50 protein-coding genes (1 of these 50 only partly in view) are annotated in these 57,671 nt (G+C 50.5%); 32 read left to right on the plus strand and 18 right to left on the minus strand.

Annotated elements, in window-relative coordinates; translation table 11 throughout:
• Window positions 1-54: 54 nt before the first annotated feature.
• Window positions 55-354: a 30S ribosomal protein PSRP-3 gene (locus H6F76_RS20355; RefSeq protein ID WP_190447847.1), complete on the minus strand. Its 300-nt coding sequence runs from the start codon at window positions 352-354 to the stop codon at window positions 55-57.
• 196 nt (window positions 355-550) lie between these two features.
• Between H6F76_RS20355 and H6F76_RS20360 the strand changes: the two genes are divergently transcribed.
• Window positions 551-1,339: a TIGR01548 family HAD-type hydrolase gene (locus H6F76_RS20360; RefSeq protein WP_190511226.1), complete on the plus strand. Its 789-nt coding sequence runs from the start codon at window positions 551-553 to the stop codon at window positions 1,337-1,339.
• A gap of 117 nt (window positions 1,340-1,456) precedes the next feature.
• Here the strand turns inward: H6F76_RS20360 and H6F76_RS20365 are convergent, their stop codons facing one another.
• From H6F76_RS20365 to ruvB, 3 genes are all read right to left on the minus strand, one after another.
• Complete coding sequence (locus tag H6F76_RS20365) at window positions 1,457-2,353, minus strand: tetratricopeptide repeat protein (protein WP_190511035.1); 897 nt, start codon at window positions 2,351-2,353, stop codon at window positions 1,457-1,459.
• A gap of 51 nt (window positions 2,354-2,404) precedes the next feature.
• Window positions 2,405-3,217: a methyltransferase domain-containing protein gene (locus tag H6F76_RS20370; protein WP_190511038.1), complete on the minus strand. Its 813-nt coding sequence runs from the start codon at window positions 3,215-3,217 to the stop codon at window positions 2,405-2,407.
• A gap of 71 nt (window positions 3,218-3,288) precedes the next feature.
• Window positions 3,289-4,506 carry a Holliday junction branch migration DNA helicase RuvB gene (gene ruvB, locus H6F76_RS20375; RefSeq protein ID WP_199322259.1) on the minus strand — a complete coding sequence of 406 codons (1,218 nt, stop codon included), beginning with the start codon at window positions 4,504-4,506 and terminating at the stop codon, window positions 3,289-3,291.
• A gap of 177 nt (window positions 4,507-4,683) precedes the next feature.
• Between ruvB and H6F76_RS20380 the strand changes: the two genes are divergently transcribed.
• From H6F76_RS20380 to H6F76_RS20405, 6 genes are all read left to right on the plus strand, one after another.
• Window positions 4,684-5,220 carry a hypothetical protein gene (locus H6F76_RS20380; RefSeq protein WP_190511040.1) on the plus strand — a complete coding sequence of 179 codons (537 nt, stop codon included), beginning with the start codon at window positions 4,684-4,686 and terminating at the stop codon, window positions 5,218-5,220.
• A gap of 217 nt (window positions 5,221-5,437) precedes the next feature.
• Window positions 5,438-6,313: an ABC transporter permease gene (locus tag H6F76_RS20385; RefSeq protein ID WP_190511042.1), complete on the plus strand. Its 876-nt coding sequence runs from the start codon at window positions 5,438-5,440 to the stop codon at window positions 6,311-6,313.
• On the plus strand, window positions 6,314-7,078 hold the full coding sequence (locus H6F76_RS20390; RefSeq protein WP_190447838.1) for an ABC transporter ATP-binding protein: 765 nt from the start codon (window positions 6,314-6,316) through the stop codon (window positions 7,076-7,078).
• Window positions 7,079-7,212: 134 nt separating this feature from the next.
• The gene (locus H6F76_RS20395) at window positions 7,213-7,683 is read left to right on the plus strand and encodes a Mov34/MPN/PAD-1 family protein (RefSeq protein ID WP_190511045.1); all 471 of its coding nucleotides are present in this window, start codon (window positions 7,213-7,215) and stop codon (window positions 7,681-7,683) included.
• 137 nt (window positions 7,684-7,820) lie between these two features.
• Window positions 7,821-8,996 carry a molybdopterin-synthase adenylyltransferase MoeB gene (moeB, locus tag H6F76_RS20400; RefSeq protein ID WP_190447834.1) on the plus strand — a complete coding sequence of 392 codons (1,176 nt, stop codon included), beginning with the start codon at window positions 7,821-7,823 and terminating at the stop codon, window positions 8,994-8,996.
• A gap of 75 nt (window positions 8,997-9,071) precedes the next feature.
• Entirely contained in the window at window positions 9,072-9,998 is a 927-nt protein-coding gene (locus tag H6F76_RS20405) for a type II secretion system F family protein (protein ID WP_190511047.1), read from the plus strand.
• A gap of 212 nt (window positions 9,999-10,210) precedes the next feature.
• Here H6F76_RS20405 and H6F76_RS20410 read toward each other — a convergent pair whose 3' ends face one another.
• Window positions 10,211-11,350, minus strand: a complete 1,140-nt coding sequence (locus H6F76_RS20410) for a sulfate ABC transporter substrate-binding protein (RefSeq protein WP_190511049.1) — start codon at window positions 11,348-11,350, stop codon at window positions 10,211-10,213.
• A gap of 143 nt (window positions 11,351-11,493) precedes the next feature.
• On the minus strand, window positions 11,494-12,093 hold the full coding sequence (locus H6F76_RS20415; protein ID WP_190511051.1) for a hypothetical protein: 600 nt from the start codon (window positions 12,091-12,093) through the stop codon (window positions 11,494-11,496).
• Window positions 12,094-12,505: 412 nt separating this feature from the next.
• On the opposite strand from H6F76_RS20415, the gene H6F76_RS20420 reads away from it, so the two are divergent.
• Complete coding sequence (locus H6F76_RS20420; RefSeq protein WP_242036768.1) at window positions 12,506-14,473, plus strand: iron uptake porin; 1,968 nt, start codon at window positions 12,506-12,508, stop codon at window positions 14,471-14,473.
• Between the two features lie 58 nt (window positions 14,474-14,531).
• On the opposite strand, the gene H6F76_RS20425 is transcribed toward H6F76_RS20420, so the two are convergent.
• The gene (locus H6F76_RS20425) at window positions 14,532-15,704 is read right to left on the minus strand and encodes an FAD-binding oxidoreductase (protein ID WP_190511053.1); all 1,173 of its coding nucleotides are present in this window, start codon (window positions 15,702-15,704) and stop codon (window positions 14,532-14,534) included.
• Between the two features lie 324 nt (window positions 15,705-16,028).
• On the opposite strand from H6F76_RS20425, the gene H6F76_RS20430 reads away from it, so the two are divergent.
• On the plus strand, window positions 16,029-17,228 hold the full coding sequence (locus H6F76_RS20430) for a BMP family ABC transporter substrate-binding protein (protein WP_190511055.1): 1,200 nt from the start codon (window positions 16,029-16,031) through the stop codon (window positions 17,226-17,228).
• A gap of 71 nt (window positions 17,229-17,299) precedes the next feature.
• Here H6F76_RS20430 and H6F76_RS20435 read toward each other — a convergent pair whose 3' ends face one another.
• Both H6F76_RS20435 and cysS read right to left on the minus strand, forming a co-directional pair.
• The gene (locus H6F76_RS20435) at window positions 17,300-18,442 is read right to left on the minus strand and encodes an AI-2E family transporter (protein WP_190511057.1); all 1,143 of its coding nucleotides are present in this window, start codon (window positions 18,440-18,442) and stop codon (window positions 17,300-17,302) included.
• Window positions 18,443-18,528: 86 nt separating this feature from the next.
• Window positions 18,529-20,001, minus strand: coding sequence for a cysteine--tRNA ligase (gene cysS, locus H6F76_RS20440; RefSeq protein WP_190511059.1), 1,473 nt, complete (start codon window positions 19,999-20,001; stop codon window positions 18,529-18,531).
• Between the two features lie 166 nt (window positions 20,002-20,167).
• On the opposite strand from cysS, the gene H6F76_RS20445 reads away from it, so the two are divergent.
• On the plus strand, window positions 20,168-21,334 hold the full coding sequence (locus H6F76_RS20445; protein ID WP_190511061.1) for a GTP-binding protein: 1,167 nt from the start codon (window positions 20,168-20,170) through the stop codon (window positions 21,332-21,334).
• A 74-nt stretch (window positions 21,335-21,408) separates the two neighbouring features.
• Window positions 21,409-21,696: a (2Fe-2S) ferredoxin domain-containing protein gene (locus H6F76_RS20450; protein ID WP_190511063.1), complete on the plus strand. Its 288-nt coding sequence runs from the start codon at window positions 21,409-21,411 to the stop codon at window positions 21,694-21,696.
• A 452-nt stretch (window positions 21,697-22,148) separates the two neighbouring features.
• Here H6F76_RS20450 and H6F76_RS20455 read toward each other — a convergent pair whose 3' ends face one another.
• On the minus strand, window positions 22,149-22,406 hold the full coding sequence (locus H6F76_RS20455; protein WP_190447802.1) for a chlororespiratory reduction protein 7: 258 nt from the start codon (window positions 22,404-22,406) through the stop codon (window positions 22,149-22,151).
• Between the two features lie 229 nt (window positions 22,407-22,635).
• Between H6F76_RS20455 and H6F76_RS20460 the strand changes: the two genes are divergently transcribed.
• The gene (locus H6F76_RS20460; protein WP_190511065.1) at window positions 22,636-23,631 is read left to right on the plus strand and encodes a YegS/Rv2252/BmrU family lipid kinase; all 996 of its coding nucleotides are present in this window, start codon (window positions 22,636-22,638) and stop codon (window positions 23,629-23,631) included.
• A 6-nt stretch (window positions 23,632-23,637) separates the two neighbouring features.
• Here the strand turns inward: H6F76_RS20460 and H6F76_RS20465 are convergent, their stop codons facing one another.
• Window positions 23,638-25,113: an MFS transporter gene (locus H6F76_RS20465; protein ID WP_190511067.1), complete on the minus strand. Its 1,476-nt coding sequence runs from the start codon at window positions 25,111-25,113 to the stop codon at window positions 23,638-23,640.
• Window positions 25,114-25,319: 206 nt separating this feature from the next.
• Here H6F76_RS20465 and H6F76_RS20470 point away from each other — a divergent pair, with 206 nt between their 5' ends.
• Both H6F76_RS20470 and H6F76_RS30635 read left to right on the plus strand, forming a co-directional pair.
• Window positions 25,320-25,847: a phosphoribosyltransferase family protein gene (locus H6F76_RS20470; RefSeq protein ID WP_190447797.1), complete on the plus strand. Its 528-nt coding sequence runs from the start codon at window positions 25,320-25,322 to the stop codon at window positions 25,845-25,847.
• Between the two features lie 237 nt (window positions 25,848-26,084).
• A complete protein-coding gene (locus H6F76_RS30635; RefSeq protein ID WP_242036769.1) occupies window positions 26,085-26,516 on the plus strand; it encodes a hypothetical protein in 432 nt (143 codons plus the stop codon).
• A 31-nt stretch (window positions 26,517-26,547) separates the two neighbouring features.
• Here H6F76_RS30635 and H6F76_RS20480 read toward each other — a convergent pair whose 3' ends face one another.
• A complete protein-coding gene (locus H6F76_RS20480; protein ID WP_190511069.1) occupies window positions 26,548-27,525 on the minus strand; it encodes an AEC family transporter in 978 nt (325 codons plus the stop codon).
• A gap of 281 nt (window positions 27,526-27,806) precedes the next feature.
• On the opposite strand from H6F76_RS20480, the gene H6F76_RS20485 reads away from it, so the two are divergent.
• The 5 genes from H6F76_RS20485 (at window position 27,807) to H6F76_RS20505 (ending at window position 32,067) form a co-directional block, all read left to right on the plus strand.
• Window positions 27,807-28,613, plus strand: a complete 807-nt coding sequence (locus H6F76_RS20485) for a M15 family metallopeptidase (RefSeq protein WP_242036770.1) — start codon at window positions 27,807-27,809, stop codon at window positions 28,611-28,613.
• A gap of 250 nt (window positions 28,614-28,863) precedes the next feature.
• On the plus strand, window positions 28,864-29,349 hold the full coding sequence (locus H6F76_RS20490) for an orange carotenoid protein N-terminal domain-containing protein (protein WP_190447793.1): 486 nt from the start codon (window positions 28,864-28,866) through the stop codon (window positions 29,347-29,349).
• Window positions 29,350-29,884: 535 nt separating this feature from the next.
• On the plus strand, window positions 29,885-30,037 hold the full coding sequence (locus H6F76_RS20495) for a hypothetical protein (protein ID WP_190511071.1): 153 nt from the start codon (window positions 29,885-29,887) through the stop codon (window positions 30,035-30,037).
• Window positions 30,038-30,091: 54 nt separating this feature from the next.
• The gene (locus tag H6F76_RS20500; RefSeq protein ID WP_190511074.1) at window positions 30,092-31,156 is read left to right on the plus strand and encodes an NADH:flavin oxidoreductase/NADH oxidase; all 1,065 of its coding nucleotides are present in this window, start codon (window positions 30,092-30,094) and stop codon (window positions 31,154-31,156) included.
• 212 nt (window positions 31,157-31,368) lie between these two features.
• Complete coding sequence (locus tag H6F76_RS20505; RefSeq protein ID WP_190511233.1) at window positions 31,369-32,067, plus strand: type 1 glutamine amidotransferase domain-containing protein; 699 nt, start codon at window positions 31,369-31,371, stop codon at window positions 32,065-32,067.
• Window positions 32,068-32,104: 37 nt separating this feature from the next.
• Here the strand turns inward: H6F76_RS20505 and H6F76_RS20510 are convergent, their stop codons facing one another.
• Window positions 32,105-33,757, minus strand: coding sequence for an AarF/ABC1/UbiB kinase family protein (locus H6F76_RS20510; RefSeq protein WP_190447787.1), 1,653 nt, complete (start codon window positions 33,755-33,757; stop codon window positions 32,105-32,107).
• A 79-nt stretch (window positions 33,758-33,836) separates the two neighbouring features.
• The gene (locus H6F76_RS20515; protein WP_190511076.1) at window positions 33,837-34,919 is read right to left on the minus strand and encodes a mannose-1-phosphate guanylyltransferase; all 1,083 of its coding nucleotides are present in this window, start codon (window positions 34,917-34,919) and stop codon (window positions 33,837-33,839) included.
• Between the two features lie 1,155 nt (window positions 34,920-36,074).
• On the opposite strand from H6F76_RS20515, the gene H6F76_RS20520 reads away from it, so the two are divergent.
• A complete protein-coding gene (locus tag H6F76_RS20520; RefSeq protein WP_190511078.1) occupies window positions 36,075-37,367 on the plus strand; it encodes a glycosyltransferase family 1 protein in 1,293 nt (430 codons plus the stop codon).
• A 109-nt stretch (window positions 37,368-37,476) separates the two neighbouring features.
• Here the strand turns inward: H6F76_RS20520 and H6F76_RS20525 are convergent, their stop codons facing one another.
• On the minus strand, window positions 37,477-38,172 hold the full coding sequence (locus tag H6F76_RS20525; protein WP_190511080.1) for a 4'-phosphopantetheinyl transferase superfamily protein: 696 nt from the start codon (window positions 38,170-38,172) through the stop codon (window positions 37,477-37,479).
• 18 nt (window positions 38,173-38,190) lie between these two features.
• The gene (locus tag H6F76_RS20530; RefSeq protein WP_190511082.1) at window positions 38,191-39,078 is read right to left on the minus strand and encodes an alpha/beta fold hydrolase; all 888 of its coding nucleotides are present in this window, start codon (window positions 39,076-39,078) and stop codon (window positions 38,191-38,193) included.
• 105 nt (window positions 39,079-39,183) lie between these two features.
• Here H6F76_RS20530 and H6F76_RS20535 point away from each other — a divergent pair, with 105 nt between their 5' ends.
• The 4 genes from H6F76_RS20535 (at window position 39,184) to H6F76_RS20550 (ending at window position 43,043) form a co-directional block, all read left to right on the plus strand.
• Window positions 39,184-39,675 carry an MEKHLA domain-containing protein gene (locus H6F76_RS20535; RefSeq protein ID WP_190511084.1) on the plus strand — a complete coding sequence of 164 codons (492 nt, stop codon included), beginning with the start codon at window positions 39,184-39,186 and terminating at the stop codon, window positions 39,673-39,675.
• 221 nt (window positions 39,676-39,896) lie between these two features.
• Window positions 39,897-40,046 (plus strand): PsaJ protein, encoded by a 150-nt coding sequence (locus H6F76_RS20540; protein ID WP_190447773.1) that lies wholly within the window; start codon window positions 39,897-39,899, stop codon window positions 40,044-40,046.
• Between the two features lie 206 nt (window positions 40,047-40,252).
• A complete protein-coding gene (locus H6F76_RS20545) occupies window positions 40,253-41,170 on the plus strand; it encodes a histone deacetylase (protein ID WP_190511086.1) in 918 nt (305 codons plus the stop codon).
• A gap of 160 nt (window positions 41,171-41,330) precedes the next feature.
• Window positions 41,331-43,043, plus strand: coding sequence for an alpha/beta hydrolase (locus H6F76_RS20550; RefSeq protein WP_190511088.1), 1,713 nt, complete (start codon window positions 41,331-41,333; stop codon window positions 43,041-43,043).
• A 56-nt stretch (window positions 43,044-43,099) separates the two neighbouring features.
• On the opposite strand, the gene tatC is transcribed toward H6F76_RS20550, so the two are convergent.
• Window positions 43,100-43,927, minus strand: coding sequence for a twin-arginine translocase subunit TatC (gene tatC, locus H6F76_RS20555; protein ID WP_190511090.1), 828 nt, complete (start codon window positions 43,925-43,927; stop codon window positions 43,100-43,102).
• A 300-nt stretch (window positions 43,928-44,227) separates the two neighbouring features.
• On the opposite strand from tatC, the gene H6F76_RS20560 reads away from it, so the two are divergent.
• From H6F76_RS20560 to H6F76_RS20580, 5 genes are all read left to right on the plus strand, one after another.
• On the plus strand, window positions 44,228-45,187 hold the full coding sequence (locus tag H6F76_RS20560) for a protochlorophyllide reductase (RefSeq protein ID WP_190447765.1): 960 nt from the start codon (window positions 44,228-44,230) through the stop codon (window positions 45,185-45,187).
• A 120-nt stretch (window positions 45,188-45,307) separates the two neighbouring features.
• Window positions 45,308-46,249 carry a GNAT family N-acetyltransferase gene (locus H6F76_RS20565; RefSeq protein ID WP_190511092.1) on the plus strand — a complete coding sequence of 314 codons (942 nt, stop codon included), beginning with the start codon at window positions 45,308-45,310 and terminating at the stop codon, window positions 46,247-46,249.
• Between the two features lie 80 nt (window positions 46,250-46,329).
• A complete protein-coding gene (locus H6F76_RS20570) occupies window positions 46,330-47,178 on the plus strand; it encodes a M28 family peptidase (RefSeq protein WP_190511235.1) in 849 nt (282 codons plus the stop codon).
• Window positions 47,179-47,884: 706 nt separating this feature from the next.
• A complete protein-coding gene (locus tag H6F76_RS20575) occupies window positions 47,885-48,679 on the plus strand; it encodes a hypothetical protein (RefSeq protein ID WP_190447761.1) in 795 nt (264 codons plus the stop codon).
• Window positions 48,680-48,897: 218 nt separating this feature from the next.
• Window positions 48,898-49,566: a DUF6391 domain-containing protein gene (locus H6F76_RS20580; RefSeq protein ID WP_242036772.1), complete on the plus strand. Its 669-nt coding sequence runs from the start codon at window positions 48,898-48,900 to the stop codon at window positions 49,564-49,566.
• A 29-nt stretch (window positions 49,567-49,595) separates the two neighbouring features.
• Here H6F76_RS20580 and H6F76_RS20585 read toward each other — a convergent pair whose 3' ends face one another.
• Window positions 49,596-51,650 carry a serine/threonine-protein kinase gene (locus H6F76_RS20585; RefSeq protein ID WP_190511094.1) on the minus strand — a complete coding sequence of 685 codons (2,055 nt, stop codon included), beginning with the start codon at window positions 51,648-51,650 and terminating at the stop codon, window positions 49,596-49,598.
• A 316-nt stretch (window positions 51,651-51,966) separates the two neighbouring features.
• Here H6F76_RS20585 and H6F76_RS20590 point away from each other — a divergent pair, with 316 nt between their 5' ends.
• The 3 genes from H6F76_RS20590 to H6F76_RS20595 all read left to right on the plus strand — a co-directional run.
• Complete coding sequence (locus H6F76_RS20590) at window positions 51,967-52,818, plus strand: DUF72 domain-containing protein (protein WP_190511096.1); 852 nt, start codon at window positions 51,967-51,969, stop codon at window positions 52,816-52,818.
• 585 nt (window positions 52,819-53,403) lie between these two features.
• Window positions 53,404-53,535, plus strand: coding sequence for a hypothetical protein (locus tag H6F76_RS31130; RefSeq protein WP_277881261.1), 132 nt, complete (start codon window positions 53,404-53,406; stop codon window positions 53,533-53,535).
• An 8-nt stretch (window positions 53,536-53,543) separates the two neighbouring features.
• Window positions 53,544-57,671: the 5' portion of a non-ribosomal peptide synthetase gene (locus H6F76_RS20595; RefSeq protein WP_199322260.1), read on the plus strand. It continues 120 nt past the right edge of the window; only the first 4,128 of its 4,248 coding nucleotides appear in the window; it begins with the start codon at window positions 53,544-53,546; its stop codon lies off the right edge, out of view.

A 57,671-nucleotide genomic window follows, 5' to 3' on the forward strand; every position in this document is an offset into this window, starting at 1 on the left:
TAAAAAGGCTTTCCGCGCCTTGCCCTAGCAATAGAACACGCGATCGCCCGTTCCTCAAGCGCTACCTGTAAACGTAACCTCTGGAAACTTTGCCTGCGCTTCCGCCATGGGTCGCCGCTTGCCTTCCTCTTGCCAGTAGTTGATAACCTCAGTCGCCTGGTTAAGCAACTCAACGCGATCGACCTCAGAAATCCAATGCTTCGCTTCCATCTCTGTCTTTAGCTGTTCCCACGCGTCGTTACGGGGCCAAAAAAAGTAAGATGTCAGCGGGCTAGTACCCTTGCCTACAACCTGATCGACAGCTAATGCAACGTTCTCATCTAACCAGAGAACTTTTAAAATAAACTTCGACAACCCAACCTCCAGCTTGTCCCAAACATTTCGCTTGCTCTGCAACTTAGCATTCTATCTTACTGCCGGAAGAATCACCAGCATAATCCTCGGAATCAGCCGTAAGTGCGCGGTTGGGCAAACGTGTAGGGTATAGATGCAGGCAGCATGATTCGGTATGGTGCTAAGAGTAGAAATAGAGCAGGCAGGCGTAATGGATATGGAGGCAATCGTCGTTTTTGACATTGATGGCGTGATTCGTGATGTGGGAGGATCGTATCGCCGTGCGTTAGCAGATACCGTCGAACATTTCACGCAAGGAGCCTATCGTCCGTCACCGGAGGATATTGATGCACTCAAAACAGAAGGACTCTGGAACAACGATTGGGAAGCGTCTCAGGAGCTGCTCTACCGCTATTTTGAAGCACAGGGACGATCGCGAGAAGCTACAGCCACGAACCCAATTAGGCTGGATTATGACGAACTGGTTGCTTTCTTTCAGTCTCGTTATCGCGGCACAGACCCAACACACTGGACAGGCTATATCTGTCAGGAGCCGCTGCTACTGCAACCAGCCTATCTAGAGCAGTTGACTCAGGCAGGCATTTTGTGGGGCTTTTTTAGCGGTGCCACGACGGGATCGGCACGCTATATTCTGGAGCAACGCTTGGGACTGCGATCGCCCGTTCTCGTAGCCATGGAAGATGCACCCGGCAAACCTGATCCGACTGGGTTACTGCAAACAGTGCGCCTGCTGCATGGTTCTGATGCCGCGCCTGTAATCTATGTGGGCGATACAGTGGCAGATATGCACACGATTACTAAGGTGCGCCAAGTCCAGCCCGATCGCCCGTGGTTTGCCGTTGGCGTTTTGCCACCCCATGTTCAAAAAACTGAGGTCAACAAGCAAGCCTACATTGCTACACTCCAGCAAGCAGGCGCACAGATCGTTTATGACAATGTGCAGGAGTTGACCGTAGAGGCGATCGAGAAATTAGTGAGGGGGTAAGCAAGTGTAGAGGAAAGAGCAGAGGGAAAGGGGTGCAAGAGAAGATGGTTTAGCTTTCACCTTTAATCTTCCTCCCCCTTTGCCCTTCACTCTCCTTAACTCCCCTGCCTTCTTTATCTACGCTTTTAGCTTCAAAAACTTCTCCATTGCAGACACCATTTCTGGGGGCCAGCGGCGATCGTTTCTGAGCCAATTTAGATCTTTGTAGCGCGAGTCGAGACCAACGGCTGAAACCCATTGACTTTCGGCTTCTCCTTGTTTTCCCTGCGCCCAAAGTGCGGCAGTGAGGGCGGCACGCATATCGGCAAATTGAGGATATTTGCGCACCAGATTCCGCATTTTGCGAACAGCTTCATCCTGCTTACCAAGCTGATAAAGCGCTAGAGCATAGTTGGCGTTAGCAAACGCATAATCACGGACAAGCTCGGTCGCTTGTTTGTAATCGACTACGGCGGCTTCCCATTGCCCCAGCCCAGCTTTGGCATTGCCGCGATTGTTAAAAGCAGCGGGATCTTTAGGATCGAGTTCCAAAACACGATTGTAGTCGGCGATCGCCTCTTCCCACTTGCCCAAACCTTCTAGTGCGGTGCCACGGTTCAGGTATGGATCAGGCGCATCTGGCGCTAGCTCGATCGCCTTGTTGTAGTCAACGAGAGCACTCTGCAATTTATTTTGGCTCACTTTGGCATTGCCTCGGTTACTCCAGGCAGCCGCTGTTTGAGGCAGTGTCTCAATGATTTGCGTCCAATAGTCCTCAGCCGTACGGAAGTCGCCTTCATTGGTTGCTTTAAAGGCTTTGTCGGCGATCGCATCAAGCTGCTTGTAAAGGTCTAGCGCTGTTACCTGGGGTGCTGCTGGTGAAGGCGAAGCTGCTTCTGGTGGCGGTACGGTTTCTGCTGGCGCTGCTGCTGAAGCTGCCACGGGAATCTGTTCTACTGCCAGGGCTGGATAGGGAAACCAGACCAGAAGGCTAGAGAGAAGAACACTCAAGAGAAACAGAAAGAGGCGAATCATAAAAGACTACCGAATAGAGAGCCAGGAGAATTGAGTGAGCATGAGCAGCAGTCAAGCATTTTTTCGCAAAACGAGAATCATTTCATCTTTGTTCTTGAGAAACAGCTCGACTTCAAACCCAAACTGCAAGGTTTTCTGTAAGGTCGCTAGCAATTCTAGAATTTCGGTCTGTGTCCAAACGTGGTAGTGAATGCTGTAGTCCATCGCTATAAAGCGATCAGCTTCTGCTTCGATTCTGGGGTCGTCTTGACCGTCCTGTTCACTGGTATAGCCCAACGAAGGAAATTTTGCCCAGTCTAGAAAATGCTGTTTCTTCGACCATTCTGGACCCTCGTTATAGTCTTTGAGGAGATGGTCGATCGTCGTCAGTGGACGATGAACATCGAAGGTATACCGTTTGTCTGGTATGCCCATGTAGAGAATGCCCGCGGGCTTAAGCACCCTCAGCATACTCTGCATTGTTTTGATCGGATTTTGGCAGTGCTCAATGAAGTGGTTAGCAATCACAAAATCTTGCGAGGCAGGGGGAATATGGGTTAGCTCTTCACCGTCATCCAGAATATCTACCTCAACCAGTGGCAGCTCGCTTAGCTCGGGATAGTGCTTTTTGAGGTCTGCAACAGACATCCGGTCTACGTATTGCACCTGGATTGTATCGGAGACGTGAAGCGGATTATGTAAAGCGCCGATTTCAATGCCCTTGCCTTTGAGGTAATGGTCGGCAACACCCCGGCGATCGAACGTAGAGGGCGCAATGGTTTGCGACAGCGTTTGCGTTAGATCGGAGGACGCGCGGAAGACTTTTTTGAGCAAGCCTTCAACTTTTAGCCTCAGACGGTGTGGCGCATTGACAGTGTTGGTCATGAGTTCAGATCCTTTTCTCCTCAAACATTATCACTGGCTTTAGGGGAGCAATGGGTAAGCCAAGTGGCTGGCTAAAGCATCGAAAGCTGATTGCTAGGTGGCGTATAGCCCAGATGTTTCCAGGCAGCAGGAGTCGCAATGCGACCACGCGACGTGCGGTTGAGATACCCAATCTGCAAAAGATAGGGTTCGTACACTTCTTCGATCGTCTGAGCATCTTCGCCTGTAACGGCTGCCATTGTCTCTAACCCGACGGGACCACCGCCAAAATGTTCGATCATAACCGTTAGCAAGCGGCGATCGGTCCAATCTAAGCCACAGGGGTCAACGTTAAAGCGCTCTAATGCCTCGGCGGCGATCGGCTGGTCGATCGTGCCCATCTCTTTCACTTGCACATAGTCACGCACTCGCTTGAGCAGACGATTGGCAACGCGGGGAGTGCCACGGGCGCGGCGGGCAATTTCCGTAGCGCCTTCAGATGTCACAGCGGTAGTAAGCAGTTTTGCTGTTCGCAGCACGATTTGCGTCAGTTCATCTAGTTCGTAAAAGCGTAACCGTTGAATTAGCCCAAAGCGATCACGTAGAGGCGATGTGAGCGCACCGACCCGTGTTGTCGCGCCAACCAGCGTAAACGGCTGTAATTTGAGCGATCGTGTGCGGGCGCTGGAGCCTTGCCCGATCGTCAAATCAACCCGAAAATCCTCCATTGCCGGATACAGAAGCTCTTCGCTCACTTTGTTCAAGCGATGAATTTCGTCAATAAAAAGCACATCACCCGGCTGCAAGTTTACCAGCAGTCCCACAATATCTTTGGGGCGTTCTAGCGCGGGCGCACTGGTAATTTTGCAATTGACCCCCATTTCGGTTGCCAAAATCAGTGACATCGTTGTTTTGCCCAATCCGGGCGGACCATAGAGCAGCAAATGATCTAAGGTTTCATGCCGAGCTTTGGCAGCGCGAATGGCAATATCCAGAATTTCTTTCAGGTCTTTCTGCCCAACGTATTCTGCAAGGCGCTGCGGGCGGAGGCGCTCTTCCTGTTTGCCGCACTCCTCTGGTTGTGAATTGGGCTGCAATAAAGAAGCTGACCGCGCTGGTTTAATGTTGCTGTCGTCCGTACCAGTAGCGTCTTCGATAATCTTCAGAGGCAACTGCTGCTCCTGTTTTCGCGTCCTGGTTTTTGCTGGTAGCTCCTTGCTGCTGTCGTTAGCAGTCTCCAGAGGTAACACATCGTCACGCGCTGGATCATCTGCATCTGGAGTCGGTTGTTTAGAGGAAATTATTGCCATACTTTGGAGAAGCAATCAGCGGTCAGCCGTTTACAATTCAGTCATCAGCTGCCGCAAAGCGGAAACAAGCTACAGCAGGCAACAGCTTTGAGACCCTTCTAGCTTATCGTCCCAGTGCCAGGTTGATAGCTGAGTGCTGAACGCTCAATATTCATCATACCGAGAGAACTTTAGAACATGGCAGTTGAGCCTCGTTTGACGTCTGATGACATCAGTTTTGCAGACGCGATCGCCGTCACGCAGGCACTCCTAAACGACCTTGAGCAAGGTAACGTTGATGCTTTTGGGGCAACGGTGCGTGAGTTAGTTCGCAGTGAGAATGGGGCACGAGGCTTTTTTGTGACGTATTTGAGCGACGATCGCCCGCTAGCCGATCACCTAACACCTACACTCATTGCAGCGCTGCAAACATCACCCGCGATCGTTGCGCCACTGTTGATCAAAAACCTGGTGATGTCTACAGCAATGGCAATGACGCATCGCCGTAACCAGAATGAGGACTTGGTGCAAGGGTCAGCACGAGTACGATCGCGCACAACACAACTCATACAAGCACTCCAGTTGCCTCAGGTGCAGGCAGAAGCACAGAGCTTGCTAGGGACGATCGCCACAAAAACAGGAGACTATCAAGCGTTCTTAGAGCGCTGGGGGTATGATTTGGAGCAGCAGCAGGCAATGCAACAAACTTTAATCGCGCTGGGTTTTGCTCAATAAGCCTGGCTTCGGAGCCTAAAGCGTTCAGGCAATGGAACCAGAAGCTTGTTTCAGCGTCTCAATAGAGTGATGATGGGCACTCGTCAAAATCTACTTTTCTCTCAATACTGACAAAGCTTCTAGCCCTTCTGGTTTGTCACATGGTTGACATTGGCACCAAATACAGGGAATTTAGATCAGCAATTGCAACCAGAATTCACTTCGGTTTGATCCAAGCATGGCAATCTCACTTCGGAAAAACCTTTCTCGTTCCGAGTCACAGCGCTACTGGGAATTGCTGCGTGTTTTGGTTGAACGCAACCTGAGTGCTCGCTATCGCGGTTCCATCTTGGGCATCTTCTGGTCGCTGCTGAATCCTCTGACCATGACTGGGCTGTACACGGCGATTTTTGGCGGTATTTTTGCAGAAGTGTATCACGGCTCGCTGATCAGGTATGCTCTGGCAGCCTTTACAGGGCTAGTGATCATTAACTTCTTTTCAGCAGCCACGTCGCAAGCGCTCACGAGTGTGGTGGGCAACGGACCCTTACTGAATAAAATCCGTCTGCCCGTCAGCGTTTTTCCAGTGTCAGTGAATGTAGCGAATATCTTCCAGTTTGCCGTGGGTCCTTTGCCTTTTCTGGCAATCTTTACGGTGATTAACGTCCGGCATCATGTTTTAGAAACCATGACCACGCCGTTGTCACTGCCAGATTTGGTCGGGACGATCGTTACTAAAAGTTTGATTAATCTAGCAATTTTTCCGCTACCGTTTCTGGCGCTCGTACTGGTTTGTTTAGGCGCGGGTTTTCTTGTTGCGGGCTTGTTTGTCTTCTTTCGAGACTTACCTTACTTTTACGAATTGATTGTCTTTGTGCTGTGGATTAGTAGCCCTGTATTTTACCCAGCCTCCATTGTGCCACCACAAGTAAGACCCTTCTTAGACCTGAATCCGCTCTTTCCCATCATCGAAAGTACCCGTCAGATTGTGTTGTCAGGCGAACCGCCAGAGGTAGGTATGCTAGTGCGTGCGCTGTTGGGCGGCTTAATTATCTTTGGGCTGGGATGGAGTTGTTTCCGATCCTGGCGATCGCAGTTTATGGACTTACTCTAAATGGAAGTAATTCGCCTCGACCAGGTATCGCTGTCACGACGCACTCAAGAAGAGTTTTCGTATGACTTGAAGAAGACGTTGCTCTCGTTTGTCGAAGGTAAGTACCGCAAGCCTGCCCGCAAGCTCGTGTTAGATCATATTGATCTCTCTGTAACAGCTGGTGAAAAAATCGGCATCATTGGTGCCAACGGTTCGGGTAAATCAACGTTGCTCAAGCTGATATCAGGCATCTTGCAGCCAACGCGCGGTGCCTTGCGCGTGAGAGGACACATTGCACCGTTGATTGAACTAGGTGCAGGCTTTGATTCTGAGCTAACCGTGATGGCAAACATTGTCCTCTACGGTGTGCTGCTGGGCTTTAAGCGCAGCGAGATGCTGGATAGAGCCGCTGCCATTCTGGAGTTTGCGGAGTTAGAGGATTATGCCTCTGTCCCTGTTAAGGCGCTCTCTTCAGGGATGACAGCACGGTTAGGTTTCGCGATCGCCACGGATGTCCAGCCTGATATTTTGATTCTGGATGAAGTGCTGTCAGTCGGTGACGAAAGCTTTAAGCAAAAGTGTAAGCAGCGAATGGAGCAGCTCTGGGATGGTAGCGCCACTGTGCTGCTGGTTTCGCATAGCATGGAGGATATTCATCGTTCGTGCGATCGCGCAATTTGGCTTGATCGAGGTCGCATTCGCTTTAGCGGTAGTGCTGCTGACACAGCAGAAGCCTACTTGAGCGCAGTCGAACAAAAGTTAGACATGGGGCTACGACACGTTTGATTCCGGCAGAGACAGCACCTGTCTGTAAACAAACCTGACTTCTGTCTAAAGTTTAAGCATTTTGGACAACGCACCATATCCAGCATAATCCTGTCCTAGAATAAGAAGTCTGTCGCACACCATCTCATCCTTCCGTGTCTTTAACGCTTCACGCCGAACACTTACAGGCAATTTATGCCCACGCCGAACGCACCTACCCTGAAGAGTGCTGTGGGCTGTTGCTGGGCACGATCGCCGCAAACGAAAAGGTCGTGCATGACGTTTATGCTGTGCCGAATGCGTGGGATACAGATGCTGCAAATGAACTGAACGACAGTGCTGCTTTTACCAAGACTCGCCGCTACTGGATTGCACCAGAAGCGATGTTGGCGGGAATGCGCGAAGCACGTCAGCGCAAGCTAGACATTATCGGTATTTATCATTCTCATCCTGACCATCTGGCAGTGCCGTCCGAGTGCGATCGTGCCCTTGCCTGGTCACAGTACTCTTACCTAATTGTCTCCGTTAAGCATGGCAATGCTAACGATCGTCGCAGTTGGACACTCAACGAGCAACATCAATTTGAACCCGAAGCCCTCCAACTTGCTGAAGTGGCTCGAATGTGAAGCCGTCCAGCAAACCGATTCAATCCTTTTTTATCCACTAGCCTATTGCTTCGCAGAAGCAAGCTACATCCTTTAGTCGTTCCTCCAAAGTTCAACTTTTTTTAGCCTTCATCCTTCATCCTTTAGCCTTTCTTCCCATGCTCAATCCCAATCTCAACGATATTCAGCTTGAAAAAGCAGAGTACGAGCGCTATTCGCGTCATCTGATCTTGCCCGAAGTAGGGTTAGACGGGCAGAAGCGTCTCAAAGCTGCCAGCGTGCTTTGCATTGGAACAGGTGGTCTCGGCTCCCCGCTACTGCTTTACCTTGCCGCTGCTGGCATTGGACGGATCGGCATCGTCGATTTCGATGTGGTCGATTTTTCCAACTTGCAGCGCCAAGTCATTCACGGTACATCGTGGGTCGGCAAACCCAAGATTGAGTCTGCCAAAGCCAGCATTCTCGAAATCAACCCCTATTGCCAGGTAGATCTCTACGAAACGCGCCTCACGTCTGAAAACGCCCTGGAGCTTTTCGAGCCTTACGACATCATTGTTGATGGCACCGACAACTTCCCCACTCGTTATCTAGTCAACGATGCCTGCGTGTTGCTCGGCAAGCCAAACGTCTACGGCTCGATCTTCCGGTTTGAGGGGCAGGCAACGGTCTTTAACTACGAGGGCGGTCCTAACTACCGTGATCTCTACCCTGAACCACCCCCACCTGGACTCGTTCCCTCCTGCGCGGAAGGCGGTGTATTGGGTATTTTGCCAGGGATCATTGGTGTGATTCAGGCAACGGAAACGGTCAAAATTATTCTGGGTCAAGGTACGACGTTGAGTGGACGATTGCTGCTCTACGATGCCTTAAATATGAGCTTCCGGGAACTCAAGCTGCGTCCGAATCCCGTGCGTCCCGTGATTGAAAAACTGGTCGATTACGAAGAGTTCTGTGGGATCCCCCAGGCAAAAGCTGCTGAAGCAAAGGAGCAAGCTGGTATGCAAGAAATGTCCGTGCAGGAACTCAAGCAGTTGCTTGACAGCAATGCTGACGATTATGTGCTGTTGGATGTTCGCAATCCCCATGAGTACGAGATTGCAAAGATTCCTGGTGCCGTGCTGATCCCGCTGCCTGATATTGAGAATGGTGATGGCGTTGCGAAGGTCAAAGAGCTATTGAACGGACACAAGCTCGTTGCTCATTGCAAGATGGGTGGACGATCGGCGAAAGCGCTAGGCATCCTGAAAGAAAAAGCAGGCATTGAAGGCATTAACGTTACAGGTGGAATCACGGCATGGAGCCGGGAAGTTGATCCATCCGTACCAGAGTATTAAGTTGAGAGTTGTAAGTTTTGGGGTTTGAGTTGCGCTAACTTAAAACTCAAAACTTTTCACTCAAGATTTCTTACCATGCTGGAAGCGGCTCGCTTTTTCCATCAGTTCGCAGCGTTGCTCAAGGCTGGTATTCCAGTGCAGCAGTGTTTGGGCATGGCTGGTAAAGACTGTGGTGCCAACTTCCAGCGATCGCTTAAAGAAGCCAGCCTCAAAGTGGAAGCGGGTCAAGATCTGGCGACCGCGCTTAATGGTCGATCGCCTTATTTTGACCAATGGACGCTCGCGCTCATTCGTGTAGCTGAATATAGCGGTGCATTGGCAGAAGCGTTTGAGCGACTGGCGATCGCCGCCGAAGCGCAGCACCGACGACAAAAGCTCTACAGCTCTGTAATCACATCAGTCATCATCATTGGCTTTGCCCTGTTAACGCTGCTGGTCGCCTTGCTTTCGCGCAGTACAGCCTTCGTGTTGCAACCAGGATTCTTCGTTCTAGCAACATTACTGGCGGCGATCGGTTTTAGTAGTAGGCGATTACTGGAGGCAACTGGCAACGGCCAGCAACTTATGGCAAGCGTACCGTTTCTGAAAGGGATTGCCCAGTCGCGATCGCTCCTTTACTTTGCAGAACTGGAACTGCCGCTACGGTGTGGAATGCCACTGTTGCAAGCACTGGAGTTAGTGCGATCGCATATTCCTGATGTGGCGTTGCAAAAAACGTTGGCGATCGCCTCTCGCCACCTTCAAGCGGGACAAACCTTAAGCCAAAGCTTGGCTGGAAAACTGCCAGCGCTGGCACTGCAAATGCTCCGCACAGGCGAAGAGGCGGGCAATTTAGACGAAATGCTGGTCAAACTGGCGGACTATTACGAAAGCGATCTAGAGCTTCAGTTCAAGCAACTTCAGGCAGCGCTACGTCCCCTGGCGATCGTGGCGATGGGTGGTCTAGTATTGCTTATTGGCATCCAAACGATCGGCTCACTGTTAAACGTACTACCCAGTTAACTATTGAAACGCACTGAAACGCACAGTTTTTAGGAAAGCAAGGCATCAGGAGTTTAGCCCTTCACTTCGCCTCAACCACATCTCTGTAGAGAGCCATCACAGTACCAAGAGAAGGAGCGAGGTTGACGCTAAAGCAAAGGTCGAGCGATCCTCAAAAAAGGAGCAAGATTACCTTGCTCCTCTAAGCGCAAAACCGCATTTACAGCAGTATGTTACTTGGCAGCGCGGATCTCATCAAAAACGCCTTTATCGCCAAAGTACTTATCTTGAGCCTGTTCCCAACCGCCGAACTCTTTGATTGTACCGAGTGTCTTCACGGGAGGATATTTTGCAGCTAGCTCTTTGTTCTTGTCTGCGCTAGCGGCAAGCGGTCTGAAGCCGAGCTTGATAAACTCTTCTTGTGCTTCGGGCGTAAACAAGTACTGGACGAAGGCTTCAGCCACTTCGCGAGTGCCATGCTTATCGACGTTTTTATCGACTACAGCCACCGGAATGTCGATCGAGAAGTTAACTTCAGGCACGACATAGTCCAGCTTCTCACCCTTGTTTTTTGCCAGAATCACTTCGTTTTCGTAGTTTAGTAGCGCATCCCCCTGACCTTGCTTAGCAAAAGCATCAGTTGATTCACGCGCATCTTTTGCCAGGACGACTACATTCTTATAAGCTTTGGCAACGAACTCTTTCGCTTTAGCTTCATTGCCACCCGTTTTGAGGTTGTAATCCCAGAGTGCGAGGAAGTTCCAACGAGCGCCCCCGGAGGTTTTTGGGTCAGCCGTCACCCATTTCACATCGTCGCGGGTCAAATCTGCAAAGGTTTTAATATTTTTTGGGTTGCCTTCACGGGTAGTGACAGCCACTACTGTTTCGCCCACGATGCCGTTATTGGGCACTTTCGTACTCCAGTCAGGACTGACCAGCTCCGCCTTTACCAGCTTAAGTACGTCGGCTCCTAATGCCAAGTTGACGACATCGGCTTCCAATCCGTCAATGATGGCGCGGGTTTGAGAGCCAGAGCCACCGTAGCTTTGATTAAAGGTAACGTTCTGTCCCTTCTCAGTTTTCCATTTTTCCACAAATTTTGGAATAATTGCATCATGCGCTTCCTTAGGCACAGCGTAGGCAACCAGAGTGAGTTCAACATCCTTTTTCTGGTCAGCAACAGGGCTGGCACTGCCACCGGCAGCGGGAGTGGTGGCATTGTTGCCCGAAGAGCAGGCAGCGATCGATAGACTCAGCACTGCTCCCACAACAAAAAGGGATACGAACTGTCTGAAGGAGGTAAGTCTGAGTCGATCAGTAAAATAGTGAATAAGGTTTCCCAGAGGCTTGGGAGTACGCTGCCGGACAGTCATTCTATGTCTCCTTGAATATACGGCTAACCAATCGGAATAGCGTAAGTTATGCGATAAGAGATCATAATACAGACAAACGATCGCCAAAACAATTAGGAAAGCCACATTTCTGCATCGGTTTACGGGTAATTGAACAGCGCAGCTTAGATCACTCCAGCACCAGTTCTCGATCGTACTGGTTGCCGCAGACGTTCTAGCAAAAGCTCCATTTCCTCTGCCCATTCAGAAGGCACGTTGACTTGTTCGAGAAAATGTTCATAAAAAGGTTGATCGTTGGGCTTCCATAAGCTCCGCCCCTGGTCGGTATAAAAGCGAAGATTATCGAGATGGTCAGCCGCTGCCACTAATTGAGCGATCGCTGCCGCCTCACCTGTACCGTTAATCAAACGTTGGACGTACGCCTGTTTTGGTTCGGTTTTAGCGGAGGGGCAGTCCTGGCAGAGCAGTTGCATTGCAGCTTGAACATTGTGGCTGATCGACTCAAACAGTTCTAGCGGTAGCCCAATATCGCCGACAGAATGATGCATAAGTGCCACAATTGCCGCATCTTCAAGCAACTCTGCTGGCAGTAGAATTGCGCCTTTTTCTACGGTAAGAGCAGCTACTGCCAGCAGGTGACTGACAAAGGGAATGTCATGTGTTTCCCTGACTTGTCGAGCGTGTAGTTCCGCTGCCCAATGCAAAACGTTGACAAAGCGCGTCGTTAACAAAGGAGAAGTGGCGACTGGCAAAAAAGTACCCATAATTCTTCAAGCAAAAGAAACGGCATGAGTGAAGGATGCCCAAACCGTTACAAAAGTAAGCTCGAAGCAGAGACTATAGGTGAATGGCAATGTTAAGCGCTAGTTGATCCTTATATAAGGTACGCAGGGATACGGGACGTACAAGCATCTGTATTCATACGCTAGCTAGATTCACAAGCGGCTCGATCTCATTGTAAAACGTCTGTGGATGCGCCTTAGTCTAGCAACGCTTAATCAAAGGCGATCGATCCCTAACGACCGAAAAGTTGCTAACTCTAGGGCTGGGCAACTGACGTACTATAAAACATCTATGCCTTTAGAGAGATCTAATGTGTCGAAAATTACATCGCTTCGATATGGGCTTTAGTATGCTTGCAAGTTGATTCGTTCAGTTATGTGGTGTGAGGTTCTGATGTCTATTTCCAAACAATGGAAATTTCTTTTGGCGACGCCAGCCAATCTATGTACAGCTTTGGTCATTGCAGGAGCAGTCGCAGGGCTAACGGCAACGGGTGTGAGAGCCTCGCAGAGTTCTATCAACACCTTGCCAGCGGTTTCTGATACTCATCCTAAGCCAGCCAGTTTGTCCGCTGCGGCACAACCTGCTGCGGCACAATCCGTCACGGCACAACCGACTGCTGCCCAGCAAGCGCCCCAACCAACTTTGCACGCTAATGCGATCGAGGCTATTGCTAATGTTGCCGAGATGGAGCCAGCCGAAGCAGACGAGGCACAGGCAGATGATCCCAGCGCGATCGATCAAGTTACATCTGTCTCTCAACTTACTGATGTTCAGCCGACGGATTGGGCTTTTCAAGCGCTGCAATCATTGGTTGAACGCTACGGCTGTATTGTTGGGTATCCCGATAGAACCTTCAGAGGCAACCGGGCGCTGACTCGCTACGAGTTTTCGGCTGGGCTAAATGCCTGTATGGATCGGATCAATGAACTGATTGCAGCGGGCACGGCTGATCTAGTCAAAAAAGAAGATTTGCTAGCCGTACAGAAGCTTCAGGAAGAGTTTGCAGCAGAACTCGCTACTGTGCGTGGGCGGGTTGATGCAGTGGAAGCACGTACCGCCACTTTGGAGAAACAGCAGTTCTCTACAACGACCAAGCTGAATGGTTTAGTTTGGTTTAATCTCTCTGCTGCCAATGCTAGCCGGGATGTGACGTTTGAAGGACCACCTGGAAGCGTCGAGAACCCTGCTAACGGGCGCTTTTTTGCCACCCGCGACCCCGCCACTGGGTCACCAACTCGACAAGTAACAGGTTCACCAGAGCCAACGTTTAGTTTTCTGACCTGGCTGACTTTTAATACATCGTTTTCGGGTAAAGATAGCCTCGTCACTCAGCTAGCGGCTGGTAACGGCATTTCGCCGATCAACCAATATGCGTCAGCAGGGTTCTTTAACGCCTTTGGTTCACCCTTTACCGATCAGTCCGCCGGTACAGTGAACGGTCGTAATGATGTCGTGATTCACGATTTGTTCTATAGTTTTCCGTTGAACGACGCGATTAAGATCACTGTTGGTCCCCGCGTGAATTGGTATCGCCACTTTGACTTCAACCGCTTTACCTTCTTTCTCACTGGAGCAGGTAGCTTTGACTCGATCGGCAGCACCCAGACAAACGCGATCGATCGTGGATCGGGGGCTGTTATAGAGTGGAACATCAATAAACAGTTCCGATTAGCCGTTGCGTATTTGGGCGAAAACACAGAGTTTCTGCCCGGTCAGTTTGGCTTTAACACCTCCAGCAATCCTAACTTTGGTCTGTTTGGTGGCACCAATACAGCGACGGCTGAGTTGACCTTCTCACCGACGAGTTCCCTCAACTTCCGGTTCATGTACAACTACAGCCGCATTCAGGCGTATGGCGGTCAGGTTGGTGGTGCTATTGGTGAACCTATTCCTTACGGCTACCTGGATGCAGGTCCAGGCTTTTCTAACGGCATTATTGATGGCGGTTTGAACCATGCCTATGCCAACACGCTTGCTTTCAACTTTGATTGGCTGATCACCCCTGGCTTTGGTATTTTTGGACGCTATAGCTTTGGTAACACTAATCTAGAGCCAATCAACAAAGCGGTGGATGTACAGTCATTCCAGGTTGGGGTTGGCTTCCCCGACTTGCTCAAAAAAGGTGCTCTGGGCGTTGTAACCTTCCTGGTGCCGATGGACATTATTCGAGGTGAAGAATACTTTGCTGCAGGTGCGGGTGATGGCGGCACGATGTATGAGCTAGAAGCGTCTTACTTCTTCCCATTAAGCGACAATTTGGCGCTGGTGCCATCGTTCTACGCCATCTTTAACGCTAATAACTTTGATAGCAATCCGACCATTTTTGTCGGCAACTTGCGAGCACAGTTTAGTTTTTAGTGGTGGGTTGATCGTTATTAGTTTTAGTAGTTAACAACGATCAACGCATCGTTAATGTCTACGCAAAGCGATCGGGCGAGAGGTCGGGCAATAGCTCATCTTTTTGTCCGATCGCGCTGCTAGCAAAGCGTCTTGCCAGGGGTGGCACGATCGCCAGCGGATTGCTGAAGCCTGAAAACAGGTGGATTCCTTCTGTATGGGGGAGTGCGCCAATGAGGGGCAGGCGATCGCTGCTAAAGGCAATCAGACAGTGATGCCATGTACCGGGCAGTGATTCTAAAGCAGGTAGGACAGCCCCAATGTTTCGCCGCATTTTGCCTTCGCTTTCAGCGGCATCAATAGGTGCATTAAGGTCGGTCAGCACTCGGCTGATCTGCCCCATTCTTATACTGCCATTGAGCAATTGAGCGGCTCCAGGGTCTAGGATCAGCGGCATTGGCTCATGTCCGGGTTGATCCCAAAGGGGGTCGAGTGCAGCAGTGCTAGAGTCGGCTTCAAGCTGAAAACGTCTGGTATCGGCTGGCATAACGAGCGATCGCAATTGCAAAGCGACAGGCGGGGTTTCTAGCAGTTCTGCATGAGTAAAGTAAAGCCGAACGGGTATCCCTGCTGCCTTCAGTAGTGAGCGGCTGAAGGCACCTGCACAGACAACCGTATTGGCACTGTGATAGGTGTTTGCTTCACCCACCACGCCTGTTACGCGCGAATCATTACGTAGGAGGGCTTTTGCTGAATCGATCTGCACCGTGCCGCCCAGTCGCGTAAACGCCTGTATGTAGGCGGCAGCCATTGCAGTGGTTGAAATATGACCGTGCTTGACCGTGAGAGCGCCCGCGATCGCGTCTGGATTCAGCAGTGGTTCTAGCTCACAGGCTTCTGCCACGCTCACCAGCCGTGGTGGAATCGCAAAGTGGCTGTAGGACTGGGCGATCGCAGCGGGATCTTCGCCAGCGGCGATCGTCAAGACCAGATCCAGTTCACGCAACTCTGTACTAGCCCCCAATTCACCTGATAATGTGCGGTGTAACGCGATGCCCTCAGCACAAAGCCGCCTCGTGAGCGCGGTCGTTCCAGACCAAAAGGCAATACCGCCATAGCCAAAGCGGGTTGCTCCTTGCAGGGAGGGGTGTTGCTCTAGCAACAAGACAGAAAACTTCTGCTTGGCTAACTCGTAGCTAAGAGCTGCACCTGTAATGCCTCCACCAATCACAATCCAGTCATAGCTCTGCATAGTCGAAATGTCTAAGGTACTCAATTACGGCTTGCCGCTTTATTCTACTTTTGCAGCGTTTGAAGAATTGTGCAGGGCGATTGTTCTGAGGCGATTAGTTTAATGCGGTTAGTCTGGCGCGGTACAGGTCGCGGGACAAGTGCCCCCCTTTTAACAGCCAAAGACTTTAGCGTATGAAGCGATTCAGCTAAGGCAGATCAAGCAGTCTAGCAAAACAGAATCGCAGTAATCACTAATGGTTCCGGCGATCGTCCTCTTCTCGCTAGCAACCTACGATCAAGTCGTTTTCCGAATTTACATCCAATCTTTTTTGAGGAGTCAACCGTGAGCAGTCAGCGTCCTTTGTCTATTCCACGTCGTCAAATTATTCGCGGGCTGCTTGCCGCAGGTGCGTTTGGTGCCACTTCCCGCCTTTGGGTTGGTTGCGCCTCTACACCCACACCCCAGGCTGGTTCTGGTAGCCCTGCCTCTAGCGTTGCCGCCGCTAAGGAAGTGGTGATGGGCTTTATCTATGTGGGTCCTAAAGACGACTACGGCTGGAACCAGGCACATTTTGAAGGTAGAGAAGGCGTTGCCAAACTGCCCGGTGTCAAAACGGTTGAGCAGGCAAGTGTGCCAGAAACCAACGAAGTTCAGGAAGTCATGCTCAACATGATTAACCAGGATGGCGCAACGGTTGTGTTTCCGACCTCCTTTGGCTACTACGACCCACACATTTTGAAAGTCGCTCCTGGCAGCCCCAATGTGCAGTTTTTCCATGCGGGGGGTCTGTATGTCGAAGGTAAGCATCCTAAAAATGTCGGTAGCTACTTTGCCTATATCGACGAAGCCCAGTACGTAGCGGGCATTGTTGCCGCACATATGGCAAAGAACGGCAAACTTGGGTTTATTGCTGCCAAACCAATTCCTCAGGTCGTCCGCAATATCAACAGCTATACGCTGGGCGCACGCACGGTCAACCCAAAAGCGACAACACAGGTCATTTTTACGGGTGATTGGTCCTTGCCGGTCAAAGAAGCTGAAGCCGCTAACAGCATGGCAGACCAGGGCATTGAAGTCATTACCTGCCACGTTGATAGCCCCAAAGTCATCATGGAAACCGCCGAAAGGCGAGGTATCTACTGCACGGGCTACCACACTAACCAGTCTAAACTGGCACCCAAAGGCTATTTAACTGGAGCAGAATGGGACTGGTCAAAGATTTATGGGGAGTACGCCAGGTTGATTCAGGAAGGCAAAATGACGATGGATGGTGGTATTCCCCATCTAGTACGCGGCGGCTATAAAGAGGGCTTTGTCAAGGTTTCAGAGTATGGTCCTGCTGTCTCTGATGCCGCCAAGAAAGATGCGGATGCTGCGAAGGCTGCGCTAGAGACAGAAACCCTCGTTATCTATAAAGGTCCGCTCAAAGACAACACAGGCAAGATTGTGATCCCTGAAGGTAAGGAGTTTAAGCAGAAAGATACTGAATTAGAGAAGATGGATTGGCTGGTAGAAGGGGTACTGGGGAATACGAAGAGCTAGGGCTAGGAGGAATAAGAGATGAGGGATGAAGGTAAAACCGATGTCGCCCTTTTCCCTCTGATCCACGGGATTTAAGTGCGGATGGGTTCGTTCGCTGCTGGTGTTGGCTCGTTATTGATCGCACCACCTTGCACCCTCCCATTCGTACGCGATCGCTCGGCTCTAACTTCACCAATGCGTTTGGGTCGGATATAAAGGTTTTCCAGCAGCACAGCGGCTCCAGCAACCCAGGGCGGCACAATAATTGCGCCCAAAATGCCCAATACCTGAGTGCCACCAAACACGGCTAAAAGCTGATATAGGGGATGGACATTGACGGAGGAGCCAACGAGTAAAGGATCGAGGACGTAGCTTTCTAGATTCTGCACGATCGTAAAGAGCAGTAGTACCCAAAGCCAGGTGATACCACCCATTGACAGCGATACGATCAGAGCGGGAATCGCGCCTAGAAACGGTCCTACGAAGGGAATCAAGTTGGTAAAGCCTGCGATCGCGCCCAATGCTAGCGAAACTTCCGACAGCCCCAAAACGTTCAAGCCAACGGTTGTTACAACGCCCAGAATGGCAGACACGACCACTCGTCCCTGAATAAAGCTACCCATGCGCCGAGCGACAGGCTTGACCTGCGCGGTCAGACGGCGATCCCACGGTGCGGGAAAAAGTTGCACCACCCCTTGAATGAGCGTCTTGCTGCCCGCCACCATATAGCCAGAAATGAGCAAGACGAGAATGACACTAAATAGTGCACCAACAATATTTTTCGTCAAGCCGAACGATCGCAACAACACCTGCTGACCAGAGCGAATTACCCAGTTTGTTAGAGCTTGGGGATTGATCAACTGCGGCACCAGCTCTGGCTGAGAGGTATTTAGGCGTAAGGCGAGTCCTTGCACCCAGTTGAAGAGCGCCTCTGAGTAAACCGGAATTTGAGTAATCAGGCGATCGGTCTGCTCCACTACAGTGGGACCAATTAACACCCCAACGCCAACAAAGCCACCAATGAGCGCTAAGTACACGGCAATCACTGCTAACCAGCGGGGCACTCGTCGGCTTTCAGCCCAGTTGACGATCGGGCTAAGAGTTGCTGCCAACACCACCGAAATCATCAGCACAATGAGCAAGCTCTGCAACTGCCAAAGCAGCGCCAGCAGCAGTACAACAAGCAAAATGCTGAAAATGCTGGAAAGCGAAATCGTAATGCGCTGATCAGACATAGGGGAAGTTGTTAGTGGTTGGTTGTTAGTTTTTAGATTGGAAATACCCGCAAGCACTAACAACTAAAAACTAACAACTAAAAACTCTAGTTGCGGTGCCATCGCGTTACGCCATCTTTCTGGTCAATCAGCGTAATGCCTTGAGACTGAAGTTCGTTGCGGATGCGATCGCTCTCTGCCCAATTTTTCGACTGCCGTGCTTCTTGCCGCTGTTGAATGAGTGCCTCGATCGCAGCATCACTTAAACCAACTGTTAAATCGCCAGTCAGACTTGAGGAAGAAACAATTTCACCAGCTAGCATCCCTGGCTTAGCGTCCAATCCTAAAACTTCTAAAAGGCTGATGAACGTTTGCCATTGGCGTTGCAACTGTTCGACAGGCAGATCGGGGTTGCCTTGATGTACGAGTTGGTTACCTTCACGACTGAGTGCTTTCGCTAACTCAAACACAACCGAAAGGGCGATCGGCGTGTTGATGTCATCATCCATCGCCTCATTAAAGCGATCAACTACCGCTTGATCCAGGTTATCGGTAGCGGCAGACTGCCATCCGGGTAAGGCTGCAAACTGCGTTCCAAACTGGAGCGCTTCTTTCAGGGTTTTCCAGCTACTGACGGCAGCGTCCAAGGCATCGGCGGTAAAGTCGATCGGCTTGCGATACTGCGCCTGCAAAACAAAGAGCCGAAACGCCATGGGGTCATAATTCGCAAACAAATCGCGGGTAAGGCGAAAATTGCCCAACGATTTGGACATCTTCTCCCCGTCCATATTAATGAAGCCGTTGTGCAGCCAGTATTTTGCTAATGGCTTGCCCGTTACGGCTTCACTCTGAGCAATTTCATTTTCGTGATGAGGAAACGTCAGATCTATGCCACCACCATGAATGTCGATCGACTCACCCAATTCATCGCGTACCATCGCCGAGCATTCAATGTGCCAGCCCGGTCTACCCTTACCCCACCGCGATTCCCAGAACGGTTCGCCTGGTTTGGCTGCTTTCCACAAGGCAAAGTCAGCAGGGTCTTTTTTCTTATCAGCCTCTTCGTCTACGCGACCGCTGGCGCCAGCCTGCATCTCCTCTAGCTTGCGTCCCGACAACTTGCCATAGTCTGCAAACTGGCGCACAACGTAATAAACATCGCCATCGGCAGCATAGGCGTACTGCTGTTGCTCCAATTCGTGAATGAGGCGCTGAATGCCGTCGATCGCATGAGTGGCACGTGGATAAGCATCAGCACGGAGAATATTTAGACGATCGGCATCTTCAAAATAGGCAGCAATATATTTCTCAGCAATTTGCTCCATTGTGCTGTTTTCTGCGAGTGCCCGTTTCAGAATCTTGTCATCAATATCGGTAAAATTCTGGACATAGCGCACGTCATAACCACGCCACTTCAAATAACGTCGCACCACGTCAAAAACCACAAAGACTCTCGCGTTGCCGACGTGAAAGTAGTTGTACGCCGTGATGCCACACACATACATCCGCACCTTGCCTGGTTCGATCGGCTCAAATGGCTCCTTGCGGCGGGTGAGTGTGTTGTAAAGCGTGAGTGGCATAGCAATATCATTCAAACAGCGAGGACAATTATAGGGAGGCGGCGATCAGTGTTTTCACTAAACAACCCAGCCTAGATCGGTGATAATGAAAAAGTGTGCAGCGGTGCGATCGTACCGTTCATCGTAACGACTACCTTTATCTTCTAATGTCTCGGACATTTGCGCTATGCAATCAGCCACCACTCCTGCCTCTTCCTCTGCGATCGATGCGCCCAAGCGTGGCTTACCCGTCACCATCATTACAGGGTTTTTGGGCAGCGGCAAAACAACTCTACTTAACCATATTCTGACCAATCAGCACGGTGTTAAAACAGCCGTTTTGGTCAACGAGTTTGGCGAAATCGGCATTGACAACGAACTTGTCATCACCACAGGCGAAGATATGGTGGAGTTGAGCAATGGCTGCATCTGCTGCACCATCAACAATGACCTGGTAGAAGCCGTTTACAAGGTTCTAGAGCGACAAGACTCGCTCGATTACCTCGTCGTCGAAACCACGGGGCTTGCCGATCCCCTGCCCGTCGCGCTCACCTTTTTGGGCACCGAACTGCGGGATTTAACGCGCTTAGACTCCATCATCACCCTAGTTGATGCCGAAAACTTCAGCCTAGATCTGTTCAATAGCGAAGCCGCCTACAGTCAGATCAGCTACGGCGACATCATTCTCCTCAACAAAGCTGACTTGGTAGACGAAGCCAATTTGGACGCGCTGGAAGTAAGAATCCGTGACATCAAAGAGGGCGCACGCATCCTACGCACTGTCAAAGGGCAAGTGCCGCTAGCCATGCTGTTGAGTGTGGGACTCTTTGAATCTGACAAATACTTCGCTCCCGATGAAAAAGCGCATGATCACGAGCATCATGACCATGATCATTCTGGGCATGAGCATCATGAGCATGAGTCTCATCAGCATGACCAGCACGAGCATGAGTCCCACGACCATTCTGCTTGCGATCATGATCATGGGCATTGCGACCACGACCATGACCACGCGCATCATTCTCATCACCTAGAAAACGACGGCTTCACCTCTGTCTCTTTTGCCAGCGACAAACCGTTTGACATCCGCAAATTTCAATATTTCCTTGACAATCAGCTACCAGCCACTGTGTTTCGTGCCAAGGGCATTCTTTGGTTTAGCGAAAGCCCCAAGCGTCATATTTTCCACCTGAGCGGTAAACGGTTTTCGCTCGATGACGACGACTGGAAAGGTGAACCCAAAAACCAGCTTGTGCTGATTGGTCAAAACCTGGATCATGATGCGTTGCGATCGCAAGTCGAAAACTGCCTCACCGTTGCCTCTGCTGGTCGCGGTAAAGGCTTTGGCAAGTAGTAAGTCGGTTTGAGTGATGAGTTCTTAGTCGCTTCTCAACTCAAAACTCATCACTTGAAACTCATCACTCTTGTATGGATTCTGGTCGTCAAATTCTCGTCTGCCAGTACACTAATTGCCTTGCAAATGGCTCTGCTGCTGTGCTGGCAGCTTTTCAGGCAGCCTCTGTGCCCGGTGCGATGGTTATTGGCTGTGGCTGTCAGGGACAGTGCAACATGGGTGCAACCGTCCGCGTGCTGCCCGACAATACCTGGTATTGTCGCGTGAAACCCGAAGATGTAAGGGCGATCGTTGAGCAACACCTGAAGCAAGGCAAACCCGTTGCAGACCTCCTTCATCCACGCTTGCATCCGCAGTTTTAAGAGCAAGGAGAAACAAAAAGGTAGAAGAACAGAAGTGGTAGCCAAAAAAGGCAAGGAGTAAGATTCTGCTGCAAATTCATGCGGCTAGAGAACACGCTACCGAAGCGATTACTTGTCCACCGTTGTACAGGCGATCACGTAACAGTTAGCTGTAATGTTTGCTTTCGATCTACTTAAGCGATCGTATGCGGTTGAAGTGTCTGAGGCGCAGTTTCTTGAAGCGCAGTAAGGTAGCCCTGCGTAGTAGTAACCCAACCCAAAAACTTTCCGATATTGAAAAGGGTGGCAAGTCAATACACAGCTAGCCTTGCGAAATAATCGAGGGCAACGTCTATTTCATTACGTTTTCGATCGCAGTTTCAATACCTTTTTGCAGTCGCGAAAGTTTAGGGCAGCAGGGTTAAAAATAGCGTGTTGCTACAAAGGGGTTGCTACAAAGGGAGTCTGTGAGGCTATTTCTCCAAACGGACGGCATACCATTGTAGAAATTCGTCAGGACCCACATCCAGTTCGCAGGACGTTTCAAGTAAATACTGCGCTTGGTCTTGAACAGAAGTAAACTTTTGCAGATCTCTAGGAAGGTCATCTTGTCGTTTTGCTAACACGCCTTTGAGCTTGTCGAGCAATTCAGCAGTGGTAAGGAACTCTTCCGATCGCCCAGATTCCAGCAAAACAAACGTATCGCTTTCGTACATACGTGGGTCGGGCATAGCTCACTCTTCTCCTGCACGGCTTTGGGGTTGATCACTGTTGATCACTGAGGACTACTCCTATTGTGCAGTCTTCTGGAAGCACTGAGCCTTGGTTCCTGATTTGCGCGATATAATCGTTGGTACGGGAAGTAGCATGGTACGGACTGTTGAGCGATCCGCTAGTCTTTGTAGAAGCTAGCCTGAAAAAAAGTCCATCCAAACATTCATCCTAAAAACTTTAGCGTCTATGAAGCGTTCTGCCTGTCTGATCTTCAATCCAGTGGCGGGTAAGGGTGATCCAGAGCAAGATCTGGCAACGATTAAAGCTTTGCTAGAGCCTGAGATTGATCTGGATATTCAGCTAACAACGGAAGAAGTCGGTGCCGATGCACTCGCGATCGCAGCAGTTAAGCGCGGTGTCGATGCCATTATTGCCTCCGGTGGCGATGGCACACTCTCGGCAGCAGCAGCAGCTTTAGTTGGCACTACTATTCCCTTTGGCATTATTTCACGCGGAACTGCTAATGCCTTTGCCAATGCCCTGGATATTCCTGACACGATCGAAGCAGCTTGTCAAACGATTTTAGGTGGCGCAACCAAAACTGTTGATGCAGCGTACTGCAATGGACACCCGATGGTGTTGCTAGCAGGCATTGGGTTTGAAGCAGAGGCAGTAGAGTTAGCCGGTCGCGAGGCAAAAAACCGCTTTGGTATCTTTGCTTACGTGTTGGCAGGGTTTCAGGCGTTGCGACAGATGAAAACGTTTGAAGCCGAAATTGAAACTGAAGACAAAGTGATTAAGTTGACAGCCGCCGCGATTACGGTTGCAAATACGGCGCCGGCAACTTCTGTCTTGGCACAGGGTCCGTCAGGCGTAGTAGTTGATGATGGGTTGCTGGATGTAACGTTGGTGTCTCCAGCGAACAAGGCAGGGGCGATCGCGGCAACTTACCATCTCTTGCAAACGGCGCTGAGTGGCGATGCTGTTGATCGCGATGATATTGGCTATCTCCGTGCCAAACGAGTCAAAATTACAACCGATCCAGAGCAAAAAGTGGTTTTGGATGGCGAACTAATTGGTAATACGCCGATCGACGTTGAATGCGTTCCTCATGGACTCACGCTCTTTTACCCTCTAGTCGAAGAGACGTTACCGACCGAAAAACTCGAAGGGCTGCCAAATCTGGTGATTGAAATGAAGCAGACACCGGACGGTGAAGGTAGCTTTGGTGAGCATGAATGAAGTCGGTTAAGGCTCCTCGCCTTGCGCTTGCAGCCGCTTCCGTTCTTGCAACTTTAGCAAGATCTCAGCATGGACTTCCTTTGTAATAGGGTAAAAGTAAGCCAGCACCAGCCCAATCAGTAGCACCAACGTTGGCAGTGGACCGATCGCCAGCTGGATAGCTGCGATCGCAGAGGGTGGCTGCACAGGCGCGGGTTGACACGGCACCGTTTCCTTAAAGCCAGCGATCGCTAATCCCTGACCCAGCAAAAACAACCCAAGAGCCAGCCCTACCTTCTGTAGTAACACCATAAACGAGTAAAAAATGCCCTCGCGCCGTTGCCCCGTTTGCAACTCATCCAGTTCAACGACATCAGGCACCATTGACCAGGGAATCAGGTATGCGGTCGCCACACCAAACCCCGCCATGACTGCCAGCACATACATCAAGCCAATTTGTCCTGGCTTGAGAAAGTACAGCCCTGCTTGAGCAATAATCCAGACACCCATACCCATAAAATAAACCGCTTTCTTGCCCACCCGCTTGCTGATTTCCGTCCAGACAAACAGCATGACCAATGCCGTCCCCTGTACAGCTAACAGCACCGGAATGAACTGATCTTCCCGCTGCATCACGTTGACAACAAAGTAGGGAATGATCGAGGCAGTAATTTGCACCGCTAGCCAGGAGCAAAAGTAGATGCCAATAACGTAGAGAAACGGTCGATTGCTAAAGGCGATTCGCAGTTGCTCTAGCAGCGGTATGGTGGCGGTTGATTCGGTTTCGAGTCGGCGGTTTTCGGCAACCATTACCTGTCTGCGAACACCCCAAACGCACCAGTACAGCGAGACGATCGAAATAACCGCACAAACAACGCCCAGCACCGTATACTGCATTACACCAGCGTTGCAACTCCCACCTGGCGCTGCACTGGGCTTAAAAACGGCAAAGATCACCTGTGCCAATAGCAGTGAAGCAATGCTGCCCCCGATCGAAAATAAGAACCTAAAGCTATTGAGACTGGTACGCTCGTTGTAGTCCTGAGTCAGTTCGGGGGTCAACGCCGTGTAGGGAAGGTTAACCGCTGTATAGGCTGTATTAAACAACACCGAAACGAGAATGTAATAGCCAAAGAGCCACCACTGATTTGTGGCTGGGTCAGCACTGAACTGAGGCACCAGCCATTGCAACACATAAAAGATGCCAAAGGGGATTGCTCCCCATAGCATCCACGGCAAGCGGCGACCCATCCGGTTTTGGGTGCGATCGCTCAAAACACCGACAAAAGGGTCGTTGACAGCATCCCAAATCTTGCCAATCAGCAAAATACTGCCTGCCAAGCCAGGGTTAATACCTGCCACGTTAGTAAAAAAGAATAGTAAGAAAAACGCCAGAATATTGGCAGTAATGGCGGGTCCGAGATCGCCTGCGCCGTACGCCAACTTGGTAGGAAGGCTGAGTTTTGGCAAGGTCGGCGGAACGGAAGAAGCGGAATCATGCATAGTGGGATACAAGAAAAGCAAATAACAGTTGTATTATCTTTTTCAGCTTGAGGTGCTTAGCTTGAGGCTTTTTGGCTTCAGGCAGACGCTTGCACGCTTAGAGTGGTGAGTTTTAAGGTAGTGCCTTCCGCCCGAAACTCAGAACTCAACACTCAAAACTTAAAACTTGCTGCTTGCCGCTTGCTATCCCTTTCCTACGTGCTGTCATGTCAGATTTATACATCTCCTGGTCAGAATATCACCAAAAAATTGAGCAACTTGCCGCCCAGGTGCATCAGTCCGAATGGAAATTTAATCAGATTATTTGTTTAGCTAAAGGTGGGCTGCGGGTTGGCGATATCCTGGCACGCATCTTTGATCTGCCACTGGCAATTCTGGCGACCTCTTCCTATGGCGGCATTGGTGGACAGGTGCGCGGCTCGATTACCATTTCGCGGGATCTGTCGATGACGACAGCTAATTTGGGCAGTCATGTGCTGCTAGTAGATGATCTGGTGGATTCGGGTGTCACCCTTAAAAAAACGCTAGTGTGGCTCGATCGACGCTATGGGTACTACGTAGAGGAAGTGCGGACAGGCGTGCTCTGGTATAAGAACTGTTCTGTGATTACCCCAGATTATTACGTGGATTACTTACCCGATAACCCGTGGATTCACCAGCCCTTTGAGCATTATGAGCAAATGAGTCCAGACGCTTTAGTCGCATCCCTACCATCCGCACCCGTGACACCGTAGACGCAGTATTGAGTTGTGATCACTGCACGTAGATTCAACAAGCTCAAGTTGGGTATTGGTACGCAGGACGTTCAGGATGACGCGATCGGGTGATGAAATTTCGGTATTTCTGTCGATATAATAAAAAAATCAGGTGTGAAGTTCCCCGCAAATGTACGGTTCAGTTTTTAGGTGGGTTTAAGTCACTGCCTCAGCTTGGCTGAGGTTAGAGTGACTTCAAGTTTTTCCGAGGTAGCAATGCGAGACTCTAGCGATCGCCGCCCAGTCACACCAACAGCCCATACGTCCTACTCGAAGAAGCGTTTAGGTGGGTACTTAGTCGAGGCAGGCTTGTTGACTCCTGCTCAAATTGATGTAGCGCTTAACGACCAGAAGTTGACAGGCATGCGCTTCGGTGAAATTTTAGCAGCGCGAGGCTGGGTTAAGCAGCAGACGATCGAATATCTGATGCACAAGGTAGTGCTACCAGAGCAAAAAGACGTTAAGCAACCTGCAAGCCGCACAATGACGGCATCACAGCAGAGTGGTAATGTGAGCGCTCGTGCAGCAGACATACCCTCCCCTCATGGCTCCGAAGCAGGTAAGCAAGCAATTCGACGGGATGCGCCGATCGCCAAACCGCTCTCATCATCCAACCAGCCTGATGGTGATGTGAGCTGGGTGGGTTAGGGGTTGCCAGAGGATTAGAGGTTGTCAAAGGTTAGGGATTACCGGAACATAGCCAGAGCCAAAAAGGCAGCAACAGCACCAATCCTAAACAGCCTACTACCAGCGCTGTCACCGTCAATTCTTGATCAAGCTCATATGCTTCAGCAAGCACTAACGTTGCAAAGGCAGGCGGCATTGCCATCTGTAGCACGATCGTTCGATAGACCAAACCGCTAAGACCCAGCGCCCACAGCACCATCCCTAGCAGCAGCGGCACAAGCAGCATCTTGATACCAACACTGAGTAGGGCTGGTTTGACGTGTTTGAAAGACGATAGCTGGCTTAAGCGCATCCCCATCAACACAAGCGATAGGGCAACTACAAACCAGGCAACACCTCGCAGGCTATTTTCTAACAGCGGTGGCATAGGAGCATCACGGTAAGCTAACCCAAGTCCAAAGCTCCACAGCGCGGGATTCTTGATTATTGTTGCTACCGCTTGCCAGGGGCGCCAATGCTTTTTGCTGCTTGGCTGCGTTGCATCCGTTGTCTTGCTACCAAAGTGAGCCGCGATCGCCACGCCCAAACCATACGACCCTAGCGTTGATCCCAGTAGATCATAAAACAGCGTCCAGGCAAAGTATTGCGGTCCTACCAGCGCCAGCGCTACGGGATAACCAATGTAGCCCGTGTTGCCCAGCATGGATGCCAGCAGAAAGCTACCCTGAGTTTGGTGGCTAAACGGTCGATCACAGAAACGGGCATAGTGCTGCGATCGCTGACCGAGCCACCACGCCAAGCCTGCACCCAGTAGTATTGCTGCCCACGCTACGACTGGAGCGAGCCACAATGCTGCCGTTAGCTGTGCGTGACGCAGAAAGGCAAAAATGCTGATCGGCACCCCCACCCAGAACAAAAACTTTCCCAGCAAGGCAGGCACCGTTGCAGGCAGAAGGCGACCGCAGACCCAGCCAACGAGTGTCCAGCCCAATAACGGCACGTATATCGTCAGCAGGTTGTCAACGGTCATGGTGATACCAATTTAGATTGAAGGCGACGTGCCTGTAAAAGCACAGTAAGTTGATCGCCAACCCAACGAGTCCTTTGAGGCAAGCACACGATCGATGCTTTCGCTGTACTGTAAGAAGACTGTAAAAACTGGCTCAGATTTTAGCCTCGTGATTTAAGGTTGTATAACAGGGGACTGTTTCCCGTTTGTCGCTTGAACCAACCGATAAAGACACATCTAGGAGATCTGACTCAGTTTACAATTCCTGTAATCGCTATTGCTTGAGTGTAGGAGTTGAACGATTGGATAACGCTGGTACCCCCGAAAAGCCCTCAGAAACTACGCCAAAGTCGCCTCTGCCGATGGATGATATTCCCGTGGCGCAGCGCGAAGGGCAGGAGGTAGCCCCCAAGCCTCAAACAAACATCGTTTTGCTGATTGGTAGCCTAGCGGCTTTGGGCATTGCCGCACTAGCAGCAGGCAGTTTTATGGCGCTGCGTATACAGCAACCACAAACCGATACCCTGGCAATGGAAAGCCCCGCAGCAACCGCTCAACCCTCACAGGCAGGCTCACCGACTGCTGCACCCAATGCGGAGACGCTATTGGGACACTTTGCCTACCCCGCAGCACCGCAGGCAGAACTAGCACCGATCGTCGCCGATGGCAGCATCAAAATGCGAAAAGCCGCTGCTCAAGCCTATCGAGAGATGACTGCCGCTGCTCAGCAAGAAGGGATTAGCCTTGTACCGATTTCAGGCTTTCGCTCCCTTGAGGACCAAAAATATCTGTACTTTGATGTAAAAGCCGATCGCAACCAGAATGCGACTGAACGCGCTAAGGTCAGCGCTCCGCCTGGGTACAGCGAACACCACACGGGCTATGCCGTCGATATTGGTGATGGCAACACGCCTGCACTCAACCTGAGTCCTGACTTTGACAAGACAGCTGCCTACCGTTGGCTCAAGGACAACGCCAACCGCTACAGCTTTGAACTCTCTTTCACCAAAAATAACCGTCAGGGCGTCAGCTACGAACCCTGGCATTGGCGCTACGTCGGCGACATCCAAAGCTTAAAGACGTTCTACAAAGCGCGAGGACAGAAGTAGTCTTGGTTATTATTTTTTAGAAGTATTTGCTTCGTTGGTTATAAATGACGATCGACATACACGCTGGTAAATCTAAGCAAGCGGTACAGAGAAAGCGTTGGACATTTTTCAGTGAGTCTGTTCATTATTGAATTAGTGTGCTTATCTACACAACCTCTTTCTAGAGAAGAGTTGTGAGCTTCTGTCTTCAGTAGGGTTAAGACGTGTTTGAACATTTGTTAACGTTCAGAGGTCGTTTTTTGAAGAAGCTATGATAGACACCAACACAACTAAGAAGCCTGATCAAACTGTTGAAGCATTTATGCAGTTTGGTGCCGATGAGCAACTGGCGCTTTTGTGGTTTATTTATGAAGAAGTCAAAGGCTCAATTACGCCCAGCGCCTCTGATAACGAAACCGGCTTTGCGATCGCCCAAGCATCCGTTGATCAATTAGCGCAGATGTCTCAAGAGGAGCAATTGCAAGCCCAGCGTGACATTATCAATGGTTCTACTGATGGGGTTGCTCACGACTATGCCAACTTCAATTCGAGCAATCGCATTGCCTTCTGGTATCTGTTAGGGCAAGAGATGGAAAAAGGACGAGTAGTCAACGTGCCATCAGATTACAAACTACCACCAGAAGCACAGGGTTTCATGGATTCTTTCAAGGGCTATGACTTTGAAGATCAACTTACTGCTATCCGCAACGTAGTTTCTATGATGGGCAGTTCTCCCAAACCAGGCGCCATGGCTTAAGCTAAAGCCGAAAATTCAACTTCTGTCTGAGCACTTTAATAAAAATCTCAACTCTGTCTGCTGAGATTCTGAAATCTTCTTCAAAATAAGGGTTCAGAATCTCAGTTTTTTGTTTAAAGCAGACATATTTAGCGACTCTAAACCATCTTCTAAATTGTTATTCTCTTGGTAAGAAGCAATAATTCCTTGGACTGTGGCAATAGAAATACGCCATTCTAGCCAACACTAATAACAATATTTTTTGGACTGAAGGGACAGTTTACGTGCTCAGTTAAGTAAAACTATTGGAACTAGTTTTATCTGTACGTAATAACCTGCGACCTCATTTTGTCTCATTTCAAGGCTAAGTGGTGAGTAACAGACAAATCTATTTAATTGGTGATCGAAACTGTGGTGATACCATCCTGAAAAACTGTTGGGTTATTTTCTAACAGTGAAATAGTCTGATTGGACATTTTGACAAAGCAAGTGCAATTTTGTACTTGCTTGAAAAGCTGACGCTCAACATCGGCATTTCAAATCAGGTGGCAATCGCTTGGTGACTGTACCGGATGTAATTGCCATTCCCAAAGCCAGCAATCCAAAGCATCTTCGAGAGAATCGCACGGCTTTAGTTTTGACGCTTACAACCGTGGATTTAGCGAAACCCGATGCACCTTCTTACCGCCGCGCAGAAAAAGGGCACTAGTAATGAGATAGCGCTAATTTAATTACTGATGGATTTCAGCAGGACTGTTCAACCATGCCGCATTTATTTGAGCCATACAAGCAACGCAGCGTTACCTTTCGGAATCGTATTGCCGTGTCTCCCATGTGTCAATATTCCAGCCAGGATGGGTTTGCCAATGATTGGCATCTCATTCATCTGGTCAGTCGAGCCGTAGGTGGAGCTGCGTTGGTGATGACTGAAGCAGCGGCAGTTGAGCCACAGGGACGTATCACCCCTCAAGATATGGGAATCTGGCAGGATACCCATATCGAAATGCTGGCACGCATCGTGGAGTTGATTCATCACCAGGGTGCGATCGCGGGGGTTCAGCTTGCCCATGCCGGTCGCAAAGCCAGCACAGCACGTCCCTGGGATGGTGGAGCAGTGCTTGAGGAAGCTCAAGGAGGCTGGGCAACCGTTGCTCCCAGTGCCGTTCCCTTTAAGCCAGAGAGCCCTGTGCCCAAAGTATTGAGCATCGAAGACATTCAACAGCTAACTGAATCATTTGTCAACGCTGCCCAACGCGCTATAGAAGCCGGATTTAAGCTGGTTGAAATTCATGCGGCGCATGGTTACCTCTTGCATGAATTTCTGTCTCCCTTGAGCAATCAACGGACAGATGAATACGGTGGTAGCTTTGAGAATCGTATCCGGTTTTTATGCGAAGTTGTGCAAGCGGTACGAATGGTTCTGCCAGATCAAACGCCGCTTTGGGTTCGCATTTCGGCGACCGATTGGGTTAGCAATGGCTGGGATATTGAACAAAGTGTTGCCCTTGGCAATAAGTTAAATTCGCTGGGCGTTGACCTAATTGATTGCTCATCTGGTGCAATCGTGCCTGGTGAAACAGTTCCTGTGGGGGCTGGTTACCAAACTCCCTTTGCCGATCGCATTCGTCGCGAAGCCAAAATTGCCACCGCAGCCGTTGGTATGATTGCAACACCAGAGCAAGCGGATCACATCATTCGGACCGAGCAGGCAGACATGGTGTTAGTGGGACGAGCCATGTTGCGTGATCCTTACTGGGCATTACAGGCTGCGAAACAACTGCATCAGCCGATCCCGACTCCCGTGCAATACGAGCGCGCCTGGAGTTAAACGGGCTGCGATCAGTTCTGTAGTGCAGAGGTTCAAAACGATGGATGAACCCGGTTATGTTAGAACATACGTGTCGTTCTGAGCGCAGCGGAGCGAAACAAAGAAACTCAACGCTCTGCTAGAAGCCAAGCTGCTTCAAATCGCTACGCTTCATTCAACGCGGCAAAAGGCACGATTCAAGATTGCCAGGTTAATAAAAAAGAGGAATGATGATGAAAATCTTGATGGTATTAACTTCTCACGACCAGCTTGGTAACACAGGTCAGAAAACCGGATTTTGGTTGGAGGAGTTTGCCACTCCTTACTACGTCTTCAAAGATGCAGGAGCCGACATTACCCTGGCTTCTCCTAAAGGTGGGCAACCACCGCTCGACCCCAAAAGTGACGCGACCGATGCCCAAACGGAGGCAACTCTTCGCTTCAAGCAGGATACCGATGCCCAAGACGTTTTAGCTAACACCTTAACGCTAGCAAGTGTTGCTGCTAACGATTATGATGCGGTGTTCTATCCCGGTGGTCACGGACCGTTGTGGGATCTGGCAGAAGATGCAGATTCCATTGCGTTAATTGAAGCTTTTTATACTGCTGGCAAGCCTACAGCCGCCGTGTGTCATGCTCCCGGTGTGTTGCGCCATACTAAAGCTGCCGATGGTTCTCCGTTAGTGCAAGGCAAGTCTGTAACGGGCTTTGCCAACACCGAAGAAGAAGCAGTTGGACTAACCAACATCGTGCCGTTTTTGGTAGAAGACGAGTTAAAAAAGAACGGCGGCAAGTATGCCAAAGCCGCTAATTGGCAGTCCTATGTGACGAGCGATCGCAATTTGATTACTGGGCAGAATCCTGCATCATCCGAAGCCGCAGCCAAAGCGGTTTTACAACAGCTAGCCACGTCACAAGGAGTCACTCTATGACATAACAAGGTTATCCAGGGTGCCCGTACAAATAGTTTTAGCGAAGCCGCCCTGATCGCAGAATGCTAACGATCAGCCAGAGTCCGAGAAAGCTGGCGGAGAAGAAGAGGACGCTGCTCACCCAAAACAACCGTCCTGTGCGATCGTTTGCCAGGATGGTCGCGGCACCCATAATCAACGCTCCAACGACGATACTGAACGAGAGACGGTTTGCAGAATCATCCACACTCCGGCGGAGCGGATCAAGATCCCGCAGGTTCAGATTCCATTGAAGAGTTTCGGAAGTGACGCGATCGAGCAATATTTCTAGTTGGCGAGGCGATTGGAGAGAAAGGGTTTTGAGATCGAGCGCAGTACGTAAGAGTGCCTGGAGCGGTGCTTCCCCCACCAGTTGTCGTCGAAACAGATCAGTCATTAGCGGTTTGATCTGATCTGCCAGGTTAAAGTCGGGGTCAAGCTTACGAGCAACACTTTCCAAATTTGCCAACGTTTTGGCATAGAGACCCATGTTGCCGGGAACGCGCAGGTGGTTTGCCCGAGCACGCTGAAGGATATCGTAAAATAATTGGCTGAAGTTGACCTGTGCCAGATTGAGGTTGAAGTAGCGCCGCAACAGGCGATCGTAGTCACTTTCGAGTTGTGCCAGGTTAACTGTTTGCACTGATTCTGCTAGTTGCAGTGTGAGTTGGGTGCAACGTTGCGCGTCAAGGTTGACGATCGCCAGCAGCATTTCGGTCAAAACCTGCTGCGTGCGTGGATCGAGCCGCCCGACCATACCGCAGTCTAGCAGCGCCACACGACCATCTCTGAGATAGAACAGGTTGCCGGGATGCGGATCGGCATGAAAGAAGCCGTCGATGTAGATTTGCTGAAAGAAGGCATTCACTAGCAGACTCACGATCGCGCGACGTTCAGCCGTGGCATCACCACCATGACCAATGCCAGTGAAGTTCCCTTGCAGCAGCGGTACACCGTCTAGCCACTCCATCACCATCAGCCTTTCGGTGGTCAGCTCCCAGTAAATCTCGGGTACAACTAACTGCTTAGGGTCAAACCAACGACTGCTAGAGAGGTTGCTGCGAAGCTGGTCAGTATGGGTGGCTTCCAACATGAAGTCTAGTTCGGCAAGGAGCGCAGTTGCAAATTCTTCTGCCAGCGCCTTGAGGTCGTAATACTTGCCAAAGTTCGTGCGTGAAACGAGATCTGCGAGACTGCGGATGAGCGCGATATCTTGATCAACGATCGCCTCAATGCCGGGACGCTGAATTTTTAGCGCAACTTCTCGCCCGTCTGCCAGGGTAGCGCGATGGGTTTGGGCGATCGATCCAGCCGCAACAGGTTGGTGATTAATGGTGGTAAACGACTCTTCGAGCGGACGACGCAATTGCTGCCGAATCACCACTTCCACTTCTTGCCATGAAACAGGAGGCACTTCTGCCTGAAGTGCGGTGAGTGCCGTGATGTACTCTGGCGGCAGCAAATCAGGTCGCGTACTCAGCAACTGCCCCAGCTTGACGTAGACGGGTCCCAGTTCAACCAGAATGTTGCGAAGGACAGCAGGCGGTGGCAGTTGCGGTTCTTCAGCTTTGGTACCTGTCAGCAGTCGTCGCATATAGCCCCAACCATTACGGAGGACAACTTCTGCGATTTCGCGCTGGCGAGCGCTCGATTGGGCGAGGCGAGAAAACATTCTTAGTTGTTAGTGATGGTAGTGGTTAATTGGCGGGCGATCGTGATCACTGTAACAACTAACCACTAAAACCTAACAACTAAAGCAGATCTTTGAACTGTGGATTAGCTTGAATTTCTTTGAGCACTTGCTTGATTTCCTGAGTGCGGTCTTTTTTGACAATCAGGGTCACGTTGCCATCACGTACGACGACCGTATCGTCTAACCCGATCGTCACGATTAGCTCCTCTGGCTTGGAGGCATAAAAAATCGCTCCATGAGTATCAAGCCCAACGTGCGTGGCGAGTTCAACGTTGTCGTTTTCGCCTTTGAGCAAGCGCTCGATCGCATTCCAATCGCCCAAATCGTCCCAGCCAAACGCAACTGGTAGCACGTATGCCTGCTGCGTTTTTTCCATTAGAGCATAGTCAATACTTTTCTTAGGCAGCGTAGGATAAGCGGCAACGCCCTGCGTTTCTAAAGGGCTAACAATCTCAGGTGCGTAAACTCGCAGTTCATCCAGCGCTACACCCGCACGAAACACGAACATACCGCTGTTCCAGCTAAAGGTGCCCGTGGCAAGAAACTGTTCAGCCGTGTGGCGATCGGGTTTTTCTGTAAAACGGTTAACGCGATAGGCGGGAAAGTCCGCTTGCTCAACTTGGGCACCATAGACACCAACCTTATCGCCCGCCTGGATGTAGCCATAACCCGTTGAAGCAACCGTCGGCGTGATCCCCAGCGTGACGATCGCGGCTTCTTGAGCTGCAAGTGTAGCGGCAGCGTTCAGCGTTGCTTGAAAGGCAGCCTCATCAGCAATCCAGTGATCCGCTGGAAAAAAGCCGACAACCGCTTCTCTGCCATAGCGTTCAGCAATCTTCAAGGTACTCCATGCCACGGCTGGTGCAGTGTCTCGACCTTCTGGCTCAACCAAAAGATTGTCTTCTGGCAGTTCTGGCAGTTGCTCTCGTACTCCATCTGCCAGATGAGCTGCTGTGACAACCCAAACAGACTGCCAGCCACCCGCGATCGCCAGCAAGCGGTCTGCGGTAGCCTGAAGCAGACTGCGTCCGCTCCCATCCAGGCTTAAAAACTGTTTGGGGCGCTTTCTGCGGCTGAGGGGCCAAAAACGTTCGCCCTTGCCACCTGCAAGAATGACAGGCACCAGAGATTGATTAGTCATCGTTGGCGTTGGCTCCGTTAAGATTGGCTGCTGAAATAAGTGAAAAACATGGGTTTAAAAAGACGTATAGCTTTTGTACAGTATGGTGTGGCAACACCTCTACAGTCTGATACGGCAACGCCTCTACCTCAAGGTGCTGCTGCTCATCTCGGTAAAACGTCAACCCGATTGCTTCGGGTCGATCTTAGGTGAGTGTCATCATTCTGCTGATCGTTTTCTTTTCGCTTTACCTAATCTTGTCACCACACGATCAACATTAGAGACTGTGTAAAACCTAATGCATTTCTCCGGGTCGGGCGTATGTCTTACTTGCTACCATTACCAGCACCGAGCTGCATTAGCATAGGCTATACAATTATTTTCAAAAGATAGATTCTATTTATATATTCCTAATGGGGTCAGGTTTGATTTGTTACAAGGCAGCAACCAAATCTCAGTATGCACCAATGATAATTTTCTTTTGTTGAAGCGCTGCAACTCCTAAACAGCCGCTTTTGCACGATAAAAAAGCTGATTGTTGTCAGCAGCAAGCAATCGGTTATAGAAAAGACTAACGTTATAATCTGCGTTCTTTCGTAAGCAAATTACACCCATTTTTAAGGTGCCGCAATCGCTGACTTATGGTAAAGTTCATGTGAAGTAGAAACACATTGCTTGCATCGGATTAAATGTATCTGTCGCAATGTTCTGACTCGTTTTGAGTGATGACTACTAACGAAGCGAAAGCTTTTTCAGAGTGTCAGAAGAGCTGCATTAGTTCTTCTGTTGAGGTTTGAATTTAAAGTTGATTAGTTTAGTTTCGAGCGCAATAGTAACTCGCCGAAGTCTTAATTGCCTTGATAGCAGTGCGTTTCATTATTTCTCAACCACCTTATAATCCCGCCAAAGAGCTTGTTTGCTAATGATATCTCCACAGAAATGTTGTGAGGTCAGCTTCAGTATCTTATCAATATGGAGGTCATACTAATGTGCGTCAGAGATTCAATTTACTCCTGTTTCCATCTTCGGAGCGATGCAGGAACAGCATCTATCTTCATAGAATTAGTTTCCGTTTAGCAATGAATGAAGAAGGTAAGGTCTGCCTCTAAAAAGGCAAACTCGGGACTCGTCACGCCTAATGCTTGTCAACGCTAGTAAAAGTGAAGCTCACACATCATGGTTTCTTTTAGTCGAAAACGCATTGCTCTGATCTCTGTCCACGGTGATCCTGCGATTGAAATTGGGAAAGAAGAAGCAGGCGGTCAAAATGTTTATGTGCATCATGTTGGCGAAGCGCTGTCAAAACAGGGATGGCAGGTTGATATGTTCACTCGCCGCGCTAATCCTGAGCAACCCGCGATCGTGCAACACACTCCCCACTGCCGCACCATTCGTTTGACAGCAGGGCCGCAAGAGTTCATACCACGAGACGAGCTTTTTGAGTTTTTGCCAGAATTTATAGAGGGATTTTTGGCATTTCAGGAGCAGTTAGAAACTCCTTATCTTTTGATTCATAGTAATTACTGGTTGTCGTCTTGGGTTGGTATGCAACTTTGCAAAAAGCTGTCACTTCCACAGGTGCATACCTACCATTCTCTGGGAGCAGTCAAGTACAAAGCCACTCCCACAGTGCCGCTTATTGCCAAGACTCGGCTAGACATTGAGAAAACGTGCTTAGAAACAGTCACTCGCGTTGTGGCTACCAGTCCTCAAGAGCGGGATCATATGCGATCGCTCGTTTCGACTCGTGGCAACATTGACATCATTCCCTGTGGCACACGCATTAATCATTTTGGTACGGTGACTCAGGAGGAGGCGCGCCATACGCTGGGGATCACACCGGAGGAGAAAGTCATTCTTTACGTGGGTCGCTTCGATCCTCGCAAAGGCATTGAAACCTTAGTGCGAGCAGTGCATCAGTGCCGTACTCGGGAAACCGAAAAAGTGCGGCTTATTATTGGTGGTGGCAGTCGCCCCGGTCATAGTGACGGCAAGGAACGCGAGCGCATCGAAAGCATCGTAGCCGAACTGGGCATTGGAAACATTACTCAGTTTCCTGGACGGCTCAGCCAGGATGATTTACCCGTTTATTATGCGGCTGCGGATGTTTGCGTTGTGCCCAGTCACTATGAACCGTTTGGGTTAGTGACGATCGAAGCAATGGCGTGTGGTACGCCTGTTGTGGGGAGCGACGTCGGCGGGTTGCAGTTTACAGTAGTGCCAGAAAAAACCGGACTGCTAGCACCCCCCAAAGATGAAGCTGCCTTTGCAGACGCGATCGATCGTATTCTCCTGAACCCAGAATGGCGTAACCAACTGGGGCAGGCAGCGAGAAAGCGAGTTGAAACGAAGTTTAGCTGGGATGGAGTGGCAACTCAACTAGGTGAACTTTACGAAACACTGATTGAAGAATCGTCTCAAGCGGCGGCTCAAGAAGTGTCCGAAGCCCTTACTCAAGTGAGTGCGTAAGTCAGACAGAGTCTACAACAGCCGTTTGTCACTGCTCTTAATTGCAATCCATCACTTGCGACTAACTCAGCTTGAGGGGTGAAAGTATTTTTTGCCCCTCAAGTTGGACTCAACATTCTCGGTAGACGAGCGATCGCTCTGGTGCGTTCATAGCAACCGCTCCTATATAGTTCGGTGCAGGTGTAAAGAGCTGTAGTGACCATGCACGCGTTGATGCGTTATCATGCCGCACCAGTTTTGCAGTGTCATGTTGAAGGCAAACTTCGATCGCGCTTAGGCTCATCAAGCCATTGCCAGTAGCCTTTAATACCGCTTCTTTGCACGTCCAGTGCTGAAAGAAGGAGCGTAAGCAACGATCGCCCTCTAAGGCATGAATCGCGGCGTGTTCTCGTGGTGTAAAAAAGCGCTGTGTTAGATTTTCTAAGTCAGCAACCGGGCGGAAATATTCTAAGTCGATGCCGATCGCTTGCTGATAGGCGACCGCGCAAACCATCAAGTCTTCTGAATGTGAAAGATTGAATTCTAGCCCAACGCTTGCCAATGGCTCAGCTAGCGCGGGTTTGCCTTTGTCACCATAGCGAAACTGCACACGATCGGGCGATGTATTCAAGTAGCGTCCCAAAAGTGCACGCAAAGTCCCCCGACTGACAATGAAGCGATCGCGATCGCGCGGAAAGCGAAATCGTTCTGCTCGTGCTTTCTCATCAGGCGAGAGCGTTTGCGCTAGTTGCTGGCAGTCGTTTGACGAACGCACTAGATTAGTTTGCCAGACATGGATTTCGGTCTCTGTCAGCGTCAGGCTCACAAAACGCTCCTCACACCGTTACACTTCAATCTCCTGAAGCCATCCCAAAATGAGTGGATTGACGACTTCTGGGCGATCGTCATGAGGACAGTGACCCGTATCAGGGATAGACACAAACTTGAGTGGATGCGACGCAGCATGCTTCTGATAGATAGCAGCACCTGCGATCGGTGTCCAGGGATCATCGGCACCCCAGAGCACCAGCAGCGGTTGGCTAACCCTGGGCAATAGTTCGGCAGGGCTAGGACCAGGCGGCGCAGTCAAGACAGAGGCAAACACTTTTTGGGCACCTTCATCGCAGGAAGGAGCGTAGAGCATATCTACCAGTTCGTCGGTTATGGCGTCTCGGTTGCGGTACACCTGCGACAAGGTACGACGGATACGATGCTTTTGGCGAATCTGGTTGAAGACGAAACCACCAAAGCGCGGCGATCGCACCAAATTATTAAAGGTCGCCATGATGAACCGTAGCGGTGGAGCCAACTCACCAGGGCGATGGTTCATACCGCCAGCGCAGTTAAGTAAGACGCTGCCAGCAGCCGTTTCGGGATGATCTGCCAACATCATCAGGCACAGCAGCCCCCCGATCGAGTTCCCGACAAAGACGGTGGGCGCTTGAATATGGGCGCTCCAGAAATCCTTCAACAACGCCTGCCAAAGCTCTAGACTGTAGTCGAGCGCTGGTTTTGCCGAGCCGCCAAACCCTAACAGGTCGATCGCAAACACCCGATAACCACCAGCTGCCAGCACTGGAATATTCTGCCGCCAATGACCAAGCGATGCGCCAAAGCCATGTACCAGCAGGAGCGGTGTGCCTGTACCGACGACAGTGTATTGAATCGAGTAACCGCGCCATTCCCAGGTAAGCTTCTCAAGGGGCGCGAGGGTCAATTGTTGAGTCACCACGGCTTTTTATGAAGAATTCTAAACATCTTCATCATAGTATTCTGTAAGCGAATCTAGCTATGGCGCTGTAAGCGCGTTGACTTAAATTAAGCACCAAAATCGCTCGTGACAAATCTTCCTCCACCCTGGCAGCAACCGCATGTGATTCGCCATAGCAAACGGTTATTACGCAGCTTTCAGCACTGGCTCGATCGCCCACTTTTAAACCTGCAAGGCTCTCCGACAGCGATCGCCGAAGCACTGTTCAACGCTCCCTTCGTTGTGGTTTCGCATGGCACAGAGGCAGATCCCCTGCTGAACTATGGCAACCAAGCAGCACTGTCACTTTGGGAAATGGACTGGGCACAGTTCACCCAAACGCCATCGCGTCTGACCGCAGAACCCGTGGAACGAGCCGAGCGCGATCGCCTCCTTGCCCAGGCAAAAGCCAACGGTTATATCAGCGACTACCAGGGCATCCGCATCTCTAGCACCGGACAACGCTTTTGGATTCAGGCGGCTGTGATTTGGGATGTGCTGGATGAACAAAATCAACGGTGTGGACAGGCAGCAAAGTTTGCTCGGTGGAAGTTTGTTGAGAGGAAGGACGAAGGATGAGGTCTAAAGGTTAAGGGATGAAGGTAAAAGTAATTCAAAACTCAAAACTTAAGACTCAAAGAGGACAGTCTTAATGCCATCATCTCGTCAGCCCATCTAAATGTTGTAATTGATGTGTTGAGCATCACAAATGGTTCGAGCTTGCATCCTTCTTACGGTCGAGGGCAGAAACAGACATTAGCGGTAAGCTTGAGGCGTTCAATCTATCTGCTTGCTTGATTATGGCAACCCCAAATAGTCAACCTAACTTTTTCGTCCGGTACCTTTCTCTTGCCCCTGTTCTTGCGGTCGTCTCAACATCTGTTGCAGTTTCTACTTGGGCAGTCTTTAACTACTTTTTCCCAGATCTGCTCTTTCATCCCATGCCATAAAGTGCGGTTTCATCCTATGTCTTACAGCGTAAAGGGTTCGAGGCTGTAAGCATTTACCGCAGCCTTTTACACGAAGCTTGACAATCCTCTCTTCTAAAATAGGAGGGGGATTGCCAAGCTTTGTTGCTTTAAAGCAGTTTTTGTAGAACACGATCGCGCTCCAGTCTGCCGAAACCGCTTCACCCATTCAGTGATGCTTCCTTTTCATGGCTCTACCGATCGTCTATCACCCCAATTACGTCGCGCCATTGCCAGAAGGACATCGGTTTCCCATGCCGAAGTTTCGGATGCTGTATGAAACGCTGCTGAGGGATGGTGTGGCGGATATAGCGCAGTTTCATACTCCAGAGCGATCGCCGCAAGAGTGGCTAGAACTGGTACATACGCCAGAGTATGTGCAGGCATACTGCGAGGGCACGCTGGATGCTAAAGCACAACGACGGATTGGGTTGCCGTGGAGTCTAGAGTTGGTACAGCGGACATGTGTAGCGGTTGGCGGCAGCGTTCTCACTGCTAAGTTGGCATTGCAGTATGGCTTGGCATGCAATACAGCAGGCGGCACCCATCATGCGTTTCCTGCTTACGGTTCGGGATTTTGCATTTTTAATGATCTGGCGATCGCCGCCCGTGTCCTACAAAAATTAGGGCTGGTGCAGACGGTTTTAATTGTCGATTTAGACGTGCATCAAGGGGACGGCACCGCGTTCATTTTTCAGGATGATCCTAGTGTGTTTACGTTCTCCATGCACTGCGAAGTCAACTTTCCAGGCACGAAGCAACATAGTGATCTGGATGTGCCGCTGCCGGAAGGGATGGAAGATGATGCTTACCTGCAAACATTGGCAGACTACTTGCCAGCCTTGCTAACTGACGTAAAGCCAGATTTAGTGCTGTATGACGCTGGCGTTGACCCCCATTTTGGCGATCGTCTGGGCAAATTGTGCCTTACCGATACCGGGCTGTTTCGGCGTGAAATGCAAGTGCTCAGTACGTGCGTAGCTTATGGAACAGCGATCGCCTGTGTTATTGGTGGCGGTTATGCCGATGATTTGCAAGCCCTTGTCTATCGTCATGCGCTCCTGCATCGCGCTGCCAGCGACGTGTACCGACAGTTTCGGCTGTAGGACGATCGCTTTTATTGAAGCCATCAGCGTCAACCTTAAAGCTAAAAGTGAAAGCAAGATTAACATTCATAAATCAAATCCGCGTGCTGCCGTTGGTATAAAACAATGTCTGCTAACCTAAACATGCTCTTCGCACGATTTAATCAAGGGGCATTTGAGTATGGCTGCTTTGACCAAGGCGGTGCCTGACATAACACAGTTCAACATTACACCGATTGATGGGTTAGCGCCTGATCAAACGGTGCTTGGCTACTACGTCAACAGTACTGCTGCCATCAATATTGAAGATAATCCGCTCGAAACGAACAACGAAGCGGTGCTGGCTAAAATTCGCTCGATCGCCGACTATTTAATTGCTAGCCCAGAACCGCAAATTGTCATCTCGATTCATGGCTATGGTACTCAGCGATCAGATGCTGAAAAGCGCTATCAGAAAATTTATCGCCATGCTACCCAAATCTGCCAGCCGCAAACATCAGTTTTTTTAGGCTATCTTTGGCCATCTGAAAAACCGACGGGCGATCGTTCTGCACCCACTGGCGATCGGGTTACCGACGACAACTCCTTTGGCACGAAGATAAAGGATGCTTTTAGCGCGTTACCCATTCTCCTATCAGGGCTGTTTTGGGGTGGGCTAGCTGCAAGCCTGGCGATCGCTTTCTTGTTAATAACAACTGATGATTTCAACGGGTTGCTAACGCCACCATTAATTGGCTCAGTGCTTGTAAGTGCAGGGTTGTTAACGCTGATTCTTTTACGCCTTTCAACTTATTTTAGAGATAACTACCGGGCAACTAATTACGGCGTTTTAGATCTCGTTGAGTTGATTCGCCAAATCGACCAGGCAGTCTCCGAAAAACTAGCGCTGCAAGAACCGTTAAGCGAAGCAAAGAGAATTAAACTCTCGTTTTTGGGTCACAGTATGGGCTGTTTCATCGTGACTAATACAATCAGAATTCTCTCTGATGTGTTTGATACAGGCTCGATCAACCAAAACCCTCCTGCGGAGATTGGTCGCGTGTTTCGGTTAGAGCGCTTGATACTGGTCGCGCCTGATATTCCAGCCGAATCCATCATGCCCAGACGCTCCAATTTTTTACGATCGTCATTACGTCGCTGTAAAGAAGCATATGTCTTTAGTAATGAAGGCGATTTAGCTTTACGGCTTGCTTCAACGACTGCTAATTACTTTAGTTTTCCGGCTAGAAAACGCTCTAGTGGCTATCGGTTAGGCAATGTTACAGTCAGACACTTTAAAGGTCAGGCTGACCATCAAAACTACTCATTGCAAGATCAGAACTATGGCATTGTCAACCAAAAAAACGGGACGGTAGAATCACCGTTCCAGCATTTAGAAGTGCGAGCATCCGATCGTGAACATCACACACTAGAAGAACTAAGAGGCAACAAAGTGCTGAAAGAGCATCTAACAGAGGCTCCCAACGTCAATATTGTTGCTGATTTGTTCACTTACTTTGACTGCACCGATTATGTTGATTTTCAGGATGAATTAAAAGGCTCTGAGCAACCAGAACAGCCGCGTGGTGTCGTCAGTTTTGCCCTGAGAAAAGCAGCACTTAACCTGATTGATTATGCCCGCTTAAACATTTCATACTTTAAGCAAAGTCTTGGCTTTGGTGGCATCAACGTGCATGGCGGCTACTTTAATGGTGTTTGGAGCCAACAGGTTATTTACGGACTCGCCTTTATAGGGTTTCAACGCTTCTTAGCAGCACTACCAGACGCAACATCGAGCGATCATTCCACGAAAGCGCTGGAACACAAACTGGACAATTTCTCGACAATCTGCCAACAAAAAGGCATACAGGTCGTGCTTGCACCCATCCGGTACGAAAAAGATGTGAACGTTTGATTATGAATGCAAGATCCCGACTTCCTCAAGAAGTCAGGGATCTAAATTGCTCAATGCTACTTTCCTAACAGTTTCACCAAGCCAATGCCACCGAAATACAGTCCCACTACGGCTCCACCTAAGAGACTTTGAGTGAGAGGATCGGTTGAGGGGGTAAGGACGGCACCGAGAACGGCAGCTCCTAGGAGGACGTAGCGCCAGCCAAAAAGCATTTGCCGGGACGAAACGATGCCCAGCAAACCGAGGAGCATTTGGATAATAGGAATTTGAAACGCCAACCCGGTGCTGAACATCAGCAGCAAGACAAACTCGAAGTAACGATCGATCGACCAGAGTTGCTCCACTACGTCTGCGCCGTAGGAGATAAAGAAGTTGAGGGCAGCCGGAATCAGCGCGATGTAAGCAAAACCCAAACCACCAACAAAAAGAAAACTAGAACCAAAGACGATCGGTGCTAATAGCCTGCGTTCGCGGCGAGTTAGGCCCGGCAGCACAAAGGCAATAATCTGGTACAGGATCACGGGACTTGCCAGCAGAATACCGCTGTAAGCTGCAACCTTCATCGAAACGAAAAAATATTCTCCCGGCGCAAGCTGAAGAAACTTGACTGCACCGGCAGGCAGCTCAAGTACTTGCACAATCTGCTTCACAAAGAAGAAGCACCCGACAATACCAATGGCAACCGCAATGAGCGCGTAGAAAATGCGCTGCCGCAGTTCTTCCAAATGGTCAAACAGGGACATTTCCACATCGTCAAGCAGGTCTTCCTCTTCAACGACATCGGTGTCTGCGGCTGTTGCGCTCAAATTAAGGGAATCCGCATGACTGGCATCAAGGGCGAAATCCGGTTGGGGTACTGTCTCTAGTTCCGAGGGAGCCGTCATGAGTTAGCGTCTGTCCGTAGGTCTCCTCATTATTGTATCTGGGTGAGCAGTGGGAGCAAGCGATCGGGCGAAGAGTCAGGGGAAGCAGAGGAAGCAGAGGAGTGAGGGGGATAGAAAGTTTTGAGTTTTGAGTTGATTTTGCCTTTTACCTTCTACCCTTTACCTTCTGCCCTCTGCCTCTTGCCTCTTGCCTTCTGCCCTCATCCTTCATCCCTATCCCCCATTCCCTCCAAAGTGGTTCCAGTCGTCAACAATGTGAGATCCTGAAAACAGTCAGTGGGACAACGGAGGCTAAAGACAATGACACAAGATCAGAAACGCACAGTCGTGATCACAGGCGCATCGTCAGGTGTAGGGCTATACGCTGCAAAAGCCCTTGCACAGCGAGAGCAGTGGCACGTTGTTATGGCGTGTCGCGATTTAGCAAAAGCAGAGCAGGTCGCCCAGGCAGTGGCAATACCTAAAGACCGCTATACGCTCATGCATATTGATGTTGCCTCGTTAGGCAGCGTGCGGCAATTTGTCACCAACTTTAGAGAAACGGGACGATCGCTCGATGCGCTGGTATGCAACGCTGCCATCTATATGCCGCTGATTAAGGAGCCACTGCGAAGCCCTGAAGGGTTTGAGTTAACGGTTGCAACCAATCACCTTGGGCATTTTCTGTTAGCGAACCTGTTACTGGATGATCTTAAGCACGCGACGGCGGCACGGCTCATCATCTTGGGGACTGTGACGCATAATCCTGATGAGTTGGGCGGTAAGATTCCACCCCGTCCTGATTTGGGCGATCTCAAAGGCTTTGCCGATGGCTTCAAGGAGCCGATCGCCATGATTGATGGCAAAAAATTTGAACCCGTCAAAGCCTACAAAGACAGCAAAGTTTGTAACGTTCTGACCATGCGCGAACTCCATCGGCGCTACCACGAGTCAACAGGTATTACCTTTAGTTCTCTTTATCCCGGCTGTGTTGCCGATACTCCCCTCTTCCGCAACCACTATCCGCTGTTTCAAAAGCTCTTTCCGTGGTTCCAAAAGAATATTACGGGTGGGTATGTGTCTCAGGAGTTGTCAGGCGAACGGGTAGCAATGGTCGTTGCCGATCCGGAGTACAGCCAATCAGGAGCCTACTGGAGTTGGGGTAACCGTCAGAAAAAAGATGGCAAGTCGTTTGTGCAAAAGGTATCGCCCCAGGCACGCGATGACGAAAAAGCAGAACGCCTGTGGGAACTTAGCGCCAAACTGGTTGGACTGTCGTAACGCGATCGCAGTTTTATGCGGTTAGCAACGGCAGGTAATCAGTGCGACTGAGAATGAGTCGTAAGCACCGAAACAAAACTAGAGGCACTACCAGGTTGATCACACAAATTTCCTCTCCTAATGAACTGCTCTATTCGTCCGCTACAAGCCTCAGACTTAGCCACTGCTGACCATATTTTTCGGCTTGCCTTTGGCACCTTCATTGGGCTACCGGAACCAGCAACCTTTGGCGGCGATGCCAGTTATATCAAACATCGCTGGCAGACAAATGCGATCGGAGCCTTTGCGGCTGAAGTTGATGGCACGCTGGTCGGGTCAAATTTAGCTACTAACTGGGGTAGCTTTGGCTTTTTTGGTCCGTTGAGCGTACAGCCCGATTGGTGGGGCAAGGGCATTGCTCAAGAGTTGGTTGCTGTGGTTGTAGAGCAGTTTAGACAAGAGCAGATTGAGCAAACAGCGCTCTTTACCTTTCCCAATAGCCCCAAGCATCACGCGCTGTACCAAAAGTTTGGGTTTTATCCGCAATATCTGACGGCTGTTATGGCTAAAGCGGTTCAGCAGCCAGCCCCCCTGCCACCAGCCTCTCGCTATACAGAGATGTCTGTAGCACAGCAAGCACAGGCACTCAGCGATAGCCGCGCACTGACAGATACCGTTTTTGCAGGGCTAGACTTATCGACTGAAATAGCAGCTGTACAGGCACAACGTCTGGGCGATACAGTTTTTCTGTGGGATGAGGCAGGGCTGACTGGGTTCGCTGTGTGTCACTATGGTGCAGAGACAGAAGCCGGTAGTGACACTTGTTATGTCAAATTTGGAGCCGTGCGATCGCAATCCCAGGCTGGCTTACACTTCGAGCAACTACTTGGTTTTGCTGAGTCTCTAGCTGCTGCTGAAGGGATGTCGCGCCTGGTCGCTGGAGTTAATACTAGTCGTCACGAAGCCTACTGCCGAATGATGGCTCTCGGTTTTCGCACCGAAATAACAGGCGTAGCAATGCAACCAGCGAACAAACCTGGCTACAATCGACCGGATGTGTTTGCTGTGGATGACTGGCGTTAGGGGAGTAGGGAGTAGAGAATGGGCTTCGACGTATGCGCTCAGCCGAACGGGAGTAGAGAGTGGGGAATGCTGAAGTACGGTTGAGGCTCAGAGAACGACTAGAGGCGCATCTGATCCAGATTGCCCGTGAGCGTGACCCTTACCTGGCAACAGCAGGACATTTTTTTGTACGTGAATATATCCGGGCACAGTTCGCCCAATGGGGCGCAGTTGAAGCGCATGAGTTTCAAGAGCAGGGCACAGTCTTTCAGAATTTGATTCTGAACTTGCCAGCACAGGATGAAACGAGACGTCGATCGCTGCCGCCGATTCTGATTGGTGCCCATTACGATGCAGTACCTGGCTCACCGGGAGCTGATGACAATGCAACTGGGGTTGCCGTGCTGCTTGAGCTAGCGCGTCTGTTTGCAGCGTCACCAATACGGTATCCTGTTCGGTTCGTTGCCTTTGATTTAGAAGAGACGAGCTACGATCGCGCTGGCAGCACTCACTACGCCAACTCACTTCAGCAAGAACCGCTGCGCCTCATGCTGTCCTTGGAGATGTTGGGCTACTGCAATCGCACGTCTGGTTCCCAACGCTATCCAGCAGGCTTGCAGCACTTCTATCCAAATCGAGGCGATTTCATTGGCTTGATTGGCAACCTCAAAACTATTCCTGATTTAATTCGTCTGAACCATACGGTACGGCAGTGTGACGTGCCTTGTGAATGGCTACCTGCCGGAAACCGAGGGCTGATTGTGCCAGATACCCGTCGCAGCGACCATGCTGCCTTTTGGGACAAAGGCTATCGAGCAATCATGGTTACAGATACATCCTTTCTTCGTAATCCGCACTATCACAAACCAGGCGATCGCCTAGACACCTTAGACCTCGATTTTCTCACCAATGTTTGCCACAGCCTTGCACGCGGCATCCAACAGTTATAGCGGTTTTCACGGAGATGAAAAAATCGAACATTATTAGCCGTACTGCGCGTGCTCAGGAAAGCCTACAAACGCATCTAGCTAGCTTTTTGGGGTTGCCATAGCAAAAGGATGAGCGATGAGGGATGAAGAGAAGCCCTTGCTTAAAAGAAGTTTCAAGGTTGATGTCTGTTCTAACGTTCTCTTCGACTGCTATACCAATCGCTACCAAACAAGGCAGATGCGTTAGAAGGTCTGGTCATTACTGTCAGAAACCAATCACTCAAAACCTTGCTTAGAACACAGCAACGCCTTAGTTTCTTAGTTGACGGCAGACGCTTTTAAAGAGTCTGGTAACACGATGAAGTTCGTGAGCACAAACGACCGTCTGTCCCTATAGGCGATCGATAGTAAGTAAAAATCAAATGGTCTGAGGAGCAAAGGCACGCTAGAAAGTCTCACCTGAGGGCTGCTTTTCCGTCAAGCTTTCTGTAACAGGACAACGGCTAGAGACTAGGCTTTAAGTGACAAAGGTAGACCGTTCTGTTGCTCTACTTGCTTCACAAAAGCCGTTGTAACTAACACCAGCCTAACCGTACGAAGCGAGTGCTTAAAGTAAATCTTTGACGAAAGGATTGTGGCGGAAATACTGAGAAATTACTGGCACCGTTTCTGCTATTTAGAGCTATCGTGTTAGTAACAAGCATTTGGGGAGAAGGGGAGAATGGTCATGCGTCAACTCATGTTTATTGGACTTGTTGGGGCGATCGCGTTGACCACTGCCAGTTGTACGTCTGAGAGCGATGTTGCTACAGCCCCCTCGCCCGTCGTCTCTGCCCCAGCAGTGCAGAAACCCGCCACTAGCCAACCTTTTGGCACCAAAGCTACCCCCTTGGTGGCTCAAAAACCGCCTGCTGGTGACACAATCCCAGGTTTAATCCAATCCACTAACGGCAACGAGCGGGCAAAACAAGTACAGGCAAGCATTGATGGTCGGAAAGGGAAAGATCCCTTTGCTGGGCTACCGCCAAAGCTGCAACAGCCAACAGTTGTTAATCGTCAAAACGTGCCGACTGTCAATCGACTGCCGACACCGCCTCAATCAGCAACTCGTAGACCAACGACAACCGCCTTTAACCCTAGAACACCCTTGCCCCCACGGGGAACAACTGGGTCACCCCAGGGAACTGCCGGATCACCTCGAGGAACTGCCGCGTCACCCCAAGGAACAGCAAATACCCCAACCATTAGCACTCTACCGCCTCTCCCATCAGCTACCCTAGCAAATGGAGTGCAAGTCAGCGGTGTGGTTGTGGTGAACGGCGCTCCGCAAGCGATCGTTAAAGCACCGAATGAAGAAACCAGCCGTCATGTCAGAGTTGGGCAACGCATTTCTAATGGGCAGGTACTCGTCAAGCGTATTGAAATGAACGCTGGCAGTGATCCGATTGTGATTTTTGAAGAAAATGGGGTCGAGGTCGCTAGAGCCGTAGGCGCAACAGTACAAGCGGCGAACCCTGTCTAGGGCGTTCCGCCAGCGTTGACCTGTCAATTTAAGAGTGACAGGTTAACGCGTTCACTTTGGGGCAGCTTCCTAGAGGTTTTCGACTTATTAAAAGAAGCTTGACAGCGTGTAAGCTCCTGCTGGCAACAATTTACAACAACTGAAGACCTTGGCAGGCAGTAAGCGCTAGAGTGAGAAAATACTTTTGTCGCTAGTTTTTGTTTGAAGCTGTGCAATTTATGACACAGGCTGCTGTCGATCAACCGTTGTGGGGCTTCCTGGGCTCCAATTTGCTCGATTTAGTCTTCGCGCCAAGTCACCAGCCAGATCCGCGCTTAACGCAGGACGCTGACTTGCTGCGCCAGTTTAACTTTGTGCCAGGGTTGAAAGAACTTTTGATGCTACGACAGGTTCATGCCTTAGAACATGCCACTGTTTGGGTTTTGAGCGGTCAGGCAGAAAGCCAGCTAACACCAAGGGCAATAGCACCAGACAACGAGCTATTGGGCGGCATGTCTACAGATCGCGGCTTTTACCTTTACGGACAAGTCGATAGTGTTGCCTTGCGCCGTGCCGTTCAAGTAGCCTTACGACGGCTTACGGCTGGAGAATGGCATCTAGCGGTGCATCCTCGCTGTGGCACCAATCTATCTGTAGGAATGTTGTTGACGGCTGGTTTAGCAGTCGGGGCAGCCATCCTTCTACCACGGGGACCAATTGAGCAATTTATGGGCTTGGGCGCTGCCGCCGCGATCGCTGCTCATCTTACCCCCGACTTTGGCAGCCTTGCCCAGCAGTATGTCACAACTGCTATTCCGTTTAACCTGGCGATTGAGCGCATCACCATCAGCCAGGATGCCTCTGGGCGAGCTGTACACTTTGTTCAGGTGAGTTGGCAAGAAGGATAAGAAAGCCATGTCTCACCAGCTTCTTTTTATCACTGTGCGGCATCAGGAGCCGAGATATTGTCGGCAGCAGCAAGGCTTAAGTCGTAGCTGATTGTCCCAGCTGCATTAGAGACAACCACAATCTCGTAAAAACCAGATTCAGTTAATTTGCCAGACCAGCTTGTCTTGGCTGAGTCTTCTAACAGGGCAGCAGCTTTACTTGTGGGCGGATAGATCGAAAGACGAGTCTCTTGGTTCGCCTGCAATTGAATCTGAATGACTTGATCTTTAGTAAGCTCGGCAATGTATGCCTTGCCCTCTCCTGCCTTGAGCGTGCCGCTAACCTGCTGGCTAAAGCGACCTTCAGGAAATTTAATCGTTTCCAGCGTGGTGCCAGCTTTCACAGCATTGAGTTGTTCAGCAGCGATCGCCTGCCACACCTGACCGATCGGCTTGTTCAAAATACTTTGGTTGCGCGGCTGATCGGGAAACAGCTCAAAAAAGCGTACATCGGTAAGGTCATTAAGTGCCCGACTGCTAAGATTGAGCCGATTAACGTCTGCCTGCCGTGCTTTTAAGTCTGCATCGGTGTATTGGCCCAAGCGGGATCGAACCTCACTGCTAAGGGGTTTAAGTTGATCTAGCCATTGGTTCGCGATTTGATCCCATGCAGCGCGAAGGGGTGCATCGGCTGCGTCTGCCGTGAGTTGCCGTCCGCTACGGTCTGGATACTTGTCATAAAAGGTGTCATTGACCAGACTGGAGAGAAAAACAGCGTCAATGCCCAGAGCCTCACGACGCTGGTCAAGCGCCTGTTTACGCTTTTGCTCTGCCTGCGAAAATCGAGGTGCAGGCGGTTTTGTGCTGGCATTTGTTGTTTGAGACGGCTGGGGTTTGGGCTGCTTCAAGGGTTGCCAATCATGAGCAATCCACCAGGTAAACCAGACCGTACCTGCCGCTAACAGCAGGAGAGCGATCGTTCCAAAACCAGACCGGCGTTGGGGTCGGGTAGCAGGCGGATAGACAGTTGCGGCTTGAGTAACGTGACCGACCTGGGCAGGCGCAACTGCCACGGTTGCTGGATACAGTTCAGAGGCAGCGGACGATCGATGTCCCCTCGGTGGTTGCGTGGCGCGAACGTCTGAGGCTGGTAGGCTGCTACCCAAGGCTGCCATCACTGCTTGCGCCGTTTGGTAGCGTTTAGCCGGATCGGGGTCCAGCATGCGGCTTAAAATTGCAATCAGCTTTGGACTAAGGTTAACCAGCTTCAGCCATTGACGGCGATTACCTGCCAGGAGATCCTGCGGTTCCTTACCGGTTAGCAACACCAGCACCGTTGCTGCCAGGGCATAAAAGTCACTATGCGGAAAGACTTCGCCTCGATCCATTTGCTCACTGGGAGCATAGCCAACTTTGCCTAGACAAGTAACCTTGGCAGGGAGAGCAGCCACCGATCGCCGCAATTGTGAGTTCACTTCAGCGGCTGCCTGCTTGACACCACCAAAATCAATCAAGATGGGCAAGCCATCGACCGTCCGCAGCATCAAATTGTCAGGCGAAATATCCCGATGAATCACGCCACAGGCATGGATGTAGTCTAGTACAGGCAGGAGTTGCAGCAATAGTTGCGTCACATCTGCTTCTGTAAAGCCATAGCCCTGGTTTTGGCGCGATCGCTGCAATGCCTGATACGTCTCACCCTCTACATAGTCCTGTACCAAAAACAGCCGCCGCTTGCCTTGCCAATCTGCCTGAAACAGTTCCCGAAAGCGTGGAATCTGAGGGTGCTGTAGTTTGTAGAGAATGCCTGCCTCCCGCTCAAACAATTCCTCTGCTTTGTGTAGCGCCTCCGTCCCTTGCACCTGCGGCGCAAATTCTTTCAGCACACACCGCTCATGAAACCGATTGGTATCTTCTGCCAGGTAAGTACGCCCAAAGCCGCCATGACCCAACTCATGCAAGACGCGATAGCGCAAACCCAACATTTGCCCTGTCATGCCCACAGCTGGCGATCGCGGTATGATAGGCAACATCTCACCACATAGGCGACAAAAGCGATTGTCGTCAGGATTATCGTGCCCCTGGCTGCAAAAGAGAGATTTCATCAGGTTCATTGGAAAGGTATCAGGAACAGAAGATTGAAGAGGGGCTGAGGGGGCGGTATGCAGTCTCCATCATACCCACCGTTAAAGTAGTCATTAGCAATTTAGTTTAGGGGAAGGCAGAAGGCGGAAGGCAGAGGGCAAAAGGCTAAAGGCAGAAGTATTAAAGCTGAAGGCTAAAGGATGTAATTGTGGTCAGTGATGAACGGTCAAAATAACTCAAAACTCACAGCTTAAAAGTCATAATTTCTCTTATCGCCTCATCTCCTATCTTCTTAGCCTTTAGCCCTTAGCCTTTATCCTTTAGCTTTTATCCCTCATGACTTTCCACCTCGGCTGTGCCATTTGGGCGTATAAAGGCTGGTTGGGAGAGCTATTCCCCTCAGATAGCCGCGCTGCCGATTTTCTGCATCTCTATAGTCGCCGCTTTACGGCAGTAGAGGGGAATACGACGTTTTACTCCATCCCGGATGTAGAGACTGTGAAGCGTTGGGCAAGTGAAACGCCTGATGGGTTCAAGTTTTGCCTCAAATTGCCAAAGAGCCTAACTCATAATGGTTTGTTGCAACCTGCGCTTCCTGGCACACTAGCGTTTCTGACAAAAATGCAGGGTTTGGGCGATCGTCTTGGTCCCTTTTCAGCCCAACTGCCGCCCAGCTACAGCCCATCGAGGTTTGACGATTTAGCAGCCTTTCTTACCGCTTTGCCCCGCAACGAAGCCGAATTTGCGCTTGAAGTACGCCATCTCGACTGGTTTAGAGCACCTCATGCCGAAAACCTGACCGCTCTGCTAGAAGGGTTAGGCGTTGGGCGTGTGCTGCTGGATACCCGTCCTCTTTATGACGCGCCAGACGACCCACAGTTGCATTCCGAGCGTAAGAAACCCAAACTGCCTCTACAGCCTAACGTGACGGCTCCTTTCAGCCTGATTCGCTTCATTAGTCATCCTGATTTAGCACTCAATCAACGGTTTTTAGAGGAATGGGTATCGTTGGTAGATCAATGGCTCCAGCAAGGAACCCGCATTTATTTCTTCGTGCATTGTCCTGTAGAGGAGCGATCGCCCGCCACCGCCCGGCACTTTCAACACCTTTTAGAACAACACAATAATCTCGTGCCGCCGCTGCCCTGGAACACGATCAACACACCAACGCAGTTGAACTTGTTCTAACTAAGGAGCGGTAGCCCTTATCGTTCCCAGGCATTATCCCAACCAAAGGCAATTGCTTATAGCAGTCGAAGCGAGCGTTAGGGCGGACATAAACCTTGAAACCTCCTTTAAGCAAGGGCTTCTATTCAGCCCTCAGCCCTCGTCCTATTGCTTACCTAGCAGCAAGATAGCCTGCTCTAATAGCACTATTTCAACTGCCGTAACTATCAGCAAGACACTCTCAGCTTTTTGCTAAAAGTGTAAATCGTCGTGCCCATATGCATAAAGAGTGAGTGAAGGACCGCTGTTGTATTGACGATCGACGGAAGAATAACGACTAATGGATCATATCTACGAGTAAACTTTCTCAGCGGATTCACCGATTTTAAAGTCTTTATTTTTTCGTTTGTATTTTTACCCCTCTACACAAATGCATATTGCTTCACGCTCTACCTCCTTGTCTAAGCTGCAATTGCAGCAATTTAAGCCCTTAATAACGCTTGCCTGATTCCACTGCTGTATCCCAGATTCTACAGACACTTAAAGGCATACATACTTTTTTCTGCGTAATTTTGGCGGTATCAAAAAGTTACGGACGTTAGCACAATGGGACTCAACTCTTCTGGATCGTTACGACTAAACGTACCGTCCGGTGTGCCTTCAGATGTGCTTTCAAAAACGGGTGCGATCGCAAATCATCTGGCAACGCTTCGAACAACTCATTTCTGCCAGTGGTAGAGAAAAGCATGCAAGATTCGTACCCACTTTCGCCGATGCAGCAGGGGATGCTGTTTCACAGTCTTCATGGGCAGCAGACTGGAGTAGATCTTGAGCAGATGGTCTGCACATTGCATGAATGTATAGCAGTCGAACCATTGATTCAGGCATGGCAGCAGGTTGTAGCGCGTCATCCAGTCTTAAGAACCAGTTTTCAATGGGATGGGTTGGAAGAACCCAGGCAACTGGTGCAGTCAAGTGTCTCCTTGCCTTTTACGCAGCATGATTGGCAAGGTTTATCGGTTGCAGAACAAGACGATCGCCATGCCCTGTACTTGCAGACCGATCGCCTGCGTGGGTTTGACCTGGCTCAAGCCCCCCTTATGCGTCTTGCCTTGTTTCGGTTGGCTGACACTGAGTTTCGGTTAATCTGGACGTTTCATCACATTCTGCTAGACGGGCGCTCGGTGACAGTGCTGCTACAGGAAGTGTTTGCCCTTTATGAAGTGCTTTGTCAGAATCAAACGCTAGCGCTGGCAACCCCTCGACCCTATCAAGACTATATTGAGTGGCTACAGCAGCAGGATCGATCGACCGCAAAAGGGTTCTGGCAGCACCAACTCAACGGCTTCTCAACACCAACGCCGCTGCTGCCACCCCAAGCATCAAGCCAGTTGCTCGACCAACCCGGACATGGAGAAGAGCAGCTTTGCCTCTCGGCAGCATTAACGACAGCGTTGCAATCTCTTGCCAAACAGCAGGACATTACGCCTAATACGATCGTTCAGGGTGCCTGGGCATTGCTTTTAAGCCGTTATAGTGGCGAAGCCGATGTTGTGTTTGGAGCAACTAGAGCCTGCCGCCAATCGTCGGTTGACGGAGCCGACTCAATCACTGGGCTACTAATCAATACGCTGCCCGTCAGAGTTCAGGTGCCAGCAGAGGCAGCGTTACTGCCCTGGCTAAAAGCACTGCGATCGCAGCACATTGCTGTCCGTGACTACGAGCATACGCCGCTAGTAGATGTGCAGGCGTGGAGTGAGGTGCCGGGCGGCATGCCGCTGTTCGAGAGCCTGGTCGTGTTCGAAAACTATTCACTTAATACGAAGCTACAGCAACAGGGCAGCAACTGGCAGCATCGCGAGTTTCAACTGCATGAGCAACCGCCACTGCCGCTAGTGCTGATTGGGTGTCTGGATGCCGAACTGGTGTTGAAAATTTCGTACGATCGCCGTCGGTTTGATCAAGCCGCCATCCTGCGCTTACTGGGGCACCTCCAAACCTTGCTAACCAGCATGATTACGAACCCAGAGCAATCTTTGGCAGAGTTGCCGTTGGTAACAGAAGCCGAACGGCACCAACTGCTGGTGGAATGGAACGATACAGCAGTCGACTATGCTCAAGCGACCTGTTTGCATGAACTCTTTGAAGCACAGGTAACGCGGAACCCCGATGCGATCGCGGTGGTTTACGAAGCGCAACAGCTTACCTATAACGAGGTCAATCGTCAGGCAAACCAACTCGCCCATCACCTGAAAGCGCTGGGGGTGCGTCCGGGCACCTTTGTCGGCGTTTACTTAAGTCGTGACTTGGAGATGATTCCCACGCTGCTGGGCATTCTCAAAGCTGGTGGAGCTTATGTTCCGCTGGAACCAACCTTTCCCCAAGCACGGGTGCAGTGGATTCTCGACTCCCTAGACGTAGGCTGGGTTGTAACGCAGCCGCTGCATCGATCGACTTTTGAAACACTCCAAACGCAACTGCCAAGACTGGAGCATTTGATCTGCTGCGACACAATGGTGATCGAAACGGGCGATCGAGGCTGTGATCAAACACCAACTGGGCTAAAGGTATGGCAACAGTCGCACCTGTGCCAGCAGCCAACTGCAAACCTACCCAAGCAGGGCAGCGCTGATGATACTGTTTACGTGATCTTTACCTCTGGCTCTACGGGCACACCGAAGGGAGTTGTCGTCCGGCATCAGCCCGTCATCAATTTAATCGAGTGGGTCAACCGCAGTTTTAACATCACTGCAACCGATCGCGTGTTGTTCATCACTTCACTCTGCTTTGACCTGTCTGTGTATGACATCTTTGGGCTACTGGCAGCGGGTGGCTCAATTCGAGTTGTGTCCAGTGAGGCTGTACGCGATCCGGCGGCGCTGCTGCATATTCTGTGCCATGAACCCATTACCTTCTGGGATTCGGCACCACCTGCCTTGCAACAGCTTGTGCCTTTTTTCTCCAACCTAAAGGACGAGCGATCGCAGCTACGGCTGGTCTTTATGAGTGGCGATTGGATTCCAGTTACGCTGCCTGATGCGCTAAAAGCAACGTTTCCTGGTGTGGACGTAATTTCGCTAGGTGGAGCGACTGAGGCAACGGTCTGGTCGAACTTCTACCGCATTAACGACATCGATCCAAATTGGACTAGCATTCCCTACGGCAAGCCTATCCAGAACGCCCAATATTATGTGCTGGATGCTCGCCTGCGACCCTGCCCGATCGGGGTGACAGGTGAACTCTACATTGGTGGCGACTGTCTGGCATCGGGCTACACTGATCCAGTTAAAACGGCAGAACGGTTTCTGCCACACCCGTTTCAGCCATCATCGCAGGCGCGGCTGTACCGAACAGGCGATTTAGCGCGCTTTTTTCCCGATGGCAACATTGAGTTTTTGGGTCGCATCGATCATCAGGTGAAGATTCGTGGCTTTCGGATTGAACTGGGCGAAATTGAGGCTGTGCTTGCTCAAAATGCAGCCATCCGAGTGTCTGTCGTGATGGCACGGGACGATCAACCTGGTGAAAAACGTCTGGTTGCTTACGTTGTACCACGCCAGCAGCCAGCACCCACGATCGCTGAACTGCGCCAGTCCCTCAAGGAAAAACTGCCGGATTACATGCTGCCATCCGCGTTCGTCTTGCTGAAAGAGCTACCCGTCACGGCAAACGGCAAGCTCGATCGCGCAGCGTTACCGGCTCCCGAAAGTGTCTTTGCAGACGATCGACGGGCTTCGCTGTCTATGACAACGGGTAAGAGTGAGTCAGAGGTAGCAATTTCGTTTGTAGCGCCGAGAGATGAGCTAGAGCGTCAGTTAGTTGCGATCTGGGAAGGTGTTTTGCAAATCAAGCCGATCGGCATTCATGACCACTTCTTTGAACTGGGCGGTCATTCGCTGTCAGCCGTACGCGTGTGGTCGCAGATCGAAAAAACGCTTGGCAAACATCTGCCGCTGTCAACGCTCTTTCAGGCACCCACGATCGGAGCACTGGCAACCTGTCTTCGCCTGGAAGTAGCACCATCCGCATCTAGTACAGCCCAAATTGGTGCAGCCCAAGTTCGTATGGCTCAAGCCGATGTAGCTCAAGGTGGTGCAGCACTGTCAGACTTATTACCCAGCGCGACATCTATCACTCCGTCCCTGGTCGTCATTCAGCCTGGTCAACCAGCAAGCGGTAAACCACCGTTGTTCTGTATTCATGTTTTAGGTAGAGGGCTGAAGTATTACCTCCCGCTCGTACGCCATCTTGACCCAGACCAACCTGTGTATGGTCTGGCAGCTCACATGGCTGGAGAAGCGATCGCCATCGATCGTGTTGAAGCTCTGGCAGCGCACTACAATCGGCAAATGCAGGCGCTACAGCGCCAGGGTCCCTACTTACTGGTGGGAGTTTCCTTTGGTGGCTTGGTAGCGTACGAGATGGCACAGCAACTGACGGCACAAGGGCAACAAATTGCCTTCCTGGGTTTGATCGATACATACCCGTCGATCGACAACCAGCCTCTTTTAAGGCATCTGGTGAACGATCGGGCGACCAAGCATTGGCACAAAATCAAGCAGTCTGGTCTTCCTTACCTGCTGAGAATGATCAAAGCGCAAGTTCGCTGGCGTACTCAAGATCTATTGGAGGCACTATGGCATGGGTACTGCCATGCCAGCACTACCTTCTGCCGCCTTACAGGCTTGCCGCTATCCGACAAAATCACGGATTTCAACTACGAGCAAGAAAACCAGCAGATTGCTCATCGCTACTGTATCCGTCGCTATGATGGTCGTGTCGCGTTGTTTAAGGCAACTGAGCGACAGAATGTGCCTCACACCCTGATTGACAATGAACTGAGCTGGCAGCAGTTAGTCAAAGAGGGGTTAGAC

It is taken from the genome of Leptolyngbya sp. FACHB-321, assembly GCF_014695975.1.
Classification (GTDB): domain Bacteria; phylum Cyanobacteriota; class Cyanobacteriia; order Leptolyngbyales; family Leptolyngbyaceae; genus Stenomitos.

Excerpts from the sequence above, each read along its gene's own strand:
- moeB (WP_190447834.1), top strand. The coding sequence starts at position 7,821 with ATGCTCAATCCCAATCTCAACGATATTCAGCTTGAAAAAGCAGAGTAC.
- H6F76_RS20515 (WP_190511076.1), bottom strand. The coding sequence starts at position 34,919 with ATGACTAATCAATCTCTGGTGCCTGTCATTCTTGCAGGTGGCAAGGGC.
- H6F76_RS20590 (WP_190511096.1), top strand. The coding sequence starts at position 51,967 with ATGACTTTCCACCTCGGCTGTGCCATTTGGGCGTATAAAGGCTGGTTG.
- H6F76_RS20550 (WP_190511088.1), top strand. The coding sequence starts at position 41,331 with ATGGCTGCTTTGACCAAGGCGGTGCCTGACATAACACAGTTCAACATT.
- H6F76_RS20420 (WP_242036768.1), top strand. The coding sequence starts at position 12,506 with ATGTCTATTTCCAAACAATGGAAATTTCTTTTGGCGACGCCAGCCAAT.
- H6F76_RS20365 (WP_190511035.1), bottom strand. The coding sequence starts at position 2,353 with ATGATTCGCCTCTTTCTGTTTCTCTTGAGTGTTCTTCTCTCTAGCCTT.
- H6F76_RS20545 (WP_190511086.1), top strand. The coding sequence starts at position 40,253 with ATGGCTCTACCGATCGTCTATCACCCCAATTACGTCGCGCCATTGCCA.
- cysS (WP_190511059.1), bottom strand. The coding sequence starts at position 20,001 with ATGCCACTCACGCTTTACAACACACTCACCCGCCGCAAGGAGCCATTT.
- H6F76_RS20425 (WP_190511053.1), bottom strand. The coding sequence starts at position 15,704 with ATGCAGAGCTATGACTGGATTGTGATTGGTGGAGGCATTACAGGTGCA.
- H6F76_RS30635 (WP_242036769.1), top strand. The coding sequence starts at position 26,085 with ATGCGAGACTCTAGCGATCGCCGCCCAGTCACACCAACAGCCCATACG.
- H6F76_RS20380 (WP_190511040.1), top strand. The coding sequence starts at position 4,684 with ATGGCAGTTGAGCCTCGTTTGACGTCTGATGACATCAGTTTTGCAGAC.
- H6F76_RS20445 (WP_190511061.1), top strand. The coding sequence starts at position 20,168 with ATGCAATCAGCCACCACTCCTGCCTCTTCCTCTGCGATCGATGCGCCC.
- H6F76_RS20585 (WP_190511094.1), bottom strand. The coding sequence starts at position 51,650 with ATGAAATCTCTCTTTTGCAGCCAGGGGCACGATAATCCTGACGACAAT.
- H6F76_RS20390 (WP_190447838.1), top strand. The coding sequence starts at position 6,314 with ATGGAAGTAATTCGCCTCGACCAGGTATCGCTGTCACGACGCACTCAA.
- H6F76_RS20540 (WP_190447773.1), top strand. The coding sequence starts at position 39,897 with ATGGCAACCCCAAATAGTCAACCTAACTTTTTCGTCCGGTACCTTTCT.
- H6F76_RS20455 (WP_190447802.1), bottom strand. The coding sequence starts at position 22,406 with ATGCCCGACCCACGTATGTACGAAAGCGATACGTTTGTTTTGCTGGAA.
- H6F76_RS20360 (WP_190511226.1), top strand. The coding sequence starts at position 551 with ATGGAGGCAATCGTCGTTTTTGACATTGATGGCGTGATTCGTGATGTG.
- H6F76_RS20465 (WP_190511067.1), bottom strand. The coding sequence starts at position 25,113 with ATGCATGATTCCGCTTCTTCCGTTCCGCCGACCTTGCCAAAACTCAGC.
- tatC (WP_190511090.1), bottom strand. The coding sequence starts at position 43,927 with ATGACGGCTCCCTCGGAACTAGAGACAGTACCCCAACCGGATTTCGCC.
- H6F76_RS20500 (WP_190511074.1), top strand. The coding sequence starts at position 30,092 with ATGCCGCATTTATTTGAGCCATACAAGCAACGCAGCGTTACCTTTCGG.
- H6F76_RS20450 (WP_190511063.1), top strand. The coding sequence starts at position 21,409 with ATGGATTCTGGTCGTCAAATTCTCGTCTGCCAGTACACTAATTGCCTT.
- H6F76_RS20435 (WP_190511057.1), bottom strand. The coding sequence starts at position 18,442 with ATGTCTGATCAGCGCATTACGATTTCGCTTTCCAGCATTTTCAGCATT.
- H6F76_RS20565 (WP_190511092.1), top strand. The coding sequence starts at position 45,308 with ATGAACTGCTCTATTCGTCCGCTACAAGCCTCAGACTTAGCCACTGCT.
- H6F76_RS20510 (WP_190447787.1), bottom strand. The coding sequence starts at position 33,757 with ATGTTTTCTCGCCTCGCCCAATCGAGCGCTCGCCAGCGCGAAATCGCA.
- H6F76_RS20560 (WP_190447765.1), top strand. The coding sequence starts at position 44,228 with ATGACACAAGATCAGAAACGCACAGTCGTGATCACAGGCGCATCGTCA.
- H6F76_RS20470 (WP_190447797.1), top strand. The coding sequence starts at position 25,320 with ATGTCAGATTTATACATCTCCTGGTCAGAATATCACCAAAAAATTGAG.
- H6F76_RS31130 (WP_277881261.1), top strand. The coding sequence starts at position 53,404 with ATGGGACTCAACTCTTCTGGATCGTTACGACTAAACGTACCGTCCGGT.
- H6F76_RS20505 (WP_190511233.1), top strand. The coding sequence starts at position 31,369 with ATGAAAATCTTGATGGTATTAACTTCTCACGACCAGCTTGGTAACACA.
- H6F76_RS20480 (WP_190511069.1), bottom strand. The coding sequence starts at position 27,525 with ATGACCGTTGACAACCTGCTGACGATATACGTGCCGTTATTGGGCTGG.
- H6F76_RS20405 (WP_190511047.1), top strand. The coding sequence starts at position 9,072 with ATGCTGGAAGCGGCTCGCTTTTTCCATCAGTTCGCAGCGTTGCTCAAG.
- H6F76_RS20370 (WP_190511038.1), bottom strand. The coding sequence starts at position 3,217 with ATGACCAACACTGTCAATGCGCCACACCGTCTGAGGCTAAAAGTTGAA.
- ruvB (WP_199322259.1), bottom strand. The coding sequence starts at position 4,506 with ATGGCAATAATTTCCTCTAAACAACCGACTCCAGATGCAGATGATCCA.
- H6F76_RS20460 (WP_190511065.1), top strand. The coding sequence starts at position 22,636 with ATGAAGCGTTCTGCCTGTCTGATCTTCAATCCAGTGGCGGGTAAGGGT.
- H6F76_RS20490 (WP_190447793.1), top strand. The coding sequence starts at position 28,864 with ATGATAGACACCAACACAACTAAGAAGCCTGATCAAACTGTTGAAGCA.
- H6F76_RS20385 (WP_190511042.1), top strand. The coding sequence starts at position 5,438 with ATGGCAATCTCACTTCGGAAAAACCTTTCTCGTTCCGAGTCACAGCGC.
- H6F76_RS20580 (WP_242036772.1), top strand. The coding sequence starts at position 48,898 with ATGACACAGGCTGCTGTCGATCAACCGTTGTGGGGCTTCCTGGGCTCC.
- H6F76_RS20410 (WP_190511049.1), bottom strand. The coding sequence starts at position 11,350 with ATGACTGTCCGGCAGCGTACTCCCAAGCCTCTGGGAAACCTTATTCAC.
- H6F76_RS20520 (WP_190511078.1), top strand. The coding sequence starts at position 36,075 with ATGGTTTCTTTTAGTCGAAAACGCATTGCTCTGATCTCTGTCCACGGT.
- H6F76_RS20575 (WP_190447761.1), top strand. The coding sequence starts at position 47,885 with ATGCGTCAACTCATGTTTATTGGACTTGTTGGGGCGATCGCGTTGACC.
- H6F76_RS20415 (WP_190511051.1), bottom strand. The coding sequence starts at position 12,093 with ATGGGTACTTTTTTGCCAGTCGCCACTTCTCCTTTGTTAACGACGCGC.